This window comes from Marinobacterium sediminicola, from assembly GCF_022343685.1.
Lineage (GTDB): Bacteria > Pseudomonadota > Gammaproteobacteria > Pseudomonadales > Balneatricaceae > Marinobacterium > Marinobacterium sediminicola.
This window is the reverse complement of the sequence record NZ_CP092123.1, coordinates 1,208,806-1,266,226: the sequence shown is the minus strand read 5'-3', so window position 1 is coordinate 1,266,226 and position 57,421 is coordinate 1,208,806. Positions and strand designations below refer to the sequence as shown.

The following is a 57,421-nucleotide window of genomic DNA, read 5'->3' as shown; positions in this document are numbered from 1 at the left end:
TCGACGCTGCGGAACGGCGCTTCGATCATCGTGCGCTCATCAACCATCGGCAACTCAGGCAACACGGGGGCTTGCCCCTGCTGCCAATGCAGCATACCGCCAGAGGTCGTCAGAACCTTGACCAGATGGATGAGGTATTGACCCCGAAGCTGCTCGGGCCGATAGGGTTCAACACAGAGGGAAACATACTCGGGGTCAGGAAAATCAACCCAGCGCTCAGGCGAAGGCGTCATCAGCACAACACACCCTCCACCCTGAACGGCACCGCTTATCTGACCAAAGGCGTTGGGGTTGAATCCTGCAAAAGCGTCAATGACGGCATAGTCGAGCGTCTGCCCCAGACAGCTATGCACACGACGAGCATCGACGGGTGACAGGCCCGCGACCGGAGTGTCTCCCACCAGCACGCCCTGCCCCTGCAACCAGAGCGAAAGAGGACCGGCCAACTGTTCATGGCACCAGGCCTCTTCTCCAGACAGCCAGACTAGAAGACGCTGACGCTGCCGGCACAACTGCTCACGCAGCCGGGCCAGTAAGAGGGCATTCATTGATCGGTGTACATCATCCCGGGACTCGCAAGCTCATTACTCTCTTCTGCTTCGAAGAGGACGCCAGAATCATGCTGCAAAGCTTCCTGCAGCATCCGCTCCAGCTGCACATGCACCTTGTCCAGACTGAGGTCGCCGCGGGGCTGAAAGGTTGTGGCAACGATGTGCAAGGGCAAGTCGGTCATGGACTCGTAGGCCCGCACACGATCAAAGCAGTGCTCCACCAGCTTGCGCACATTTTCATTGGTCGAGGGCAGAACGGCTCCAAGCCTGTGCTCCCCTTCCCAACCAATAAGATCGCCGGGACGCGAAAATTCCTCACCCAGCAGTCGTACCAGCTCAAGCAACTGCTTGCGCTTAACCTGCTCGCCGGGATGAATCAGCATCACCGTCAGCGGTGCAAACTCGCGCACCGATCGGCGACACTCCAACGCAAGCATATGACGATACCAGCTTTCGGTTGCAATCCCTGTATTGGGGTCAATTGCCAAAACGGGGTCCTGTGCCTTTGTCACGGCACTGGTCATACTGCGACTGCGCAAGGTCACCAACAACAACGCCGTTGCCAGTAAAAGCGCCGTCAGCAGAACGACAAGGGTGACTCGCGAATCACCTGCAGCTGCCAATGCCAGAGCCACCAGATTAAGCGACAGCAGCAGCGCCGCCAGATAGCGGATGCGCTTCAACTGCTCGACGAACACGGAGTCCATAATTGGTCTTTCCTTTACCCTGTTTCCCGCATCAGTAAAGCGGCTTTTGCAATGCAATGCAATTGATGCAATGCAAGCTCTGGACCATCAACGACGTTTCTGGTGCTGCTCCCAGTTATCCTGACGAGCCTGGTCACTCTTGCGCAGCATCACATAGATAGCACCATTTCCCCCATGGTGCGGTTGTGAGGAATGAAACCCCAAGACCTGATCAAGTAATGGCAGCCATTCATTAAGATAGGTTTTCAGCTGGTTGCCATGACCATCGGCACGATTGCTGCGACCATGCTGGATCAATACGGTGCGGATGTTCAACTCGCAGCTCTGCCGGACAAAACTTGCAACTTCTTCTCGAGCTTGAGCGAGTGTGCAATGCTGCAGGTTAAGGCAAGCATCAGTACTGTATCGACCCAAACGCAGATTGCGGAACACCCCTTCCTGAACACCGTCACGTTTCCAGCTGATCGGATCGGCCGGGTGCAACCATTCCACCGGGCTCAAGGTCAGTCCTTCTGGTGAGCCCTGAGCGAGAAGCCGACGGATACTTTTACCAGGATCCACCTTAAGCGGCCCGCGTGAGACAACCTCCTCAACAGGCTTGGCCGCTGGGTTGCGGCGCACACCTTCCGCTTGCATCAGAGTACTGAAATCAGTGTCATTATCAGATCGCATCACGCTCCCCCATACTGCTGTCTACACCAACCAGCGGCCATTTTGGCAAGCCTCATGCTTAAATTGAACGCTTTTCGCCTGTAGAGTTCTCATCTAAGGTATAAGCAACCATCAAATATCTCAGGTAGCGCATGCATGCAACGACTGGTCCTATTGCTAACAGTGATTGTCGCCGCCCTGGCCATTTTTCTGTTCATCTCCCCTGAGCAGACACCGCTGGCACCAAGCGCTCAAGCACCAGTATCCGAAGCGACTCGACAGGAAGCGCGCCAGCATATCAAAAGCCTGACCCAGCAGGCAGCGGAAGATACTCTCGATGTTGCGCAAGCGGATCACTTCGTTACCGGAAGCCAGCTGCTGCAGCTGCCTGAGACCAACACTCCGAACGATCAGGCCGTCGCGGTCGTTGAGACTGAATCGGGCGACGTCACCAGTTACGCAGTCGATTTGCCCCTTAAAAAGGGGGAAAGTCCTGAAACGGATATCGGCTCTCAATCCGGCTTGCTGGCACCTCAGGACCGACTGCGATTGCAGGAGCTGCTCAACCACCCTGACCAGGCCGCGGATGAAGTCTTTTACGTACACTCTGTTCGCAACTCTGACCAGCAGGGCCTCTGGGGCATTATCCATCAGGGCCTGATCGACACCTTTACTCGCGGCATCCGTATCGAGGACCGATCACGGCTGCTGAGTGCGCAAATTCCCCAAGACGCGGACGAGCCCCTGGCTGACCAACGAAGCTCCTGGCTGGGGCATCTGCTCAAGCGCAAGGTCGAGGAAACCTGGGTCTTTAATTATCAGCAGGGCTTGCTGGGCCGCAATCCGGATGTCATTCATCCCGGACAACAGCTTGTCATTGTTCGTTTCAGCGAGGATGAGCTCATCGACATCTACAACCACTTTACCCTTGCAACAACCGAGTAATCTTCCTCTGCTGTTCGCTTTATGTGGACGCCGTCAAGCAAGGTGCGTATAATCTGGCTCTTATTTTTAGAAAGTGTTGCTCCTGATCAAACGTCATACATCTGCAGCCTTTCTCCTCCTCTTAAGACCCAGGTATAACTCACAGCATGTCCAACACTGATACCAGCCCCGCCACTTTTGGCGATTTGGGACTGTCCACCCCTATTCTCAATGCACTGACTGAAGTTGGCTACGAAACTCCCTCGCCGATCCAGGCCCGGAGTATCCCGCCGCTGCTTGAGGGGCGGGATCTGCTTGGCATGGCGCAAACCGGTACCGGCAAGACCGCTGCCTTTGCTCTGCCGCTGCTGCAGCGCATCGACACCGCCGCCACCCATCCTCAGCTGCTGATTCTTGCTCCAACCCGTGAGCTGGCACTACAGGTTGCGACTGCCTGTGAGAAATACTCCAAACACCTGCCTGGCCTGCGCACCCTGTCGATTTACGGTGGCCAGGGCTATGACAGCCAGATCCGTGGCCTGCGCCGTGGCGCTCAGGTGATCATCGGCACTCCGGGACGCGTCATGGATCACATCCGTCGCGGCACGTTGCAGCTGGACCGCCTTCAGGCACTGGTACTGGACGAAGCAGATGAAATGCTGCGCATGGGCTTCATCGACGACGTCGAGTGGATCCTTCAGCATACTCCCAGCCAGCGTCAGATCGCACTGTTCTCTGCCACCATGCCGCAGGCAATTCGTCACATCGCCGAAAACTACCTGCAGGACCCGGCGGTCATCAAGATTCAGGCCCAGACTGCGACCGCCAGCACGATTCGCCAGCGTGCCTGGGTTGTTCGCGGCATGAGCAAGACCCAAGCGCTGACCCGCATTCTGGAGCAGCACGAACATGAGGCTGCGCTGGTTTTCGTCCGCACCAAGACCGCTACCGAAACGCTGGCTGAAGAGCTGAATCAGGCAGGCTTCCCGGCTGCAGCCCTGCATGGTGACATCGCTCAGGTTCAACGTGAGCGCATCGTCAGCAAGCTGAAGAAAGGTGAACTGGACGTCGTCATCGCGACGGACGTGGTTGCTCGCGGTCTCGACGTTGAACGCATCAGCCATGTGGTCAACTACGACATCCCTTACGACACGGAATCCTATATCCACCGCATCGGTCGTACCGGTCGTGCCGGACGCCAGGGTGATGCCATCCTGTTCGTAGCGCCGCGCGAGCAGCGCCTGCTGAAGCAGATCGAACGTGCCACTCGTCAGCCTCTGGAAACATTGAAGCTGCCGACCGCCAAGGAAATCAATGCCCTGCGTGCCGAACGCCTGCAGGCTCAGATTTTGGCTGCAGCGGAAAAAGCCAAGCTGGACGACTACATGCCACTGATCAGCAAGCTTCAGGAAAATTCCGAGCTGAGTGCCGAACAGCTGATCGCTGCGACCATCGCCCTGATGCACAGCGACAAGCCGCTGTGGATGGACGAAAACGAGCCTGACCCCAACTCTCGCCCAGCTCCCCGCGAGCGTCAGGAGCGCGGCGAACGTGGTGAGCGCGGTGAGCGTCCTCGCCGTAATCAGCGTAATGAGCCCGTAGCGGTTGGCATGGAACGTTACTGGATCGGTGTTGGCCACCTGCACGGCGTAAAACCGGGCAACATCGTAGGTGCCATTGCCAACGAAGCCGGCATAGAAAGCCGTCTTATCGGACGCATCAACATTGCTGATGACTTCAGCTGTGTCGACCTGCCAGCCGGACTTGAACCCAACCAGTTGCAGACGCTCAAGCGCGCCCGCGTCTGCGGTCAACGCCTGGATATCCGCCCCTGGCAGGAAAATGGCGGAGCCCCGCGTCGTCCGCGTAGCAAGGCACCGGTGCGCCGCCAACCGCGCGACTGACACATACGCGCATAACAGCTGATTCTTTCAGGCCGCAGCCTACTCCCACGTAGACTGCGGCCTGATTGTTTCTGCCCCCTCTGTCAAAGCGATCATGCCCTACATCGGGTGCGTCAGCACAGGGTGTCGCTCAAAGGGTTCCAGCTGGCGCTCGGCCTCTGCAACCAAAGCCTCGGTCAGTTGACGGATCAATCGAGATCCCAGATTCCAAACGTGCCAGTAAAGCGGCACAGCCAGATAGCATCCCGGCATCATGTCCACCGCCCGACCGGCTTCCATCATCGGCCGTCCCTGCTGATCGGGCACCATGCCACACGCCAGCCCTCGCTCGATCAGGTTACAAAATGCCTGGGATGAAGGGATGCGATGACGGGGATACTCATGTGGCTTGAGACCGAAAAATTGTTGCAGGTAGCGATTCTGCAACTGATCCTTACTGCTGTACTCGGCAACAGGAGCTTTCATAAAACCTGCAGCCATCACGCCCTCTGGAAAATAGCGCGACAGGTAAGCCGAACTGGCTAGACAACGGTAAGGCACGACGCCAAGAGGCACACACAAGCAACCCGGCATAGCCTTTGGAGAGGCGGTAATGCAGCCGATCACTTCACCATTTCGCAGCAACTGATGTGTTGCATCCTGATCGTCCACTTTGAGGTCCAACAGCAAACGCTGTTCAAGCACCAGCGACTCGACGGCGTCGGGAAACCAGGTCTCCAGGCTGTCAGCATTCAGCCCCAGCGGCACACGGGTGTAACCCTGCGCATCCTGTTGCGACAGATCCTGCAACAACTCCTGTTCAAGCAGATGCAGTTGCCGGTAATGCTTGAGCACCTGCTGCCCTGCCTCTGTAGCCCTTACAGGCACCGTTCGCACCAGCAACACCTGGCCGAGACTCTCTTCAAGCTGCTTGATTCTCTGAGACACCGCTGACTGGGTTACATGCAGACGCTGTGCAGCACGTTCGAAACTGCACTCTTCCACCACTGCAGCCAGAGCCGCAAGCTGACGCCGATCGATCATCATTAAAACATCTAATCATTTATTAAAAAGATTAGTTTTACTTACTCAAGTAACAATCGCAACATAGCCAGCCTCGATTTTTCACCCTGTAAACTGCGCCTTCACGGAGGAATACGCCACCATGATTTCGATGTTCTCACTGGAATGGCTGGCCTGGAGCAAAGGACTGGCCACATCGGCGGGTCTGATCATGGCTATCGGCGCCCAGAACGCCTTTGTACTGACACAGAGCCTTCGTCGCGAGTTTCACTGGCCCATCGCACTGCTGTGCATGTTTTTCGATGCGGTGCTGATGACCGCCGGCGTTATCGGCCTCGGCGTGGCATTCACCCAATCACCACTGCTGCTGGAAATCGCCCGCTGGGGTGGCGCCCTCTTTCTGTTCTGGTTCGGCATTCAGGCGGCCAAAAGAGCACTGGGTAGCCACAGTCTGTCCACCGGAGACAGCAGCGTCGGCAGCCTGAAGCGCGCACTCCTGACCACTGCGGCCGTGACGCTGCTGAACCCACATGCCTACATCGACACCATCGTGCTGATTGGAGGGATTGGCGGTCAGTACGAGCCCGACCTGCGCGTCTGGTTTGCGGTCGGAGCCATTACCTTCTCGGTCATCTGGTTCAGCAGCCTTTGCATTGGCGCCCGCTGGCTGGCTCCGCTGTTCAGCAAGCCTTTGGCCTGGCGGGTACTGGACGGTTTGATCTGTCTAATGATGTGGAGTATCGCGCTCAGTCTGTTGGTGGCTCTCTGACCCCTCCCCGGACGACATAAAAAAGGCTGCCCATGATGGGCAGCCTGACCGGGCCGGTTAAGCCCTATCAAGACCATACCTGAGGGGGTATGGAGCGAAGAACACCGCTTACCATCCCAGTATAGTCAGCTCGGTGGCCTTTACCGCCTGCGCGGCCCTATAATGCGTGAAACATTTTCAATTTGGAGCTGACTGGCCATGACTACACTGGGCACACCTCTTTCAGCCAGCGCAACCCGCGTTCTCATGTGCGGTGGCGGTGAACTGGGCAAGGAAGTTGTTATTGAACTGCAGCGACTGGGTGTTGAGGTGATTGTCGTTGATCGCTACGCCAACTCACCGGCCATGCAGGTGGCCCATCGCTCACACGTAATCTCCATGCTCGATGGTGATGCGCTGAGGGCCGTCATCGAACTGGAGAAACCGCACTATATCGTGCCCGAAATCGAAGCCATCGCGACCGATACCCTGGCGGAACTGGAAGAGGAAGGGTTCACCGTCATTCCCACCGCCCGCGCCACCCAGCTCACCATGAACCGCGAAGGCATTCGCCGCCTGGCCGCAGAAGAACTGGGACTGAACACCTCCCCTTACCGCTTTGCGGGCAACCTGGACGAGTTCAGGGAAGCCGTTGAAGCGATTGGCATGCCCTGCGTCGTCAAGCCGATCATGAGCTCTTCCGGCAAGGGACAGAGCACCATCAAACAGGCTGACCAAATTGAAGCCGCCTGGGAATACGCTCAGGAAGGTGGCCGTGCCGGTGGCGGGCGCGTGATCATCGAAGGGTTTGTCGAATTCGATTATGAAATCACCCTGCTGACCGTGCGACATATCGGCGGCACCAGCTTCTGCGAGCCGATCGGCCATATACAGGTTGATGGCGACTATCGTGAGTCCTGGCAGCCGCAGGCGATGACGCCCGCTGCACGCCGCTCGGCAGAAGAGATCGCCGAAAAGGTGACCCATGCGCTGGGTGGACATGGAATTTTCGGGGTGGAGCTGTTCGTAAAAGGTGACGAGGTCATCTTCAGCGAAGTTTCACCACGTCCACACGACACAGGCATGGTCACCCTGATTTCTCAGAACCTGTCCGAATTTGCACTTCATGCGCGCGCCATCCTGAACCTGCCGATTCCTCTGATTCGACAGTACGGCCCTTCAGCCTCGGCAGTGATTCTGCCTACGGGTGAATCCAGCCAAACCAGCTTCGCACACCTGCAGGCTGCGCTGGCAGCGGAAGACACCGACCTGCGTCTGTTTGGCAAACCCGAGATCCACGGTCGCCGACGCATGGGGGTCGCGTTGGCACAATCCACCGATGTGGACAGTGCCCGCGACAAGGCACGCCAGTGCGCTCAAACCGTTCGCGTCGAGTTCTGATCAGTCGCGCACTTCAAACCAGGGCACACGGCTATTCCCGTCAGGATGGCCGTAGCCCGGGTAAAACCGTTTCTCTCGCTCAACGTACCAGGGGGCGCCCGGCATACTCAGATCCCGGCTCTGCAAAGGAATCAGCTTGCCTTGCTGCAGAATAAATTCCGGTGTTTTTGATACCCCATCAGGGTGGCCGTAGCTTCGAAATACCTTCTCCCCGACCAGCTCGTACCAAGGCAAGACTCCTCTACCCTGAGGATGACTGGCGGTAGGAAATAGTTTTTGCCGATTGATTTTGAACATACTGTCTCAAAACATGCTGTAAGGGATTGTTTTTCAATAATAACACCTTACATGTCTCCAATTGAAGACATGTATGTTTTGATCAGTTGCTCCTTGTCAGCTTTACGCAATTTTTTTAGCGCGTACTCACGCTTCAGGGCAGAACTTCGATCATGGCCAAACTCCTGCCACACCAGCTGAACCGGCCGTCTTACCCGGGTATAGCGCGCCCCTTTACCTGCTCTGTCACCATTATGCTCAGCCACACGCCGGGCCGGATCTGTTGTCACGCCGGTATACAAGCTGCCATCGGCACACCTTAGCATGTAGACCGACCAGTACTTTTCCACTGTTTTAGCACCAACTTCCATGGAGCCCCTGTAACTGACCGCAACAGAGGCGTAAGATTCTGCTTTCAAACAATTCTGGGGGCTCGGTCAGACCGATGCAAACGCTATTACTCGCGATCGCAGGGCTCGCCTTCCTGATGATCGTGCTGGAAGATGTGATCCACATCAATAAGGCGAAAACGACACTTTTCCTCGGCACACTTGCCTGGTTACTCCTGTTTCTTTTCCCGCCACACGGGGCCGACAGCCACCTGATCCAGGAAAAACTCGACGAGAATATCCTCGAAATAGCCAGTTTATGGCTCTTCCTCATGGCAGCAATGACCTTTGTAGCGTTCCTCAACCACCAGGGTTTGATTGAAACACTGATCTACAAGGTACTACCCAAGCGGCTCAGTGAACGCAAATTGATGTTCCTCGTTGCAGGCTTCGCGTTCTTCTTCTCTTCTCTCTCCGACAACATTACCGCCACTCTGATCTCCATTGCACTGGTCTTGTCGCTGAAGATGGAGGCCAAGAAGACGGTACGCTTTGCCGTACTGGTGGTGTTTGCGGTGAACTCGGGCGGGGTCGCTCTGATCACCGGTGACGTCACCACCTTGATGATATTCATGCAGCAGAAAGTCGCAATCGATGACCTGCTTTGGCTCAGCCTGCCTGCACTTGCCAGTGTGATGCTGCTGGCCGGCATGCTATCCATCAAGCTCAAGGGCGAAGTAGTCATCAGCCCGAGTCCGCGACGGGATGACAAGGTTGGCATGATGATCGCCTGCATCTTCCTGCTGACCATCATTTCGACCATTATCCTTAACGTTATTGCCGCCGTGCCACCGCTGCTGACCTTCCTCTTCGGCCTGTCGATCATGTTCCTGATCGGTCGCCTCTGCTACAGGGATGACGAGCGTGAAAGCCTGCTGGACTACATCCGCGTGATCGAGTTCGACACCCTGCTGTTCTTCCTCGGCATACTGCTGCTGGTGGGCATGATGAAAGAGATTGGCGTACTGGACTCACTGGTGCGTATTTATGAGGTACTGCCGAACACCGGCGCCAACTTCGTGATGGGCCTGCTGTCTTCACTGGTCGACAACGTCCCGCTGACTGCCGCGCTGCTGAAATCGGACATCTCCATGGATGCCGCCAACTGGCTGACCCTGACCTATGCAGTTGGCGTGGGTGGATCACTGCTGGTGATCGGCTCAGCCGCCGGCATTGTCGCCATGAGCAAGGTGGAAGCCATCACCTTCATCAGCTTCATGCGCTACTCACTTATCATTCTGGTAGCCTATACCGTCGGCTTTGCCGGCAGCTATCTGGTCGGGCATACCCTGCACTGAGCGCAGGGCTCACCGGTCATTGCTCGACCGGTGAGCTTTCGCTGCCAAACCACGACAACTGCGACTGCAGTTCAACCACCTCCCCCACAATCACAAGTGCCGGGGCCGGCAGCTGCGCCTGCTCCTGAAGCTCTGGCAGCGTTGCCAGTGTTCCGACCAGCACCTTCTGATCCTGAGCCGTACCACGCGACACAATCGCCGCAGGCGTATCGGTCGGCTTGCCATGCGCTATCAGTCCGGCACAGAGCTGAGACAGCGTATGCAACCCCATGTAAAACACGATTGTCTGATTGGGATGCACCAGTTCAGCGTAGTTCAGCTCGGTGGTCCGGTTTTTCAGCTGACCGGTCACGAATCTTACCGACTGGGCATAGTCACGATGCGTCAGCGGAATGCCCGCATAAGTCGAGCAGGCACTGGCAGCCGTAATACCCGGCACCACCTGAAAGGGAATACCCGCGTCCTTGAGCCGTTCCAGCTCTTCGCCTCCGCGACCGAAAATGAAGGGATCTCCCCCTTTCAGACGCACCACCCGCTTGCCCTGGCGGGCATGATCGATCAGTAACTGATTGATCCCTTCCTGTGGCACGGCATGGTTGTCCCGCTGTTTGCCGACAAAGATGAGATCTGCGTCTCGCCGGCAGAGATCCAGCACTTCAGGCGATACCAGCCGGTCATAAAGCACCACATCGGCCTGCTGCATCAGACGAAGTGCCTTGAAGGTCAGCAGCTCGGGATCACCGGGGCCGGCCCCCACCAGATAGACCTCACCCACCTGATGCGATGCATTACCCGCCTTGATCTGATCCTCCAGCAAGGCCTCTGCATCGGCATCACGCCCGGCGAAGACTCGCTCGGCCACCTGGCCCTGCAAAACGGACTCCCAGAATACCCGGCGCTCGTTGACGGAGCCGAAACGCGCTTTCACCTGTTCTCGAAAGCGTCCGACCAACTGGCCCAGACGGCTATAGCCAGAAGGAATCCAGGTTTCCAGCTTTGCTCTCAACAGTCGTGCCAGTACCGGAGACTGCCCACCGGAGCTGATACCGATGACGATTGGCGAGCGATCGACAATCGCAGGGAAAACAAAGGTGCAGAGTTTGGGGCTGTCCACCACATTGACCGGCACATTGCGAGCGACGGCATCGTAGTGGATACGCTCGTTAAGCGCTTCGTCATCGGTTGCGGCCAGCACCAGCACCTTGCCATCAAGCAGCTCCGGGTGATAATCACCGATCAGGACCTGCCCCTGATGCAGGTCCAGCATCTCCTGCAATTCAGGCAATACACGATGAGCGACAAGGGTGATATGAGCGCCGGCACGAGTCAACAAACGCGCCTTGCGCAAGGCAACATCGCCCCCACCTATCAACAGGACGGGGCGTTGTTTCAGGTCAAAAAAAAGCGGCAGGTAATCCATCGTGGTGGCTCCAGTGCAGTACTGCTTGATACAGACACACTATAAGCCACTTTAATGGTAATAAAAAATATTTTATTGATAACTAATGGAAATATGCATTATGACTTCTGCAGAGGGAAGCGTCCCTCCAGGTAAGCCACAATATCCTTCGACTCGTACATCCACTCACTGCTGCCGTTGGAATGGTCAATGCGCAGACAAGGGACTTTCATCTTGCCGCCCCCGTTAATCAGGTCCTGACGGTGACGCTCATCCGCGCGCACGTCTCGCAACTCCAGCGGCAGGTTCAAACGACGCATGGCACGACGGACCTTGACGCAAAACGGGCAGGTTGGCAGCTGATACAGGGCATAACCGGTCAGTGCCTGCTCTACCTGCTTTTGCTCCTGCTCAGAGCGTTTGCCGCGACGTGGCAATGTCAGATAATGCAGGCCCATCACGATAAGACCCAGAACCCAGCGTACAGCTTTCATGGTGACTTCAGCTCCCATTCAAGAAAGAGGGCGCAGTGTACTACAATGACCAGGATCAAAAAACTGAGCACCACCAACTGACGCCTGTCAGGCTCCCCTGGTTACATGATAAGGTTAGCCCCTGAAATTTTTACCAGGAAGTTCAACCACAAGGACTTCTCCGTGAGCGAAACGACCCCGATGCCTCAAGCCGTGAACCAGGAATTCGAGACCCGTTGCTTTCAGTTCAAAAGCACCCGAGCGGCGCTGAATGAACTGATCCTGTCGACCAGTGATACCGCACTGCTGAAACCCCAACTGGCAGAACATGCCGCCAAGGTCCCCATGCTGTTCAGCAACATGCCCGTCATCCTGAACCTGCAGCAGCTTTCCGAAGCACCTGATCTGGATGCCCTGAGCAGTCTTCTCGATTTGTGCCGCGAGCTGTCACTGGTGCCTGTGGGGCTTAAGGCAGATCCAGACACGTCCTCCGAGCTTTGCCGGCACTTGAAGCTGGCTGATTTCAGCCATCAGCGTCGCCTCTCCAAAGAAAATGAACCGGAACCCAGTCAGCCTGAGCCTCCCGCCGCAACCGAACCCGTCACGCCGCCGGTACAGACAGCACCCGGTGCGGCCAAAGTCATTACGACACCGGTTCGCTCCGGCCAACAGGTTTATGCCCGCGGCACCGACCTGATTATTCTGGCCCCGGTCAGCGCCGGTGCCGAGGTGATGGCAGACGGTCATATACACGTCTACGGCCCCTTGCGCGGTCGTGCCATGGCCGGTGTGACCGGGAACGTTGAGGCCCGCATTTTCTGTCAGTCGATGGAGGCCGAACTGATCTCCATCGCCGGGTACTTCAAGACCAGCGAAGACCTGCATTCGGAGTGCTGGCAGCAGCCTACTCAGGCATTGCTACGCGGCTCACGACTGGATACAGTTTCACTTTAATTAACCGCTTCTTCAGATTGATGGATACAGATGCATGGCTGAAATAATCGTTGTCACTTCCGGCAAAGGGGGCGTTGGCAAAACCACCAGCAGCGCCGCGATCGGTACCGGTCTGGCCCTGAAAGGGTTTAAAACCGTACTCATCGATTTTGACGTAGGCCTGCGTAACCTGGACCTGATCATGGGCTGTGAACGCCGCGTGGTCTACGATTTTGTCAACGTGATCAACAAGGAAGCGACGCTGAACCAGGCGCTGATCCGTGACAAGCGTACCGAAAACCTATACATCCTGCCGGCCTCGCAAACCCGTGACAAGGATGCCCTGAGCGTCGAAGGTGTCGAAGCGGTCCTGAACGAACTGGCAGAGAGCTTTGATTACATTGTGTGCGACTCCCCTGCCGGTATCGAGAAAGGCGCCCAGCTGGCCCTCTATTTTGCCGACACGGCAATTGTGGTCACCAACCCGGAAGTCAGCTCCGTACGCGATTCCGACCGCATTCTGGGTGTGCTGCAAAGCAAGTCCCGCAAGGCTGAACAGGGTGAGTCCGTTAAGGAGCACCTGTTGCTGACCCGCTATAATCCCAATCGAGTGGAAGCCGGTGAAATGCTGAGCGTGGATGACGTCAAGGAAATCCTGGCCATCCCGCTGCTCGGCGTGATCCCCGAATCAGAAGCGGTCCTCAAGGCTTCCAACCAGGGTGTTCCGGTTATTCTGGACGCCGACAGCGATGCCGGTCAGGCCTATGACGATGCTATCGCCCGTTTCCTCGGTGAAGACCGCGAACATCGTTTCCTCAACGTGGAGCGCAAAGGCTTCCTGAGCCGAGTATTTGGACGGAAGGGCTAATGGGTATTCTGAGTTATTTTCGACCTAAGAAGCAGACTTCAGCCAGCGTTGCCAAGGAACGTCTTCAGGTTCTGGTGGCCTACGAACGCACACAGCGTTCCCAACCGGAATACTTGCCACAGATGCAGCAGGAGATTCTTGCTGTGATCGCCAAGTACGTGGACGTTTCGACGGACGACGTGCAGATCAACCTGGATGAAGACTGTTCTATTCTGGAACTGAACGTCACGCTGCCGGAAAAGAGCTGATCCGCCCAACGGGGGCGACCATAGCCCCCGTATTGTCTCAATGGACTCCTGCGACCTGCACTAATGTTCCTCACGCTTCAGCAACAGGCCCACATCTTTTTTAACCATTTTTAAAATAAAGCTTTGACGAACTCCCCGACTGGTGTACTCTGGTCAGGCTTAAGAGTAACACAAGCATTTATGCACCATTTCGACGTCCTGCCTAATCGTTAGTACCTCGTTCTGTATTCATAAGTACCAAGATTACCTAAAGCATTACCTGCTCCAATTGGCGCTTTTGCCATTGGGCTCATTTATTACTCAGATCGAGATTATTATCATGTCTACTACTACCGGCACTGTTAAATGGTTCAACGAAACTAAAGGCTTCGGCTTCATCGCTCAGGAAAACGGCCCAGACGTTTTCGCTCACTTCAGCGCCATCTCCGGCAGCGGTTTCAAAACCCTGGAAGAAGGCCAGAAGGTACAGTTCACCGTGACTCAGGGCCAGAAAGGTCCTCAGGCAGAGAACATCGTTGCCATCTAAACCTCAGGTTTAGTCGTCAACAGAAAAACGGGCCTTGTGGCCCGTTTTTTTATGCCTGCTCACCCCTGCGCTTCAGCAGCTTCACAGCAAACCCGCCTTGTCACGATCACCATCGGTATACACGGCCACCAGCGAGTAGTTCATGAACGGCGTGCAGGTCGACAGGAAGTCCTTGGCCCAGAAAGCAATCTTACTCGAAACGACATCCAGGGCCGCTTCTCCCTCAGCTTCAAGCTGTTGCTGCAATTCAGCAAACCGGCAGGTAACCACATCAGCAGCATCCTGCTCCTTTTGTGCATCCGTAACCGACAAAGTCAGAGTCGAGCTGGCCGCATCCCACTCAACCATAAAGAAGAGTGATTCGTTTTTGACATTGGCATTGAGAAAGGTGATCGCTTGTGCCAGCGTCTCTTCCAGATCATCCTTGACCGCATTATCCTCGACAGCCACCGATTCAGCACAGTGAAAACGACAGGCCTCTGCCCCCTTCCTACCCACGACAAAAGGATGTTTACCCTCGCTCAGTTCCCAGTTCAGACTCATCTTGGTCTCAATACCTCTTGGTGTTCACAAAAGCTCATTCAGTCAAATTTTTCCGTATCGGACTGCTGCAAACGTTCATAGCGAATCTGCAGCAGCGATAAGCCGGCGGTACCCTCTTCTCCACTTTGCGCCAGCAATTTCTCCAGCACCCGGCGCGTCTTGCGGATACGGGGCGAATAATGACCGAATTGAATATTACGTGACAACATCAGAAACAGGTGCTGGCTGTTGGCACTCAGGCGCTTGAAGGCCGTTACAGCTGCCACGTAGCTGCCCAACCCTTCAGGCAGCGGCGCCGCACCGCTGAAGACGGCTTCGGTATCGGCATAACGGCGCGAGAACGCCAGCCGAACATGCTCACTGCTGGGCAAGGTATGGATCAAATCCATCAGGAAAAGAGCGCCGCTGTTAAAGAAGCTGCGCCCATCCCGCACCTCGGGGCTGGCATGCGTCATCAGGAAATACCCCGCCAACAGCACTTCGATATACCAGTCTTCACCGGCATTACGTCGCTTGTAGTCCTGAAGCTCGGAGACATAAAGGCAGTAGGGCAACAGGGGATGCACACTGTCATGCTCGGTCGCAATCGCATCCTGAATCTGGTGCAAATCCAGCCGCTCAAGGATTTCGTTCTTGGCCTCCAGTAACCAGTCGCGCCCATTTGCGGCTTCGCTGAAAGCCCCCGAGCACAGCTGCATCTGGCACGCCTCGGTCAACAGGCTCGAATAGGACGGATCAGATGACGCCAACTCCCAGGTTTCATTGACCGACGCATGCTTGAATGCCAGATCAATGGTTTCCAGTAGCTGATGAATGCTGCCACGCACCTCTTGATGCAAGACACCCAGCTTGTCACTGATGCCGTCACGATTCTGTTCCAGCATGTCCTGTATATATCGGCGACGGTGGTCCTCATCAACAAAGTTGATGACTGCAAAGCGGGAAGACGTTTCGTGCCGGAGCCGTCCCTGAAAGGCCTCTTCGAACCGGTTTGCCGCTGACACCAGACGGTCAGCCGCACGGCTGACCTCGAAATAGTTGTCGATCAACTGCTCATGCAGCTGCTCGTAATACTGGTGGTCCTGTTGCGATTGCTGCTTCTCGGACAGATCCTGAGTGCGGCTCGCAATCGATATGGCCACATAGGCACCGGCGAAGGCGATCGGCAAACCGATCACCAGATTGATCGCATCACTGATGCCTGACCACCGGGTAAAGGTCAGCAGGTCCGGCATCTCCGGTGCCATCTTGAGTGTCAGCAATGTCACCAGAAAGAGCACGAAGGCGATGCAAAGCGAGTAGACGATGCCGGATGTAAAGTTTCTGAATTCCTGATTCTTGCGCTTGGTCGTCGACATCGGCCCTACCCGACCTGCTTGCGTCGCTTGATCTCAACCAGCAACTCAAGCTGCTGATCAGGCGACAGATTCGAGATTTCGTGGGTCAGATCGGCCTTATAGTCGATGAACGGCAACTCACCCTGCTCAACGGCGGCACGCACCACTTCATCGTTGGCGTCGATATGCATCAGCACCGACTGCACGATGCGCTTGATTTGACGCTCGGTCATACAGGCGTCTTCCAACGGCAGGTCAAGCAGCATCCGGATCTCACCGTCACGGTGATCATAGTCGTAGAAACAGAGCTTTTTCTCGAAAGTCTTGCGAATCGCCACTTCAAAAAAAGCGCGACGAAATTGCGGGTTAATACAGGTATACAGCCTGGGCACCACAATCTTGATCAGCTCACCCGATTCCTGCACGTTGAAGATAAACGTGACCATGGAGTCGCCATCGGCATCACGATACTGCTTGGTCGGAAACGCCGAATACAGGTAGCCGTCCGCACTATCAGGCTTCTCCTGCTGACATTTGTATTTCCAGCCGATGGACTGGAACAGGGATTCCAGCTCCTTTAGCGTTGTCGCCAAAACGTGTTCCTCATTCAGGGCAAACAGGGGAAGCCGTATCAGCCCCCCCTTGTCGAATCAGATACCGGCACCTTCCTCAAGGGCACGCAACTGCGCCAGCAGCTCCTGTCGCTTCTGCTCAACGGGGTCGATTGCGACCTCACTGATGCCCAGAACCGCTTTCATCTCAGGAATCAGAGAGGCACTACTGGTCATCACGCCCAGCATGCGCAGAAACTGCTTGCAGGTCAGATCACCGTCTTCAATCACATGACCAATGGACAGGTGATGATCGTGATCATCCGGGTCGTACTCCCAAGAGCCGGTCTTGGTGGTGTAATTCTTGTTCAGCATCCACTTCAGCAGTTCAACACGCTTTTCAGGCTCAGCCTGTGCCACCAAATCATCCAGGTGCTTGATGGTGCGCATCTGCAGAAACTCGCCGTCCTCCATCAGACGGATGGCAATCACAACCTGGTGTCCATCATCGTCAGAGAAACCCGTCACAATGGTATCGGCATCTCGCTCTTCGTAGTTGAAGTCGATCTCTTTGAGATACTGCTTAATCTTGGCTGTATTAATGGCCATATCCGTGTCACTCCATGAGTTGATTTAAGGTCGCAGCATCAATGATTTCGTCACTCAACACGCGCTGTGCGACACGATCAATCTGCTGCCAATGCGTATCAACCAGAGAGGCCGTGCAAGCGGTCGCCTCGTCCAGCCAATGTTTGATGCGATCTTCCACCCGTGCCGCAAAGGGCAGGCGCTTCAGACGCTCCTTGAGCGTGGGGATCGAGAGGTTATACAGTTGATCATCCATGCCCCATTCTGCGATGGCGTGCCAGGCGTAGCTGGCTGCCTGTTTCAGGTCGCCTGCGGCGCCACTGTCGAGCCCCTTGTTACCGAACTGCTTGACCTGCGCCGCACGTCCGGCGAGAGCAACGCACGTCAGGTTAAACAGGAAATCGCGGGTATAGTCGTGTTCCTGCTCATTGTCATAGGCCACCATGCCGAGGAAGTTGGCACGGGCGACCACCGTGACCTGCTCAATGCGCCGCTCCGGCAGCAACACCCGCGAAATCACCGCATGAGCCGCTTCGTGGTAGGCCGTTTCCAGCAGGTGCTGGCGTCCATCCTCAAGAGTGAGCGGAGCACCGTATTTTTGAGTATTAACCTGCTCAATCACCAGCTCCGGGCCTATCTGCTCCAGACCTTCACGCAGTGCCAGCAGCACCACTTCCCGGCTCACCTTTTGCAGATCCGCTCCGCTGAAACCGGCCGTCAACATGACCAGCTGATCCACATCGATGCCCGAACTGAACAAAGGACGCGTCAGCATGCGTTCGATGAACCAGCGCCGCGCATCCTTGTCGAGCTGGGGAACCTCAAAGTGCAGATCAATACGCCCGGAGCGCAAAATGGCGGGGTCGATCAGATCCTTGCGATTGGTCGCGGCGATCACAAACACATCATCCCCGCCCCCAAAGCCATCGATCTCGACCAGCATGCGGTTCACCAGCGCATCAGCCTGGGGGCCTGCCGTACCACGGCGCGGCAGAGCATCAATTTCATCGATAAAGATGATCGCCGGGGCATACTCACGGGCACGGGCGAAAAGCTTGCGAATGAAGGACTCGTTCAGCAGGTCGTTACCGGTACAGGCAATGAACGGCAACTGCGCCTCGTGTGCAAAAGCCTTGGCGAGCATGGTCTTGCCGGTCCCCGGCACACCGTAGAGCAACATGCCGCGCGGGGTGCTCACCCCCTGAGCCTTCAACTGCTCACGCTTGCACACCAGGTTGATGGTTTCACTCAGCCGCGCCTTGATCTGCAGATGACCGGCAATCTGTTCGAACGACACCTCAGGCAGGTCCACCTGGATACCCGAGGCATCCATGAAGTCCTCGCCTCGCGCCAGCTTCTCAACCCGAACATCGGTATAGAGAACCTTCAGCGCTTGCCCTTCAAGCACCAACTGGCGCTGGAAGTATACTCGCTGATGCTTGGTGGCCAGCTGCTGCGGCAGCAGGTTCATATCCTGTGACTGCAGAAAGGCAGTCACGCTGTCATCGACACTGAGTTCGACACGCTCGACCTCTGCACTTTGATGTGCCAACAGGTAATCGGTGATTGGGTCATACACCTGCTCGGAAAGGCGTGACTTGACCGCTCGCGTATCGAATTCGGGGGCAAACCCCAGCACCAGCAAACGCACCAGTGCATCAAACCGGCTGAACTCGACCGAGAGTCCCAGCTTATCCTCGAAGGACTTTCGCTCCTGCTGAATCTGCTCCTGTGCAATTCGCGCCAGGGCATCGATGCTGAGCTTGTTGAAGAGGATGATACTGCCCTGAGACAGCCGCGAGATCATCTCGGGTGGAATCGCCGCAACCTGATGACCATCTTCAATCTTGGTTTCCTGGCGAATCGCCTGCAGCAGATGCTCTCGCGCCTGATGCGGCTGCTTTCGGGCCTGCTCGGCGAAAGTACGGTTGGAATAGATGCTGCTGCCCAAATTGGAGGTCACGACCACGATCGTCTGGCGGAAGTCGATCTCTTCACCGCTGTACTCGTCACGCAGCCGCCCTTCCGACAGCATCCGTAACAGCGCCGTCTGTACCCGGCTGTGTGACTTTTCCAGCTCATCAAACACGATGATCGAGCGTGGATTTTGCTTGACGAAATCGGTCAACAACCCGGTCGTGGCATCGGAAAACCCCTTGCGCAGCCCCACCAGACCAAAACTTTCCTTCTCGGATGCAAACTGCGTCATATCGAAGGACCTCAGCGCATAGCCTTGCAACCCCTGCCCCATCAGCTGGGCCATATAGGTCTTGCCGGTGGCAGCCGGTCCCAGAAACGAAAAGATGGCCTGAGGACGATCACTGAGTTCGCTCCAGCTCATCCGCATAACCGCATCACTGACCGCCTCCACGGCGGCATCCTGATCGAAAATACGACTGTTCAGCAACGCCTTCAGCTCGGCCACACTGGATATGACCGAATGATAACGGCCCTTGCGCGCACTCAGGTTCACGAAGGGTTCTGTCACGGTGCTGGAAAGGTCCAGCCCCTTTCGCTTCAGGGCATTGAGCAGTGTAATGACGTCAGGCGAGTACGGCAGACGTGGCAGAGAAGCGGTCTCTTCCAGCATCGCCGCCGTGAAACGCTCACTTTGCGAGGCTTGCTCAGGAACATTCAGTGCATCGCACAGGAGCGCATATTGGGAGGCAGAGACCGGCTGCAGAAACTGGAGCGCCCTGCGCAGGTGATCCAATGTGATTAAAGCTTCACCCGACTCCATCGCGAGCAGTTTCCCGCCCAACAGCGTATTTCGCATTGAGATGTTTCCCTACAACTGGTTTCCAACCGAACAGCGTCCAGCTGGTTTTGCAGGAAAAAGCAGCGGAAGAAGTCTGGCTTAGTGTGTCAAATGACTGACATTTCAAGCCAATATACGTAATTTCCTTGATTATGGAAACCGACCTCAGACAAAACCGGGCCTTATGAATGACGTGAGGCAAGACCCAACCGTTGTGGTGGAAAATATTCAACGGTCGGGCATGGGAATTCAGGAAACAGCCTCAATCCCTGCAGACGGCAACTACAGCTTCTTTTCCCAGAACAGGGCCACACCCGTCTCGGGGTCCAGCTCATAACCTGAAAACCCGAACTTCCGGTAGGCCGACTTGGCGACTTCATTCTTGCTCAGGACCTCCAGGGTGACTTTGCAGCATCCCCTCTCGCGAGCAATATCCTCAACCAGCGCCAGCATCTTCTGGCTCAACCCGGCACCACGGTAGTGGCCCAACACCACCACATCATGGATGTTGATGATGGGCTTGCAGGCAAAGGTGGAAAAGGCTTCGAAGCAATTCACCAGCCCCGCCGGCTCTCCATTCACATACGCCAGAATCGAAAAGGCATGGGGGATTTTTGCCAGCTTGCTGACAAGCGCTTGCTGCACCTCTTCAGCCAGGGCACAACCACCGCCCATCGGGTCTTTGGCATACTCGTTCAACAGCAGCGGAATATCACGCGCGTGATCCGGGTGGGTGTAATCCGCCTGTACGACTTCAATATCCATTGAAAACTCTTATATCGTTAAAAACCAAACCCTGGTCGGGCATGAAACAGAAATGCTCAAGCCGCCGTCGGCGTATTGAGCAGACGTACTTCCCGCTGCGGGAAGGGAATTTCGATGCCGGCATCCTTTAAAGCGTTGAACAGCGCCAGGTTGATACTGTACAGCAGGTCGTAATAACGCTCGGTGGGCAGCCACACACGCACCCCCAAGGTGATGCCACTTTCGCCAAAGGCTTCAATACCTACCTGAGGAGCCGGCTCCTGACATATCTGATCACCAAAGGTCTGCAGCGCCTTCTTCAGCAACGCGCTGGCGTGCTCGGGGTCGGCACTGTAGGCGATATCGATGGACACTTCAGCGAGCGTATTGGCGTGGGAGTTGTGGATGATCTCGCCAACCACATGCTTGTTGGGAATCGAGATTTCGACCCCGTCTTCATTGGTTAACAGCGTATGAGACAGGTGAACCTCTTTCACCAGCCCGCTTACCCCCTGGACGCGAATGGTATCGCCCACCACGTAAGGACGCGTCAACACGATGGTCAGACCTGCACTGTAGTTGGAGAGCAACCCCTGAATGGCAAGTCCCGCCCCCAGACCGACGGCACCGATCATGGCGATGAGCGGCGTTACGCTGATACCCAGTTTCCCCAGCGCCACGATGGCGACCATGGCAACGATCAAAATCCTGACACAACTGGCGATGAAGCGGCTCAGCGTGACATCCAGATTGTGCCGCTCCATCAGCGCCAGCGCCCAGCTGGACACCTTGCCCGCGACCCACAGCCCCAGCAAAACGATGATCAGCGCACCGACAATCTGGAAGCTGTAGTTGACGAAGAATTCAACCACCAGGTTGTAGATCTCCTGGAACTGAACCAGCTCCTGCTTAACCGACTCTTCCATTGTTCACTCCATTTTCAAACATGACATCTCCTGCTGGCGGCTCGGCTCCGTCTGCGCCAGACGGCGCAAGCGGCGAGACAGGCTATCGACCAGCACATTCAGCAGTGCGGTTACGGCAATCAGCAAAAAGGCCCGATCATAGCGAATCTCTTCAAACGCCGAATCGATATAAAAGCCCAGGGTCGCGATGCCGAGAATGCCCATAATGGCGCTCTCCCGCAGGATAACCTCCCAACGGTAAAACAGGAACGCCAGCATGGCCGGAAAACGACGCGGCGTCTCGATATAGGCATAGCGCAGCAGCCCCTTCGGATCATCAGGACGACTCAGGCGAGAGCCATACTCGGCATCACTGGCATTCGCCACCAGAAAGGCGATCAACCCACCGTTATGCAGCGCCAGCGCCATGACCGCCGGCAAGCCGGAAGGACCACACAACAGCATGAATACGAATGCCAGCATCATCTCTGGCGTGGAGCGCAAGACCAGCAGCAGAAACCGCCCGGGCCAGCGCATGAACGTTCCGGCCATCGACTGCGTGGCCAGCGGGTAGGCCAGCAAAATGATCACACCGGTCAGTACCAGGGCAATCTGGGTCAGCAGCAAGGTCTGCACAAGACCGGGCCAGACCTGCTCCGATAACATGTAACCATACCAGTCCAGCGCACCACTCAAATCCCCCTCACGCAATGCGACGGGCCAGATATCCTGACTGATGAACTGCCAGAAATAGCCCCCGTTACTGAAACCTGCCGTTTCCGGCAACAGCCATACAGCCAGCAACAGATAGACCGGTATCAGACGAGGCCGCACCCAGAACCTGATGCTGGCGATCAACAGCAGGAAAGCCCAGAGCAACGCGCCCGCTTCGGCGTACTGCCCCTGCTTGAAGGCGGTTTCCAGGTGAAAGCCAAGGGTCGGAAGGCCGATAAACCCCAGAATGGCGCTGGAACGCAGCGCGCACTCGAAGCGATAACGGGTATAGCTGACCAGAGCGGGCCAGGCTTGAGGGACATCTGTATACAGATGCCTTTTGAGCGAGTTCAGCCTGGGTGCCAGCGTCAGCAAAGGGTCGCGAGACTGCTGCTCGAACATCTCGGCAAACACCTTGGCAAAGACACCGGTAAAGGGCACCAGTATGGCCAGCAACCCGGTAGTCGCGCTGAGGCCATAGAGCTGCATGAAGATCAGTCCCCAAAACAGCTCATGCACCGATCGTACCGAGGCACAGAGGACACGCACCATCCGGCGGTGAAAGAACATCGACAACAGCAGCCCCAGGGGCACTGAAATCGCCACGGCCAGCAGTGCAAAGGCGACCGTCTGCCCCACCGCCTGCAGCAGCACCACCGGCTCGTCCCAGCGAGGCAGCAACAGGCCCTGCCCGATTCGGTCCAGCTCCTGCCAGGGATCAACGGGATACAGCGCGAGGTCAGCTCCCCATATCGCCAGTACCGCCAGCCCCACTAACAGCACACATACCCCGTTCAGCACCCTGGCACTGGAACGGGAGGCATATACGGCCCCCAATGGGTCACTCGAAATCATGACTGGGCCAACGCCCATTCATCAGGCGCTGATACCGGATCGGCAGAGGATGAAGCGTCGGCCTGCTGATACCAGGCATCCAGACACTGTTCAGACAACTCACTGGCAGGAGCGTCACAGCAGATACGGCCATCACGCATGACGATAATCCGCTGGAAGTGATTCAAGGCCAGCTGCCGGTTATGCAAACTCACCACGGCGGTTTCATGCTGCGCCAGCAGGTGTTCCAGCAGCAGCTCAGCCTGCAGGGGATCAATCGAAGACACCGGCTCATCCCCCAGAAATACCGGCTGCTGACGGTAAAGCGCGCGACCAATCGCCACCCGCTGCCGCTGGCCACCGGACAGGCGATCCACCGACTGCCAGAGCTTGTCTTCCAGCCCCAGCGTCTGAACAAGCGCACCAATCGCTCGCCGATGCCCCGCCAGCGGACGGAGCAGATTCCACAGCGCCGGCAATGTGCCCACTCGATCCAGACCACCGATAAAGATGTTCTGATACACGGACAAAAGATCAACCAGCCCACCGGACTGCGGCTGCAGCGCCACCTGTTCGGGTTGCTGCCGATAGAGCAGGTGCAAAAGCGTCGTCTTGCCCGCGCCCGAAGGCCCCAGCAGTGCCACTTTTTCGCCGCGATGTATCTTCAGGCTGATACTGTCCAGCACCCGATGGTCACCATAGGCCAGCGACTGATCGGAGAGCTGGAACAACACGGATGGTCGGCTCATGCGAGATCAGTCATCCAGCAGGCCAATCGCCCTGGCAGTGGCCTCGATCGGGCCGTAATCATCATTACTGGCCGGCACGAAGCTCTGACGCGGGAAACTGGCCAGCAGATCGGGGGCTTTCATCTCCAGCAGCGCGGCCCGCACCTTTTCCTTGAAGCCGGCGCCAAAGTGCGCGTCCACATCGCCACGTACCGTCCATTGGTAGTCGGGATAGGTTGGCGTAGTCCAGATCACCGTCACCTTGGATGGGTCGATCTTGCCCTCTTCCAGCTCCTTCTCCCAAACGGCATAGTTCACGGCCCCGACCTCATAAGCCCCGGCCTGAACCTGAGCGATGGTACGACTGTGATCACCCGAGAAACCGACGCGCCCGAAGATCGCCTCGGGAGCGGCACCAAAGTGCTCGCGCAGATAGAACTCCGGCATCAGGCGACCGGAAGTGGAGCCCTTGGAGCCAAAGGTAAAGGTCTTGCCCTTGAGCGCATCGCTCAGGCTGTCGCTCGGCGCCAACCCTGTGCGGGTGTTGGCAATGATGTAGCTCTTGAAAAACTGATCCTCGTAACCTTGCGCCAGCGCTTCTGAACCGGGCACCAAACGACGTGCCTGTACCCCGGACAAACCGCCAAACCAGGCCAGCTGCACCTGATTGTTGCGGAACGCCGTGATCGCCGCCGCATAGGACTTCACCGGGATGTACTTCACCTCGACACCCAGCTGTTCGGTCAGATAATCGGCCACCTTGCCAAACCGCTGCTGCAGGCGGGACTCGTCGGCGTCAGGAATCGCCGTAAACACAAAGGATTCAGCCTGGGCCCATGCAGGCAAAGCCAGCAGGACCAGCGCCATCATTCGACGAACAAAGGACATCAGCATTCCTCATCAGGTTGGATTCAAGGCGTGCACCAAGGGGGAAGCATAATACGAAGCAGGGCTGCGTTTGTCAGCGATAAAGCGCAGCCCAGATCAAAAAGGCAGCTCTGGCAAGAAGCAAACCTGCCCCTGAGGGTCAGGTATCAGACGCACAACAGCCACTCCCTTGCTGAACAGGCGGACAAGGCACTGTGCCATATGAACAGAAAACGCAGCAGTCGCCCGGCCTGGGCTTCAGTAACGCATGACAGGATTCACACTCGTAGAAATACAGACAGGCATCAGTGGGCATGATCTCTGTCTTGCGATGCCTACAGTGAGGGCATTCAATTGTGGATTCCAGAATCCAGCCGACCATTACACCCCCTCCTCAGTCCACTCAGCAGGCCTCAGAAAAACTGTACTTGGATACCCCTCGGCCCAGCCTAAGGCGAAGTAATCTCCCGTCAGGGGTAACCTAACTATAGAAGGTGTCTACTGTTCGTGGGTAACTCGGATGCATAACGCCGCCAGCATGCGCGGCCACAAAATGAAGACGAAGCCGCAATGTAGCAGGCATCGACGTGACTGGCCTGGTTAGATTGCAAATCCACTTTCACTCCAAATATTTGCGAGTAATGTAACGAAAGCCCACACTCCCATCATTACCCGAACTCTCTGAAATTTCCTAACCAACGATCTTTCCGAAACTGCAGCCAGATCAAGCTCAGAGAGGGAAATGGCACGCCCCTGATATTGGGACTGTAACTTGACCAGTTGTGTTTTTAATCGAAGGTAAATCAAAAAGATGGGGAAAAAGCCTAAGAGCATCCAATCACTGAGTGAAATCATCTCAAAATCAGCCAGGTCGAAGCTCCAGACGCCCACCAGGGTAACAGCTATGCCAGTGCCAACTAAAAATCGAAATATCCGAATTTCCTTCGCTCGGCAGTGGTCATCAGTAGCCATGAAAGCAACGATACCCCAGATAAAGACTGACACTAGTAGAGCGGTCATGTTTTCAATCTAACGCTTACAGCAGTTGGGCGTATTGCGCGCCAACTGCCTGTTTTTGTTAGCCGTAATATTACTCATGGTTTCCATTTAGCTTGCACATGAAAACGTTTAATGAGGTCTTGTATTTTGGGGCTTTCGCACCCTTCCTTAGCAATTACTGAGTGGACAGCTTCAGTGGCCTTAGTGCTACCAGCTTTAAGTATCTCCTGAGCTTGCTCCTGAGAAATGCCCGACTTTCTTTTCTGTATTTCTTGTAAAGTAAGTACGGTTACCATTTGGTAGTTCGCCAGGAATGAAGTTAGTTCTGATTTTTCAGGCTTGATACATTTACCAGCCGCTGCATTTGTTAGAGTGAAATGCTCAAACACCTTCAAGATATCTGTTTTTCCTGATGCGTTAACTGTTCCGCAGTACATCAGCAATAAAATTAGAACTATTTTCATAGGTACCATCCGTTGGTTTTTAGTGACGGCTAACGCCATCGTAAATTGACGAAAAAAGCGTAGCTTTTTTTGGTCAATTTCACGACCTTGTTATGCGTATCTTCTTCCGGAAACATAATCTCTAATAGCATATTGGAGCAGTATTTTATCCTGATATCGTAACCTATACTGTGCGGCCGAGCCTATTGGCTCTCTACATTTATATTTATAGGGCCCGGAAGGCTCCTTAGCTCCAATCATAGATCTATCGAACAAATCATCTAGTATTTTTGATGGGTTATCTGTCTTGATGCAATCTTGAATTATCTCCTTAGCTCTCTCGTAATCCAAGCCAGCATCATCACCAAATCCAGACTCTTTTGATATTTCCGCAAGAGCAACAAACAACTGCTCAATTTCGCTCTCTGTATAAAATGAAGAAAGCTCATTCTTCAATTCTTTCACCAGATTTTCAGAATACTGCTCTATTAGTGATTTCAATTCATTTCGCCCTAGTGGTAGAGGGTACGTACCATTTTCAAGAGGGGAAAACATTAGCAATAAATCACGAGGACGATAGAGAGTGTGATCAAGAAGGTGCTTGAAGGAAGATTTATTTGTGTTGTCATTCGTTTTGTCTACTAAACAATACCACGGATCCTCTTCATTACAAACAATAGCCTGGTTTTCAAGGGCGTTTCTAATTCTTTTGTTAATAAATTTTTTTATATTTAGATCAGACTCCTCACCATTCCGATAAACCTCATCTTGATACCATCTAATAAAAGCAGAGTATGACGAGAATATTTTTGCAGTGTCCGCATATTTTGAGGATATAAACTTTTCAAAGTCATCCCTGATAAGAACATATGCTTTTGCTTGGATGTTATTTTTTCCAAATATTTCGTTATTTATGCTTTTGCATGTTCTTATTAGCTCGACAACGTTATCAACAGTCTCTTGATTATTTATATTAAACCCAATATCAAGATCATCAAAGAATATAGCATATGAGTTTGTGTTATCTTTTTCAACGCGAGACTTTAAGACTTTTACTATCACCTCTTCCAAGTGAGGTAATAGCTTATAGAATGGTGCTCTGCTTTCCTTGAACTCAAATAGGCCGCTTAGCTTGCTCTTAATAAATCGCCTCAAAGGTTCCACATTTACTTCAAAGCCGTGTTTCCTGACAAGCTCATTGACCTGATTCTTATCTATATCTATAAAGCCAGAATTTTTCTTAACAAACTGCCGTAACAGCTCATACTCTTTGCTTTCCATTGCTGCTTCATTGAATGCAAAAAGTTTAATGATATTTGTGTAAATCAACCATTTAAATAGTTGTTCGCCTTTTATGGTGTAACCAGCCTCATCACCTAGCTGAACTAAATGCTCGAGGCTCACCTTATCTTTTCGAATGAACTCACAAAAAAGATTTGGATTCTCTTGAGCTAATAAGTACACATACTCTGCAAAAGCGCTTTTTCCACTTCCTTTGCGACCAATAATAATAAACTTTTCGTAAGAAAGCTGCTCCATCAAATTATGGTAATCCTCATACACATCCATGAGATTTACTCTTGATTGTGATGATGTTTCTGCCTCAGCCTCCGGAGCTCCCAAATATATGGATTGCCGCCTATTTCCAGTTAAAAATCCTTTAAATACCATCAGTATCTCCTATTGTGTGGGGCTGCATGGCGCATAACAGTCTGTTAATGAGGTCTTCGACCTCATAATAATTATTATCGGGTATACCTTTTAATTCCGACCTCTGCTCGGTAACTCCTTGAAACACAGAGACTTCAAACTTTGGCAACCGGATAAAAAGGTACTTTTCTCGACATCACGCCATCCAGCGGGTATAACGATTTGCATACATTTCATGGATGAGGTGTGGTACATGTCGAGTTCTCCTTTTCTCAAGTCCGTTGAGGACTTCATGCTGGTCCAGCGCTACAGCCGACGGACGATCAGCACTTATCTTTACTGGATAAAGTACTTCATTCTGTACAGCGGCAAGCGCCATCCTGCTCAACTACATGATGAAGACATCATCCGCTTTCTGACCTTTCTTGCCATTGAGCGCAATGTTTCTGGCGGCACCCAGGCACTGGCGCTGAACGCGATCGTGTTTCTCAAGACAAAGTTTCTTGGCCAAACGGTGGGCGATCTGTCCGGCTTCAGCCCGTCCCGTAAGCCGCGCAAGCTGCCTGTTGTGCTGACTAATAAGGAAGTGGCAGCACTTCTTGGCCAGCTGACTGGAGTCCACTATCTGATGGCAGCCATGTTGTACGGTTCGGGATTGCGACGTATAGAACTGGTTCGACTGAGAGTCCAGGATGTCGACTTCGACTACAGGCAAATTCGGGTGATTAACGGCAAAGGAGGAAAACACAGGCTGGTCACGCTTGCGGAGCAACTTTTGCCCATGTTGAGCCAGCAGGTAGAGCAGGTAGAAAACCATCTCAGGCAGGATTTGATGTGCGCGGGTTATGCGGGCGTTTGGCTGCCTGATGCACTTGCTCGCAAGTATCCCAATGCACCGTTTGAGTCTGGCTGGCATTATCTCTTCCCTGCTTCTCGCCTGAGTATTGACCCTGCCAGCAAACTCCTTCGCCGGCACCATTACGATGAGAGTAACCTGAACAAACTGATAAGAAAAGCGGCGCGTGATGCCGGCCTTCGAAAGCAGGTCTCATGCCATACTCTGCGGCATTCATTCGCAACACACTTGCTTCAGTCTGGGGTAGATATAAGGACGGTACAGCAGCAGCTTGGACATGCCGATGTGAAGACCACCGAGATCTATACGCATGTATTGAAACAGGGTGCCCAGGGCGTTCGAAGCCCGTTGAGCACACTGCAAGACTGACAGGCACAAAAAAGCCCGCATCAGCGGGCTTTTTCAACGACAACAAGGGGAATGTGATTACAGCTGCGTATGCAGGCCGCATTCACGCGTTTCGAGCGCCTTGGTCGGGTCGAAGTAGTCGTGCTCGTTGGGCAGGTTATGTTCAGCCAGGTAGGCGTCCATATCCGCTTCGCTCCAGTTGAACAGCGGCGCCACCTTGATGATGCCGTCCTTGCTCGCAGAGACGATATCCAGCGACTGACGGAACTCGGTCTGGTCCTTGCGGATGGCGTTCAACCAGAGGTCCGGCTTCAACTCTGCCAGCGCACGCTGGAAGGGTTCCAGTTTCACCTGACGGGTGAACTCCTCATGCTGAGGATCGTCAACATCCGGGATACCGCCCATCAGCACATTGCGGCGTGCGGCGCTCATCTCGGGGATGTAGGTGACGATGTTCAGGTTCAGGTCCTTGATCAGCTTCTCCGCAAAGCGGTAGGTGGCCGAGGTGTTATAACCGGAATCGACCCACAGCACCTTGATGTCGGGCTTGGCCTGCACGGCCATGTGCAGAATCACCGACTCATAGGGACGAAAGTTCGTGGTCACCAGCGGCTTGTCGCTGTTGGCAATTGCCCAGGCGACGATTTCCTGCGGGGTTTTACCGGCCAGTTCGGCGTTGGCGGCGGCCAGATCGATGCTCATTCCTGTTCTCCTTGTCAGCGTTGCGGATAGGCCGGACGTGCCAGAGAGGCGCCACCCTGGTAGCGCACGCTCATTTCGTCAAAGGCGTTCAGCACTTCCGGTGAGTAGCGGTCTTCCGGTACCAGCAGGGCATCAAAGCCGCAGATTTCCAGATAGGCCAGACGGTCACGGGTGACATCACCGATGGCACGCAGCTGACCCTTGTAACCGGCACGACGCAGCAGGCGTGCAATGCTGAAACCGCGACCATCGGTGAAGGCCGGGAATTCCACCACGATCAGCTCGACCTGACCGTTCAGTGCCAGCACCTGGTCCAGGTCGTCGTCGCCGTTTACCTGAACGCCGACTTCACGCCCCGCCAATGCGTCACGGTTTTCCTGCCACTGCGCCAGCGGCAGGATGATAGCGCCCTCAGAGGGAATCGCCTGATCCTCGGCAACAGTGACCCATTTGTCTTCAGCGACCGGGGTACGATTAATGATCAGCGGCATATACGGCCTCCTTAAACGGCTCTACTCCGACACGACGAACCACTTCCAGGAAGCTTTCGGCTTCTGAATCGCGCTGGTCGATGTACGTCAGCAAAATCTTTTCGATGGTGTTGGCCACTTCGTCAGCAGCGATGGACTTGCCCAGCACCTTACCCAGTGAGGCTTCCGCTTCGGATGAGCCACCCAGCGTGAACTGGTACCAGTCCTCGCCCTTCTTATCGACACCCAGGATACCGATATGACCCACGTGGTGGTGCGCACAGGCGTTGATGCAGCCTGACATGTTGAGACGGATCTCACCGATGTCGTGCATGTAGTCCACGTCTTCGAACTTCTCGTTGATCTGCTCAGCAATGTTCAGGGTTTTGGCGTTGGCCAGACTGCAGAAATCAAAACCGGGGCAGACAATCATGTCGGTCAGTGTGCCGATGTTCGGTCGCGCCAGGTTGTTGGCGTTGAGGATCTTCCACACTTCATGCAGATCACCCTGCTTCACATCCGCCAGCACCAGGTTCTGGTGATGCGTTGCACGGATCTCACCGAAGGAGAAGCGATCAGCCAGATCGGCAACCGCTTCCATCTGCAGATCGGTGATATCGCCCGGTGCCTTGAGGTATGGCTTCAGCGATACGACCACGATGCGATAACCCGGCACCTTGTGCTCAACGGTGTTGCGCTCGTACCAGATTCGGAACTCGTCGTTCTGGGCCAGATGCGCGTCCAGGGTGTTGTTGACTGCATCTGCGTCATACGCCGGCGGCGCGAACTGCGCTTTCACCTTGTCGATCTCTTCCTGTGACAGACGCAGGTCTGACTCACGAATTTCAGCCCACTCGGCTTCGACCTGCTCACGGAAAGCATCGATACCCATGGCGCTGACCAGGATCTTGATGCGCGCCTTGTACTTGTTGTCGCGTCGGCCATTAAGGTTGTAGACGCGAATGATCGCTTCCAGATAGGACAGCAGGTCCTGCGGGTCCAGGAAGGGGTTGATCTGCTTGCCGATAATCGGGGTACGGCCCAGACCGCCGCCGACCAGCACTTCAAAGCCGATCTGTCCGGCGTCGTTCTTCACCAGATGCAGGCCGATATCGTGTACCTGGGACGCAGCACGGTCTTCCGGACCACCGGTCACGGCGATCTTGAACTTGCGTGGCAGGTAAGCGAATTCAGGATGCAGCGTGGACCACTGACGGATGATTTCGCACCAGGGGCGCGGATCTTCCAGTTCGCTGGCAATCACACCGGCGTAAGGATCGGTGGTGGTGTTACGGATACAGTTGCCAGAGGTCTGGATGGCGTGCATCTGCACTTCAGCCAGTTCTGCCAGAATATCAGGCACCTCTTCCAGCTTCGGCCAGTTGTACTGAATGTTGGTACGCGTGGTGAAGTGGCCGTAGCCCTTGTCGTAGGTGCGGGCAATATGAGCCAGCTTGCGCATCTGGGTCGAGGACATCAGACCATAGGGAACGGCCACACGCAGCATCGGTGCCTGACGCTGTATATAAAGGCCATTCATCAAGCGCAGGGCACGGAACTCCTCATCGGGCAGTTCGCCTGCCAGATAGCGACGGGTCTGGTCGCGATACTGCGCCACCCGTTCGTCTACCAGCTTCTGGTCCACTTCGGTGTACTGGTACATGTCAGGTCAACCTTGTTATTAAGCGTCATTGAAACAGGGGGCCATGCTACCCATGCAGCTTTATAACGTAAAATACTAATTAATAATTTTGTTATTCCCCAATGGAACTAAAGACCTCAGCAGCCCAAGCGGCAAATAACAGCAGCCCTCTTATGCCTTTTGGCTCTATAAGAATTCATATATATTCTTTTTTATTTTATAACCTCCTCGGCATAATGCCGTTCAGTTATGAGCCCGTCCTTCTTTATACGAGCTCCAGGAAGCAACCAACCGTAAGAGTCGCACGATGAATCTGTTGCCGGAACACCGCCTGACCCATTTGAAACAGCTCGAAGCTGAAAGCATTCACATCATCCGCGAGGTGGCTGCAGAGTTCGACAATCCGGTCATGCTCTACTCCATCGGCAAGGACTCGTCCGTGATGCTGCACCTTGCACGCAAGGCATTCTTCCCGGGCAAGCCGCCTTTCCCGCTGCTGCACGTGGACACCACCTGGAAGTTCAAGGAGATGATCCAGTTCCGTGACCGAATGGCTGAAGAAGCCGGCATGGATCTGATCGTGCATATCAACCAGGAAGGCGTGGACATGGGCGTCGGCCCCTTCTCCCACGGTTCTGCCAAGCACACCGATATCATGAAGACCCAGGGCCTGAAGCAGGCACTGAACAAGTACAAGTTCGATGCTGCCTTCGGCGGTGCCCGTCGTGATGAAGAGAAATCCCGTGCCAAGGAGCGCGTGTTCTCTTTCCGTGACAAGCACCACCGCTGGGACCCGAAGAACCAGCGCCCTGAACTGTGGAACACTTACAACACCCGCGTGGACAAGGGCGAGAGTATCCGTGTCTTCCCGCTGTCCAACTGGACCGAACTGGATATCTGGCAGTACATCCATCTGGAGCAGATTCCGATTGTTCCGCTGTACTTCTCTGCCGTACGCCCGGTCGTTGAACGTGACGGCATGCTGATCATGGTCGATGACGAGCGCCTGCCGCTGGCAGACGGTGAAGTACCGATGATGAAGAATATCCGTTTCCGCACCCTGGGCTGCTACCCGCTGACCGGTGCCGTGGAATCCGATGCCGACACTCTGCCTGAGATCATTCAGGAGATGCTGTTGACCACTACATCGGAACGACAGGGCCGTGCCATCGACCATGACAGTGCCGGTTCCATGGAGCAGAAGAAGATCGAAGGTTACTTCTGATCTCAGTACACAAGCGGTTACAGCATTCATTGTGGCAGCCGGCCAGGACGCAGAACAACTCGACAGCAGCGCCGGCCAGGCTTCCACACACAGAACACGGGAAGAGATAAAATGTCACATCAATCCGATCTGATCGCCACCGACATCGATGCCTATCTGGACCAGCACGAGAACAAGGAGCTGCTGCGCTTCCTGACCTGCGGCAGCGTAGACGACGGTAAATCCACCCTGATCGGTCGTCTGCTGCACGATTCCAAGATGATCTATGAAGATCAGCTGGCAGCGATTCAGAACGACAGCAAGAAAGTCGGCACCACGGGTGAAGAAGTGGATCTGGCGCTGCTCGTGGACGGCCTGCAGGCAGAACGCGAACAGGGCATCACCATCGACGTAGCCTACCGTTATTTCTCTACGTCCAAGCGCAAGTTCATCATCGCCGACACCCCGGGACACGAACAGTACACCCGTAACATGGCGACCGGCGCGTCAACCTGCGACCTGGCGATCATCCTGATTGATGCGCGTCACGGCGTACAGGTACAGACCCGCCGCCACAGCTTCATCGTATCCCTGCTGGGCATCAAGCACACGCTGGTGGCGATCAACAAGATGGACCTGGTGGATTTCAGCCAGGAGCGCTTTGAAGAGATCAAGCAGGACTACCTGAAATTCGCTCAGGGTCTGGGCCTGAAAGACATCCACTTCACGCCGATCTCGGCGCTGAAGGGTGACAACGTGGTCAACCCGTCAGAGAACATGCCCTGGTATACCGGCGAATCCCTGATGCAGACGCTGGAAAACGTGGAAATTGCAGGCGACGCCAATTTTGACGAGCTGCGCTTCCCGGTGCAGTACGTCAACCGCCCGAACCTGAACTTCCGCGGCTACTGCGGCACCCTGAGCGCCGGTATCGTGCGTCCGGGTGACGAAGTCACTGTGCTGCCATCCGGCAAATCCAGCAAGGTGAAATCCATCGTAACCTTCGATGGCGACCTGCAGGAGGCCTTCGCGCCGATGTCGGTCACACTGACACTGGAAGACGAGATCGATATCTCCCGTGGCGATATCCTCGTACACAGCCATCAGGTGCCGGAAGTCACCTCCCGCTTCGGCGCTCATCTGGTGTGGATGTCCGAGCAGGAGCTGGTACCGGGTCGCAGCTATGAGATCAAGCTGGCCAGCACACGCACTGCGGGACGCGTCAACGCCATCCGTCACCGTATCGATGTGAACACGCTGGAGCAGACACCGGCAGCCACGCTCGGGCTTAACGAAATCGCTCAGGTCGAGATCACGCTTGAACGTCCGGTGGTGGCTGACGATTACCGTCGTCACAAGGGTACCGGTTCCTTCATCATCGTTGACCGCCTGACCAATGCCACCGTTGCTGCCGGCATGATTGAAGCGGCAACCACTGATGAAGCCGCCATCGAGTTGCAGGACCAGCCAGTCGTGACGACCGAACTGCGCGCCCAGCGCTGCGGTCAGACCGCTGCGCTGATCCGTCTGCAGGGAGGCAAGGATGAACTGCGCAACACCCTGATGTTCACGCTGGAGCAGCAGTTGTTCAATCGCGGACGCCTGCCACTGGCACTGACCGGCCAGAATGACGCTCAGGCGGAGGCACTGAAGGCCGCAGGCCTGTTGCTGCTGACCGATCAGGACCAGCCTGCTGCTGATCTGGTACTGGAACTGGATGGACTTCAGGACCTGACTCCAGCCGCACAGGTGAGCGCTCTGCTGCAGCAGATCGAACAAGCCGGACTGATCTGATCGGTCAACGACTGATCAACGGAAAACGCATAACCGGCCCATTGGGCCGGTTTCCGGCTCAGCGGTTGCCAGGCATCAACAGGCTGATCTATACCCTGAGGTTATAAATCCGGTAAAATTCAGCAGAATCTAATACGCCTTGCAGTGATATTTCTGCAAGGGTCGAGGCAATGACAGGGGCTATGACTGATTTTCTGCTCATCCTGATCAGCACCGTACTGGTGAACAATTTCGTCCTGGTACAGTTTCTGGGGCTCTGTCCCTTCATGGGTGTGTCCAACAAGCTGGAAACAGCGATGGGCATGTCGCTGGCCACCACCTTCGTTCTGACGCTGTCGTCGGTGTGCAGCTACCTGGTCTACTCGGCCCTGCTCAAACCCTTCGGGCTGGAGTACCTGCAGACGATTGCCTTTATTCTGGTAATCGCCGTCGTGGTGCAGTTCACGGAAATGGTGGTACACAAGACCAGCCCCATGCTGTACAAACTGCTGGGGATTTTCCTGCCCCTGATCACGACCAACTGCGCCGTTCTGGGTGTCGCGCTGCTGAACATCAAGAAGCAGAACGGTTTCATCGAGTCGATCGCCTATGGCTTTGGTGCGGCTGTCGGTTTCTCGTTGGCACTGGTGCTGTTCTCGGCGATTCGAGAGCGAGTGGCGGTTGCCGATGTACCCGTTCCCTTCCGCGGCGCGGCGATCGGCATGGTAACTGCCGGATTAATGTCGCTCGCATTCATGGGCTTTGCCGGCCTCGTGCAGTTCTGAGGCGGAGTGAGCAATGACCACTGTTATTACTGCAATTCTGATCCTGTTTGGCCTGGCGGTGGTGTTCGGCATCATCCTGGGCTACGCCTCGATTCGCTTCCGGGTTGAAGGCAACCCGATCGTTGACCAGATTGATGCCCTGCTGCCCCAGACCCAGTGCGGTCAGTGCGGCTACCCGGGCTGCCGCCCGTATGCGGAAGCAATCTCCAACGGTGACGCCATCAACAAATGCCCGCCCGGCGGCCAGAGCACCATTGAAGCCCTTGCCGATCTGCTGGATGTCGAAGCGATTCCGCTCGATGCCGAGCATGGCGAGGAACAGGCCAAAACCGTTGCCTTCATCCGTGAAGACGAGTGCATTGGCTGCACCAAGTGCATCCAGGCCTGCCCGGTTGACGCCATTCTGGGCGCAGCCAAGCAGATGCATACGGTCATCTCCAGTGAGTGCACCGGCTGTGACCTCTGTGTAGAACCCTGCCCCGTGGACTGTATCGATATGATTCCGGTGGAAACCACCATCGCCAACTGGAAGTGGCCGGCTCCGGCCGAATCGCGCAACCTGATCGCCACTGATCGTGGTCGTGGCGAGTTGCAGCAGCAGGAGGCTCACTGATGGGCAAGGTATTCGCATTCCACGGCGGCATTCATCCGCCTGAAAACAAGAAGCAATCCACACGCACGCCGATTCGCAAGGCACCATTGCCCAAGCTGCTCTATTTGCCATTGCAGCAGCACATCGGCATGGCCGCCAGTCCGCTGGTGAACATCGGCGATCGTGTACTCAAGGGCCAGATGATTGCCGAGCCGGTCGGCCGCATCAGTGCGTCCCTGCACGCACCAACATCAGGCATTATCCGCTCCATCGGCCCGCACCCGGTGCCCCATGCCTCCGGACTTGAATCGGATTGCATCGTCATCGAGAGTGACGGCCAGGACGAGTGGATCGAGCATCAGAGCATCGAGGACTACACCAAACTCGAACCCGGCACCCTCATCGAGCATATCCGCCGTTGCGGTATCGCCGGCATGGGCGGCGCCGGCTTTCCGACCGACGTCAAGCTTCACCTAGGCGACGATCACATCGTCAACACGCTGATCATCAACGCGGCCGAGTGTGAGCCCTACATTACCGCCGACGATATGTTGATGCGCGAGCGCGCTCACGAAATTCTTGGCGGTATTCGGATCATCAGCCACCTGCTCAAGCCCAGCCATATCATGATCGGCATCGAGGATAACAAGTCCCATGCGATTCATACACTGGAACAGGTGCTTAAGGGCTGCGAGCTGAATATCGATATCCGCGTGGTGCCGACCAAATACCCGTCCGGCGGCGAACGCCAGCTGATCAAGCTGCTGACGGACATAGAAGTCCCCAGCGGTCGCATTCCCGCCGACATCGGCATCGTATGCCAGAACATCGGCACCACAACCGCCATTTATCGTGCCGTACACCACGGTGAGCCACTGATCTCACGTGTCGTGACCGTGACCGGTGATGCCGTTGCTCAGCCGCAGAACCTGGAAGCGCTGATCGGCACCCCGTTTGCCGACCTGCTCGATGCAGCCAACGTCTACGAGAACAAACTCTACCGACTGGTGATGGGCGGACCGATGATGGGCGTAACCGTCGAGCACGATCAGATCCCGGTCATCAAGACCACCAACTGCATCATCGCTGCGACCATTGATGAAATGCCACCCGCTCCACCGGAGCAGGCATGCATTCGCTGTGGCATGTGTGAACAGGTGTGCCCGGCTGAACTGCTACCACAGCAGCTTTACTGGTTTTCCAAGGGGCGCGAATTCGACAAGGCGCGACACCACAACCTGTTTGATTGCATAGAATGCGGTGCCTGTGCCTATGTGTGCCCCAGCAGTATTCCGCTGGTTCAGTATTACCGCTTTGCCAAATCCGAAATCCGCACTGAAGAAGCGGAACAGCGCAAGGCCGACCATGCCCGCCAGCGCTTCGAAGCCCGCCAGGCGCGCCTGGAACGAGAAGAGGCCGAGAAGGAAGCACGTCGCAAGGCCCGTGCCGAAGAAGCCGCACGGGCTCAGCAGGCACGCAAGAACAATGAAAACGCTGCCGCAACGGCTGAACCGGCCCAGGACATTAGCGCCTTGAAAACCGCAGCAGCCGTGGCGCGAACCAAACTGAAAAAAGCCCAGAAGGCACTTGATGCAGCCCGCGAGAGTGGTGAAGGAGACATTTCTGCACTGGAAGCGGCTGTCCAGGCGGCGCAGACCAGCGCTGATCAGGCTCAAAAAGCGCTGGATAGCGCGGACAAGCCATCGGCCCCCACAGCACCTGCGGCAGGCGCCGATATCAAGCAGTTGAAAACGGCTGCCGCCGTAGCACGCACCAAGCTGAAGAAGGCACGAGACGCGCTTAAAAACGCTGAAGACAAGGGTTTGGATGGGCTCGACAAACTGCGGGCAACCCTGTCTACCCTGGAGCAGAAAGCCGAAGAGGCCGACAAGGCCTTCAAGGACGCCGAAAATGCTGCAAGCTCCTCAACGGAAGCGACACCTGCCGCTCCTGTCGACATGAAGGCACTGAAACAGCAGGTGTCGATCATGCGTACCAAGCTCAAGAAAGCTGAGGCCGCACTGGAAGGTCTTGAAGGTGATGAGCGCAGCCAGGCCGAACAGGCACTGGAAGAGCTGCGCCAGCGTCATGCTGAAGCCGATCAGGCCTTCAAGGCGGCAGAACAGGCTCAGATCGATGCCGCTGCAGCCCAGGGGGTCGATCTGAAGCAGCTCAAGATTGATGCTGCCATGGCTCGTGCAGCCGTGACCAAGCTGGAGCGGGCCCTGGCCAAGACCGAGGAAGAGCAGGAGCGTGCCTCTTTGGAAGCAGAGCTGGTGACGGCCCGTGACAAGGCCGAGCAGCTGAACAAAACCTTGCAGCAGCATGAGCCGGCCTGACGCCATGCTGACCGCACTTTTTATCGATAACGGGATCGAACCGACATGTCTCTGATCCGGATGAGTTCACCTCATGTCTACAAGGCCAACAGCACCGCCAATGTCATGCGGCTGGTGTTGCTGGCCACTTTGCCCGGCATCACGGCCCTGACCGTCTTTTTCGGCTGGGGCACGCTGATCCAGATCGTCTGGGCTGCCTTGCTGGCCGTGGCTTTTGAAGCCGCCATTCTGAAACTGCGCCGCCGTCCACTTGGGTTTTACCTCAGCGATGGCAGTGCGATTGTAACCGCCCTGCTGCTGGCTGTTGCCATCCCTCCCTTTGCGCCCTGGTGGGTGACTGCCGTTGGAGTCTTCGTTGCAATCGTCATCGCCAAGCACCTCTACGGCGGCCTTGGCCAGAACCCGTTCAACCCGGCAATGGTCGCCTATGCCCTGCTGCTGATTTCATTTCCGGTTGAAATGACTCGGTGGACATCGCCGTTCGTACTCAATGGCGAGGGATGGCCGGTGGCGTCATTCATGGACACCCTGGGCGCCATTTTCGGTTCGGTCGAACATATCTGGTATGACAGCTTCACGGGTGCGACGCCTCTGGACGAACTGCGTCATCGAGGCGGTCTGACCACCGAGGAGACCTGGCGTCAGTCGCTGGTGCTGTCTCAGGGCATCGGCGCCTGGCATGCCGTGAGTGCCGCCTGGTTCATGGGGGGAATCTTCCTGCTGTATCGCAAGATCATTACCTGGCACGCGCCGATTTCAATGCTGCTGGCACTGGCAGTATGCGCCACGCTGTTCTACGGCTTTGATCCCGACAGCTATGCGGATCCGTTCTTCCACCTGAGCACCGGTGCCACCATGCTGGCGGCCTTCTTTATCATTACCGACCCGGTTTCCAGCGCGACCAGCAACCGAGGCCGCATCATTTTCGGTGCCAGCATCGGCGTACTGATTTTCATCATTCGCACCTGGGGCAACTACCCGGATGGTGTCGCTTTCGCCGTTCTGCTGCTGAACCTGGCAGCGCCATTTATTGATCTCTATTCGCAACCCCGCAGCTACGGGCACTCCCGCGCCAACAAGGGACGAGGAGGCAAGGCATGAACGAGATCCTCAACTCAATCCGCAATAATGCGATCGCAATCGGCCTGTTCGCAATCGTAACTTCGGCCGTCATCGCATTCACCCAGCTGGCCACGAAGGAAAAGATTTCCCACAACAAGGCTGAATTTCAGGCCCGCGCCTTGTTCGAGATCGTACCCAAGTCTCTGGACCCTGATCTGGTCGAGCATAAGCTGACCATGAAGGCACCGGAGTTGGGTCAGGACGAACCGATCGAGGTCTATCAGGCGATTCAGGACGGCAAGGTTGTCAGCGTCCTCATGCCCGTCATCGCCCCTGAAGGTTACAGCGGTGATATCGAAATGCTTGTCGGCATCAATGCCGACAGTTCGCTGGCGGGTGTTCGCGTCCTGAGCCACAAGGAAACACCGGGGCTCGGTGACAAGATCGAGCTGAGCAAGTCTGACTGGATTCTGTCGTTTGATGATCAGGAAATGGCCATGAGCGGTGATGACAGCTGGGCAGTGAAGAAGGACGGCGGTCGCTTCGATCAGTTTACCGGCGCTACCATCACCCCGCGTGCCATCGTGGGCGCCACGGCGCGCGCCATCGAATTTTTCCGCGCACATCGAGAATATCTGCTGACGCCGGTGACGGCGCAAGCGCAGCCCACCGCTGCAGGAGTAACACAATGAGCGTCGATTATCGCAAGATCACGCTGGATGGCCTCTGGTACAACAACCCGGCACTGGTTCAGCTGCTCGGTCTCTGCCCCCTGCTGGCCGTAACGGCATCCGTCGTTAACGCCCTCGGTCTGGGGATCGCCAGCACCCTGGTACTGGTCAGCTCCAACCTGACCGTATCCCTGTTTCGTAAGCTGGTCCCTGAAACCGTCCGCCTGCCGATTTTCGTCATGATTATCGCCTCCTTCGTGACGGCTATTGAACTGGTGATGCAGGCGTTGACCTACGAGCTTTACCTGATCCTCGGCATTTTCATTCCGCTGATCGTGACCAACTGCGCCATCATGGGACGTGCTGATGCCTTTGCAGTCAAAAATCCGGTGCGGGCTTCAGTGCTCGACGGCCTGATGATGGGTGTCGGTTTCAGCGTCGTTCTGGTCCTGCTGGGCGGCCTGCGCGAAGTCCTGGGTACCGGCATGCTGTTTAGCAATATGCACCTGCTGTTCGGGGAAGCCGCGCGCAACTGGGAGCTGACCCTCTTCGCAGACTACCCGGGCTTTCTGTTCGCAATCCTGCCGCCGGGCGCATTCGTCGGCCTCGGCCTGATGATCGCACTGAAGAATGTGATCGATGGCCGTATTGAGCAGCGCCGGAAAAAGGAACAGAAACCTGTTGAATTGACCGGAAGCAAGCGAGTCAGGGTTACTGGATAAGTAGACTTTAGGATTGTTGTAACGCTTGTTTCTTTTGCATACTCTGAAAAATTAAGACATTCATGAGTATCAGGAGCCAAGGTGGGCAACTCTCTTCCGGTCATAATCTGTGATGACTCGCCACTGGCACGCAAACATATGGAGCGTGCCCTGGCGCCGTGGAACCTCAGCATCACTCACGCGAACCACGGCCTGGAAGCTTTGGAAGCGATCCGTGCAGGCAAGGGTGAACTCCTGTTCCTCGACCTGAATATGCCATTGATGGACGGCTATGAAGTTCTGGAGCGCATTCGTGAACAGGACCTGCCGGTTCTCACCATTGTCGTGTCCGGGGATATCCAGCCGGAAGCCCATGAACGCGTCCGCCAACTGGGTGCTCTCGACTTTATCCGCAAGCCAATCGATATCGAGCACCTGAGCCGTTCCCTGCACGCCTTTGGTCTGCTTGAAGAGATCAGACCTGTTCAGAACCTGTCTCCCGGTGTCTCTGGACGCCTGAACACAGCCCCGTCATCACCCATAGAACAGGCACAGGCGCTGAGCGGGCATTACCAGGAACTGGCCAACGTCGCCATGGGACAGGCCGCTGCGCTGCTGGCCCAGCTGATGAATACGTTCATTGAGCTTCCGATCCCCAGTGTCAAGCTGGTCGAGTCTGGCGAACTTGAAATGGCCATGCAGCAATCCATCAGCCAGTCTGCCTTTACAACCGTTTGCCAGGGCTTCATCGCCCCCGGCATTTCCGGCGAGGCGCTACTGATCCTCAATGGCACTCAAGCCGAACAGTTGGCGCAGCTGCTGAATCACCAGGGCGAAGTGACTGAACAGGTTGAGCGCGAGCTGACCATGGAGATCGCGACGCTGCTGATCGGCGCATTCCTGAACGGATTCGGCCAACAGCTCGACCTCAATTTCAGTCAGAGTTCACCCAAAATGCTCGACACGCTTCCGCGGCGTGACAGCCTGATGGACAGCAACCAGCCTGATCGCATCCTGAGCATCGAAATCAGTTACCGCATTGAGGGTCTGGCGCTGAGCTGCGACCTGCTGCTGCTGTTTACTGAAGACTCCTTGCCCCCACTGAACGAACTGGCGAGCCACCTGCTATGATCAACCCGCCCGAGAACGTCCTGACCACCACGGAATTTCACTGGCAGCTGGGTCTGCTGCAGAACCTGGACGTGGGTCTTGTGGTGCTGAATGCCGATCACCGCGTTGTGGTCTGGAACAGCTTCATGTCGAACCATTCCGGCATCGCCGACCCTGACGCCTGCGGCAGACAACTGTCCGAGCTGTTCAGCAATTTTCCTGATGAGTGGTTCAGGCGCAAACTGAGAAGTGTTTTCCTGCTGCGCAACCGGGCCTTCATCACTTGGGAGGAGCGCCCCTACCTGTTTCGCTTCAAGCCACACCACCCCATCACCGGCGTGGCAGAGTTCATGTACCAGAATGTCACCCTTATTCCCCTCTCGTCGCCCAATGGGCAGATCGAGCATGTCGGCATCATGGTCTATGACATGACGGCGGTGGCCATCAGCCAACATGCCCTCTGCGCCGCCAACGAAGAACTGGCGTTATTAAGCCGCACCGACAAGCTCAGCGGGCTCAGCAACCGGGGCCACTGGGAGTCCTGCATGCGTCAGGAATACGAGCGTTTTCGACGTACGCAGACCCCCTCAAGCCTGGTCATGCTTGATGTCGACCACTTCAAGAAGATCAATGATACCTATGGCCACCAAGCCGGCGATGAGGTGATACGAACGATCGCAGACATGCTGCGCCAGCATGCCCGCAACACCGATCTCCCGGGCCGCTATGGTGGAGAGGAGTTCGGCGTATTACTGGTGAACACCGACGAGGATAACGCTGTCACCTTTGCCGAGCGAGTGCGCCTTGCCGCTGAAAACATGAAGCTCCGTCATGGCCCGCATATGATTGAATTCACCATCAGCCTGGGTATCGCGCAAGTCAGTAACGATCACCAGTCTCACGAGCAGTGGATTCACGATGCCGACAAGGCGCTTTATGCCTCCAAACACAACGGCCGGAACCGTACCACCCTGGCGGGCGATCTGGAATAATGTCAGGCTTTCGATAACCGATTGCCTGACTTAGACACATGAACGCCGACAAGCGATACCAGATTTTCAGCCGCCTGCAGGAACAAAACCCGAACCCGGAAACCGAGCTTGAGTACAGCTCTCCCTTCGAGCTGCTCATTGCCGTCATGCTGTCCGCTCAAGCGACCGATGTGGGCGTCAACAAGGCCACTCGCAAGCTTTTCCCCGTGGCCAACACGCCGGCGTCCATACTCGACCTGGGTGTCGATGGCCTCAAGGGTTACATCAAGACCATTGGCCTGTTCAATACCAAGGCCGAGAACGTCATCAAGACCTGTCGCATCCTGATCGAGCAGCATAACAGCGAAGTGCCACAAACACGGGAGGCACTTGAGAAGCTGCCCGGTGTTGGCCGCAAAACAGCCAACGTGGTGCTCAATACGGCCTTTGGCCAGCCTGCCATGGCTGTAGACACCCACATTTTCCGTGTGTCTAACCGTACCCGCATTGCTCCCGGCAAAACGGTTCTCGAAGTGGAAAAGAAGCTGCTCAGGTTCGTTCCCAAGCCGTTTCTCATTGATGCCCACCACTGGCTGATCCTTCATGGACGCTATGTCTGCACCGCGCGAAAGCCACGCTGTGGCGCCTGCATCATTGAAGATCTGTGCGAGTTCAAAGACAAAACCGAAGACTGAAAAGCCCTTCGGTTACTCACAGATTCTGTGGATAAAATAGTGGATACATTTGGGAAGAATAGCTCCAGGCGGCGTATTTCAAGGGCTTCAGCAAATTGGTAAGAAAATCGTCAATTTTCTAATATTTCTTTTCAAAACAGCAGGTTATAAATGTCAATACTGTTTCGAAAAGTTTACAACTCATGTTATGCACCGCCTTGAAGCAGCCGCTCTCCAGCATGTGTACAATTCAAAAAAAAAGCGCCCTGTCAAGGCGCTTTTTTCAGTTTCGATCGCATTCCATGACCCACTTCAATCATCGGGAAGCGCGATCTCAATATGGGTGCGCGGACGACAGCAGCAGGTCAGAATTTCATCTTCCTTAAGATCGACCAGGCTGTCCTGAACATAGTCCACTTCACCTTCCAGCAGCGTTACCTTGCAACAGCCACAATATCCGCCGCGGCAATTGTAGGGTGCCGGAATGTTTTGCGCCTCAAGCGCATCCAGCAGCGAGAACTCGTACTGGTAATAGAACGTGTGGTAATTGCTGACCTTTATACGCGGAATACCCGACATGGCGACTCCGATTACAGATCAAATCCGTCAAAATCACCGGTATCGACCTCATTGTCGATCTGACCGACCAGATAGGAGCTGATCTCGGCTTCCTGAGGAGCGACCTGAACGTTATCACTCACCAGCCAGCCATTCATCCAGGGCAGCGGATTCTGGCGTGCCGGGAAGATTTCATTCAGCCCCAACGCCTTCATGCGGACATTGGTGATGTATTCGACGTAATCACCCAGAATGCGCGCATTCAGGCCGATCATGGAACCCTCGCTGAAGAGGTACTCAGCCCAATCCTTCTCCTGCTGAGCCGCTTCGCGGAAGATTGCATAGACCTGCTCTTCACACTCGGCTGCAATCTGTTTGAACTCAGGATCATCGACACCTGAGGCCATGACATTAAGCATATGCTGAGTGCCCGTCAGGTGAAGCGCCTCATCACGTGCAATCAACTTGATAATCTTGGCGTTACCTTCCATCAGCGCCCGCTCTGCGAACGCGAACGAGCAGGCGAAGCTGACGTAGAAACGAATGGCTTCCAGCACGTTGACGGAAACCAGTGTCAGGTAGAGCCGCTTTTTCAGGTTGTACAGGGTCGCATCGAAGCGCTGCCCATCGATCATGTGCACACCAGCACCGTGTACGGTATACACGTTGACCAGCTGAATGAACTCATCGTACAAGCGCGTCACTGTCTCGGCACGCTTGATGATTTCCGGGTTCGTGACGATGTGATCGAACACATCCGACGGCTCAGTCACGATGTTGCGGATGATATGGGTATAGGAACGACTGTGAATCGTCTCGCTGAACGCCCAGGTTTCAAACCAGGTTTCCAGCTCAGGCAGAGAGACAACCGGCAGAAACGCCACGTTGGGTGAACGCCCCTGCACCGAGTCCAATAGCGTCTGATACTTCAGGTTGCTCAGGAAGATATGCTTTTCGTGCTCCGGCATATCCATGAAGTCTTTGCGGTCATTGGTCAAATCGACCTCTTCCGGACGCCAGAAGAATGACAGCTGCTTCTCGATCAGCTTTTCGAAGATCGGATATTTCTGCTTGTCATAACGGGCCACGTTCACCGAACGACCGAAAAACATCGGCTCGCGGGTTGCATCGTGGTTACTCGGGCTGAAAGTGGAGTATGACATGAGTCCCTTTTTCCTGAACAAAAATACCAGCCCTTCCCGGCCTTAACCGGGAAGGTGCATTAGAAGAAGACAACCGCTTGAATCAGAGCTTGCAGGCGCCGCCCTCACAGCCGTCATCGCCTTTCTCAGACGCGCCGGCACCGTCGCGGGTATTGTGATAGTACAAGGTTTTCACACCGTACTTGTACGCAGTCAACAGATCCTGGAGCAGCTGCTTCATCGGCACTTTTTCGCCGGTGAATTTACTCGGATCGTAGTTGGTGTTGGCCGAGATCGACTGATCGACAAACTTCTGCATGATACCGACCAGCTGCAGGTAGCCGGTGTTGTTGGGAATACTCCACAGCAGTTCGTACTGACTCTTGAGTTCCAGGAAGTCCGGGACCACCTGCTTCATGATGCCATCCTTGCTGGCCTTCACAGATACAAAGCCACGCGGCGGCTCAATGCCGTTGGTGGAGTTGGTGATCTGCGAAGAGGTTTCGCACGGCATCAGTGCAGTCAGGGTGCTGTTACGCAGGCCAAACTCGCGGATGTCCTCGCGCAGCGTTTCCCAGAAGTAATGCAGCGGCTCTTCGCAGTAGCTGTCGACATCACGCTTGTAGGTGTCGATCGGCAGCAACCCCTTCGCATAGGTAGTCTCGTTGAATTTCGGACAGGCACCCAGCTCCTTGGCCAGCTGATTGGAAGCCTTGAGCAGATAATACTGGATCGCCTCGAAGGTGCGGTGCACCAGCCCATTGGCACTGCCATCCGAGTAGCGAACACCATTCTTCGCAAGATAGTAGGCGAAGTTGGTCACACCCACCCCCAGAGTACGGCGTGACATGGTGGCATTGCGTGCCGCCGGAATCGGGTAATCCTGATAATCCAGCAGGCTGTCCAGCGCACGCACGATCAGGTCTGACAGTTCTTCCAGCTCATCCAGGTTTTCCAGCGCGCCCAGGTTGAAGGCAGACAGGGTGCACAGCGCAATCTCACCGTCCGGATCGTTGACATCGTTCAGCGGCTTGGTCGGCAGGGCAATCTCCAGACAGAGGTTGGACTGCTTAACCGGCGCCACGGTCGGGTCAAACGGACTGTGGGTATTGCAGTGGTCCACGTTCTGCACGTAGATACGGCCGGTGGACGCGCGCTCGGACATCATGAGACCGAACAGCTCGACCGCCTTGATGGTCTTCTTGCGAATCGACTCATCCTGCTCGTATTTCTCGTACAGACGCTCGAACTCATCCTGGTCGGCAAAGAAAGCTTCATACAGGCCCGGTACTTCGTGCGGGCTGAACAGGGTGATGTTGCCGCCCTTGATCAGGCGCTGATACATCAGCTTGTTGATCTGTACGCCATAGTCGATGTGACGCACGCGGTTCTCTTCAACACCACGGTTGTTTTTGAGCACCAGCAGGGACTCAACTTCAAGATGCCAGATCGGGTAGAACAGGGTTGCCGCGCCACCACGAACACCGCCCTGAGAGCAGGATTTCACTGCCGTCTGGAAGTGCTTGTAGAACGGGATACAACCGGTGTGGAAAGCCTCACCATTACGAATCGGGCTGCCGATGGCACGGATACCGCCCGCATTGATGCCGATACCGGCACGCTGAGACACGTACTTGACGATAGCTGACGCAGTCGCATTGATAGAATCCAGGCTGTCACCAGTTTCGATCAGTACGCAGGAGCTGAACTGGCGCGTCGGTGTACGCACACCCGCCATGATCGGCGTCGGCAGCGAAAGCTTGAACAGAGACGTGGCGTCATAGAAGCGCTTGACGTAATCCAGACGTGTTTCACGCGGATAGTTGGCGAACAGACAGGCTGCAACCAGCATGTACAGCTGCTGCGGACTCTCGTAAATAGTCCCGGTGACACGGTTCTGCACCAGGTATTTACCTTCCAACTGTTTCACAGCCGCGTAGCTGAAGTTCATGTCTCGACCATGGTCCAGATAGTCATTCAGCTCATCGAACTCTTCACGGCTATAGTCTGCCAGCAGGTGCTGGTCGTAACGCTTGTCTTCAACCATGCGCACGACATGATCATAGAGGTGCGGCGGCTCAAAATCGTTAAAGGCGCGCTTGCGCAGATGGAATACGGCCAGGCGTGCGGCCAGGTACTGGTAGTCCGGCGCATCTTCGGAAATAAGGTCAGCGGCCGATTTGATCAACGTCTCATGAATGTCAGACGTTTTGATACCATCGTAAAATTGCAGATGAGCACTGAGTTCGACCTGTGATACCGATACATTTTCGAGCCCTTCAGCGGCCCAGATAATTACACGATGGATTTTTTCCAGATCGATCTGTTCACGCCGACCATCGCGTTTGGTAACCATCAGATCTTGCTGCATTGTGCACGCTCTTCCAGTAGTCGTTGATGAAACTTGAATCCTTGCCGAAAGGCCCTTATGCGGTCTATATCCACTCATCTCGCCCAAAATGGTAACGCTGGCACCCCAGTGAGAGATAGCCGCGCAATGGTGCGCGATCAGACGAGCAAAACACAAGATATAGTACAGCACCGCTTATAGGGCACTAAATATAGATACTGACGCAGGGATTTCAATCTTGATTTATAGGGCTATCAGGTGTAATCCGACCGACCCTGCCCGCTGAAAGCCGCGCATTATGAGGGCTTGAGACGGCTTTTGCCATCCCCGTTTTCAGACGACTTTTTTTCATCAAGCAGAAGCCGTTCACGAAAATTTAGCATAGAAAAAAACTCCCCCCGATTCACCCCAATACCCTTTACAAGCCACTGCTTGATGACTATTATGCGCAACCGCTGGTGGGGTTCCCGAGTGGCCAAAGGGATCAGACTGTAAATCTGACGCGCAAGCTTCGGTGGTTCGAATCCACCTCCCACCACCATCGAATTTCACAAAAAAGCCCTGCCAGAATGGCGGGGCTTTTTTGTATGCGCTTGTATGCGCAAAACCCTTTTTTCACCCTCCACCATTGATCACGACCTTTAGTCCTATGCCTCACAGGGCAAACTCATGGTACGCTTGTCACTATGAAAGGTTCATGTACGGTCTAACGCCTCATTAGTTGTACCGTTAACCCGCTGAATAATAAAAAAAACGCATGACACACGGACTGACTCTACCCACTCGTGGGGAATTACAGCTGCTCAAAGAGCAACAGGTTATTCTGGACAACGCAGGTGCCGGTATCTGCTTTATCCGGGATCGCCTGATCCAGCGCTGCAACCGACAATTTGCCCATATCTATGGCTTTGAGAACCCTGACCAACTGGTTGGCACCAGCAGTGAGCAGCTATACCCGGACTCTCTCAGTTTCCGTCAGCTGGGTGTCAGAGCCTACCCTTCCATGTTGCGCGGAGAGCGTTACACCACTGAATTGCAGATGGTGCGACGTGACGGCAGCCTCTTCTGGTGTCGCATTACGGGCAACCTGATCAGTACAGACAGCCCCTCCCTCGGTTCGATCTGGATCATTGAGGATATCGATGAGCAGCGCCGTGCAAGCGAGGCACTGCACGCACTCCATCACGAGCAGCAGTTGATTCTTGACCACGCCATGGTCGGAATCGCTTTTATGCGTCTGCGTAAAATCACCCGTAGTAACCAGCGCATGGCCGAAATGCTGGGCTATCAGCTGGAAGAACTCTCGGGAATCAGTACTCGGGCGTTCTATCCATGTGATGAATCCTGGGAAGAAGCAGGACAACGTCATCGGGAAGTTCTCGGCAGAGGAGACATGTTCAGCACCGAAATTCAGCTGGTGCGCAAAGATGGCAGCCTGCTCTGGTGCGACCTGCGCAGCAAGGCAATCAACCCGGATAATCTGGATGAAGGCAGTATCTGGATTCTCATGGACATTTCCGAGCGCAAGGCCCATGAGCGTGCCCTGTTGCGCGCCCATGAAGCACTGGAGCAACGCGTTGCCGAGCGTACCCGCGAGCTGGAAAGCGTGGTTGCAAACCTGCACCGAGAGATCGAAGAGCGTCGTCTTGCCGAGGAGCGCATCCGGCATCTGGCTCAGCACGACAGCCTGACCGGGCTCCCCAACCGTTCACTGTTTGATCAACGCCTGGAAACACAGCTGCAACAGGCTGCGGCTACAGGCCGCAAGCTTGCGGTCCTGTTCATCGACCTGGATCGATTCAAGCATATCAACGATTCGCTCGGCCACCATGAAGGTGACATGCTGTTACGCACGCTGGCCGAGCGATTACGGCAGGGAGCCGGGCACGAAAACACATTGGCTCGCATTGGCGGCGACGAGTTCGTGACCCTGCTGAACAATGTCGAACCTTACGAACGCATTGAGCAACTGATTCACCGTATGCAAAATGCACTCACCCCTCCGATCCATATCGGCGCACATGAGTTCAGCATCTCGGCCAGCATCGGGGTCGCCATCTACCCTCATGACGGCAGCGATATCCAGACGCTGATCAAACACGCCAATACCGCCATGTACCGGGCCAAGGCCAATGGTGGTAACCGTTACCACTTCTACAATCACAACCTGGATCGAGAAGCGGTAGAGCGCATAGAACTGAGAAACGCACTTTATCAAGCACTGCGCAACAGCGAGTTCGAGCTGCATTATCAGCCTCAGGTATCCGTTGTTGAAGGACGCATTGTCGGTGCCGAGGCACTCATTCGCTGGAACCGCCCAGGCAAGGGCATGGTGTCGCCGGCCTGCTTCATTCCCCTTGCCGAGGAGTGCGGCCTGATCAACGAGATTGGGAAATGGGTGCTGGAAAATGCCTGCGCCCAACTCAAAGCCTGGCAGCAATGCGGACTGAACCTGCGAGTCGCCGTCAACCTCTCGGCGTCACAGCTGGATGATCCGTGCTTCTATGACCAGCTGCAAAGCTGCCTTGAGCGCCATGACCTTCAGCCTGAGCACTTGGAACTTGAGCTGACCGAAAGCACGCTGATGAAGCACGTCGATCACACTGTCGAATTGCTTAACCGCCTGGACCGCCTGGGTGTACACCTGAGCATTGACGATTTCGGTACCGGCTACTCAAGCCTGAGCTACCTGAAACGCTTCCCGCTGAACACGCTGAAAATCGATCAGTCGTTCGTACGTGATCTCTGTATCGACCCGGATGATGCCGTCATCTGCAGAACCATCATTTCCATGGCCAAAAACCTGAACCTGACAGTAACGGCTGAAGGGGTGGAACAGGAGGCACAACTGAACAAACTGGCTGAGCTCGGTTGTGAGCTTTACCAGGGCTTTCTGTTCAGCCGCCCCATACCTGCCAACGAACTCACCCGCCTCTGTCAGGAGTATATACCGCCAGAGGTCGGGCGATTCGCCATCTGAGTTACTTGCTGAAACCACCCATGATGCCACGGACGGCGGCAGGAATATCGCCGGGCAGCAGGACGATCTTGGCATTTTCGCCCTGTGACATTTCCTTGATGGATTCGACGTACTTCTCGCCCAACAGGTACATCACCGGCAACTCATTACCCTGAATGGCCGAGGTTACCTTTTCGATTGCCGCCTGACTCGCTTCTGCCAGCACCACTTTAGCTTCAGCATCACGACGTGAAGCTTCCAGACGACCTTCCGCTTCCAGAATGGCCGCTGCCTTTTCACCATCCGCTCGAGTCACGGTCGCACGGCGCTGACGCTCGGCTGCAGCCTGCTCTTCCATCGCCATCTGCATGGTCTGCGATGGATTGATATCCTGAATCTCCACCGTTTTCAGTGTAATACCCCAGTCAGAGATATCATCGGAGATTGCACCCTTCAATTTGGCCTTGATCTGATCCCGGTTCGACAGCGCCTCGTCCAGGTTCATCTCACCAACAATCGAACGTAAAGAGGTTTGTACCAGGTTCTGGATCGCGAAAGAGTAATCCTCAACACCGTAAACGGCCTTCTCGGGCGATACGATATTGATGTAGGCCACGGCATTGGCAATGATGACGGCGTTATCAAGTGTAATCACTTCCTGAGACGGAATATCCAGCACGATATCCTTGGTCGTCACTTTATAGGCAACAGAGTCTATATAAGGAATGATTACATTAAGGCCAGGCCCCAGCGTTTTGTGGTATTTACCCAGCCGCTGTACGACATGCTTGCTACCCTGAGGGACAGTTCTGACCCCCAGAAAAAGGGTCACTATGACCAGCACGAGGAAGACCCCTGCCATCATCAGTCCATCGATTGCGAACATCGTTTTCTCCTTTCAGTGCGATGGGAACGGCAACAGCCTAACCCCGTTTTTTGACAATAAGAGTGTTACCCGAGATCTCGGTGATAATGACCCGATCCCCCACGGCAACAGCTTCGTCGCAGATAAACTCCCACTCATCATCCCCCAGCACCGGCGTCGAGAAGCGCACCTGTCCACGCCGTGGTGGCTGAGGAGCCAGAATGACCTGTCCACTTTCACCCAACACCGCCTCTCGAGCAATGCCGGCATTGGTTCTATCAACCATCAGCGGACGCATCAGCTTGAACCATGCCAGCGCGAACAGGCTTGACCCTATGGCCCACGCCACAAGCTGTATGCTGAGCCCCAGATCAGGCACCAGCCAAACCAGCAACGCCATCAACAGTCCACCAAGGCCGAACCAGAATATGGTAAAGCTCGGGACTACCAGCTCGGCCATGATCAGCAACATGCCGAACACTACCCAATGCCAGTACTCAATCTGAAATGTCATGTTTCATCCCTGTGCCTCTATTGGTTCGCATCGATTATGGAGCAGTTTGATGCTCGGGTCGACTCTGGTCAGACCAATACCGCGGACCCTGAACTAAAATACCCCCCGATATAGTACGCAGGTGCAGCATACTTTTATGGAATACCGGTCCAAGCCTGTGGTAAAGTTCCCGCCACTCCGTTACGGGCTGCAGGTTGATCGACGCATACGTTCTCCGGTCGAGCCTGTTTCATCTCTCCATCTTGTTTCTCGGATTCGGAAGGCCCCAGGCCTGCGCCTCCCTCTGCCTGTAACCGGAACATGCTTTCCGGTGGTTGCTCCCTGCGTGGTCGCAGCAACCATGGAGACCGGTTTTCATTTAACCCGGCTGCTCCGGTAGCCAAACCGAGACATCATAATGCCAACAACACAGCTCGGTGCCTTTGCGCACAATTTTCTGGGCAATGCCCCTGCCTGGTACAAGCAGATTATTGTACTGTTCCTGATCCTCAACCCCATCGCGCTCTGGACAGTCGGCCCCCAGGCCACTGGCTGGCTGCTGATCGGCGAGTTTATTTTTACGCTGGCGATGGCACTGAAGTGCTACCCACTGCTTCCTGGCGGCCTGCTTGCGATAGAGGCCCTGCTGCTGGGAATGACCAGCCCCGAGTCCCTCTACCATGAAGTGGAAGCCAACCTGCCGGTGATTCTGCTGTTGATGTTTATGGTTGCAGGCATCTATTTCATGAAAAGCCTGCTGCTGGTCACGTTCACCAACATCCTCTTGCATGTGCGTTCAAAATACCTGCTGGCCCTGCTGTTCAGCATGACAGCAGCCGTGCTGTCCGCATTTCTGGATGCCTTGACGGTAACCGCCGTCATCATCAGTGTCGCGGTCGGCTTCTATTCGGTGTACCACAAAGTGGCATCCGGCAAGGGGCACCAGCAAAAAGACCACAATCATGTGTCCGATCACGAAGTCGTCGACCTGCACCGTGAAGATCTGGAAGGTTTTCGCGCCTTTCTGCGCAGCCTGCTGATGCACAGTGCCGTAGGGACCGCTTTGGGCGGTGTCTGCACCCTGGTGGGTGAGCCACAGAACCTGCTGATCGCCAAAACGGCTGGCTGGAATTTTGCCGAGTTTTTCATGCTGATGGCGCCGGTTTCAATGCCGGTACTCGCCGCAGGCCTGATTACCTGTGTATTGCTGGAAAAACTGAAGCTGTTCGGATACGGCGTTAAACTGCCACGCCCTGTGCTGCATGTCCTGAACGAATTTGCGCAAGCGGAACGCGCCAAGCGCACCCAGGCACAGAAGGCTGGCCTGATCATCCAGGCCATCGCTGCCGTTGTCCTGGTACTCGGTCTGGCATTCCACGTCGCTGAAGTAGGCCTCATTGGTCTGCTGGTCATCATCCTGATCACCTCATTCAACGGCGTCACGGATGAACACCAGATCGGCAAGGCATTCGAAGAAGCACTGCCGTTTACCGCACTGCTGGTCGTGTTTTTTGCGATCGTCGCCGTCATCCATGAACAACACCTGTTCTCTCCGATCATCGACTGGGTACTGTCACTGCCGCCTGAGCAGCAACCGGGGATGTTCTTCATCGCCAACGGCGTATTGTCGATGATTTCGGATAACGTCTTCGTCGCGACGGTTTATATCAGTGAGGTGAAGCAAGCCCTGGATGCAGGTGAGATTTCACGTGCGCACTTCGACCAACTGGCTGTCGCGATCAACACCGGCACCAACCTGCCCAGCGTGGCAACACCTAATGGTCAGGCCGCGTTTCTGTTCCTGCTGACATCGGCCATTGCGCCGCTGGTTCGTCTCTCCTACGGCCGCATGGTCATCATGGCCCTGCCCTATACCCTTGTGCTGGGTGGTGTCGGCCTGCTGTCGGTAGTCCTGTTCACCTGATTGACTCACCCTGACACCGGACATATGGTCCGGTGTCAGGCCATCAACGGCCATCCGATCAGCAGAGTGGCCAGCGTTACCGCAGCGACCAGCAAGTTCATCGGCACCCCAACCTTCAGGAAGTCGGTAAACTTGTACCCACCCGGCCCGTACACCATCAGATTGGTTTGATAGCCCAGCGGCGTAGCAAAGCTCGCTGAAGCCGCAATCATGATCGCAAAGATGAAAGGTTCATGGCTCAGCTGAGCTTTCTCTGTCACTTCCAGTACGATCGGCAACATTAAAACGGCAGCAGCATTGTTGGTGATCATCTCGGTCAGTATGGAAACGGCCAGGTAAGTCAGAATCAACAATAGCCAGGGTGTACCCGCACTCAGATCAACCATGCCATCGGCCAGAAAAGTCGCCACACCGGTCTTCTGCAATGCCGCACCAAGTGCAAAAGATGCGGCGATCGTCAGGATAACGGTCAGATCAAGACTCTTTTCCGCTTGCGCCACATTGCAGCAGCCGGTCACCACCATCAAGCCTGCGCCAACCAGAGCTGCATTGAGCATACTGGTCAATCCGGTACCGGCAGCCAGCACCAGGGCCGCCAAAATGCCCCATGAGAGCCAGGCACGCTCATGACGCGGCTGGGTCTTGTCGAGGTCATTGATCAACAGAAAGTCCTTGTTATAGCGCTGGCGACTCACAAATGCGGGGCGCGCTTCGAGCAGCAAAGTGTCACCGGCTTCAAGGCGAATATTGCCCAGATTGCCCTGCACACGCTCACCACTGCGAGCCACCGCCAGCACAACTGCGCCATAGCGATCCCGGAAGCGCGCATCACGAATGGCATGACCCACCGCATCACAGTGAGTGGAGACCACCGCCTCGACCAGACACCGCTCAGCGCGATCCTGATTGAGCGTATCGGAGTGACCGTTTTCCGGTGAAGGCACGATACCGTTAATGCGCAAGAGGTCAGAGATTGCCTCAGTGTCACCGGCGAAGACCAGGCGGTCGCCCCCCTGCAGTTTTTCCTCGGATGAAACCGCGGTTACGATATTGCCACCGCGCTCAATCTCGACCAGATACACCCGATCGAGGCTTCGCAGGCCTGCCTGCTCTACCGACTGACCGACCAGCGGCCCTCCCGGCGCTACCGCGACTTCCAGGGTGAACTCTCGCAAGTTGCCAAAGGCACGCTTGTCACTGCGATCAGGCAGCAGGCGCGGAAACACCAGCCAGATAAACAGCAAGCCCACCAGCACCACCGGCAACGCCACGGCGGTAATCGAGAACAACGACAATCCGGCTTCACCGGTTAATTGCTGGTACTGCCCATTGACCACGAGATTGGTACTGGTACCAATCAGGGTCAGCGTACCGCCCAGGATGGCGCTGTAGCTCAGCGGGATCATCAATTTGGATGCAGGAATATTGATCTTGCGTGACCAGGCGTGTATTGCCGGGATCATCGTAGCAACCACAGGGGTGTTATTGAGAAAGCCACTGAGCAATACCACCGGAGCAAAAATGCGCCCCATGGCACCGCGAACCCCCTGAGGGCGTCCCAGAACCTTGTGCACCAGCAAATCGACCCCGCCAGACGAATGGATGCCCGCCGCGACCACAAACATGCAAGCCACAGTGATCAATCCCGAGTTGGCAAAACCTGCCAATGCTTCACTGGGGGTCAGCACGCCACTGATACTGAGCAGCGCCAATACCGCCATCATGACGATGTGCGGCCCGGTGCGTGTCAGAACCAGAACCGCCAGCGCAGCGATCATTAAACTCAGTGCGAACCAGCCTTGCCACTCCACAGCGTTAACCCGTATCCGTTGAAAAGCCACTAAGATACAGGGTTATTTTGATTCCATAAAAGAATAAATATTAACAAATTTATGCTTTTTTAGGATAAGGAGACCAGTCATGGGGCGTCCAACACCCCACAGCCATGCCTTGAGCATTGCCGGCCGGAGCCATGCTGCCAGAGCCAGCATCCATCATCAATGGAAGCCCCACACTGTCCGCAGTATTCAAGACAATAACCTACAAAGAGGCCCTGTCGCGGCATGAGCTGAGTGATGGCAGTCCAATGGAAATAACGACAGTGAGCAATAGCATCAGGCAGGATATCCAGAGACAGGCCTGCAATCCGTCACTGCCCTGCCCAGCCAGCTGGAACACCCAGCCCGATAACAGGGTACCTATCAACCGACCCAGCGCGTTGGCCATGTAGTAGAAGCCCACATCGAGGGAAACACCGTCACTGCCTGCATAGCTGACGATCAGATAGCTGTGCAGTGAGGAGTTGATCGCAAACACGGCTCCAAACACCAGTAGTCCGCCTATCAGCGTCCAGGCCGGATCGAGATCGGTCATCAACGCCAGCGCCATAAGGGCAGGCAGCAACGCCAACACCGCGGCCCAGACCCTGGCCGCTCGTCCGTCCGGTAACTGCCCCGCCGCCTTGCCGGTAATGCGTGGCGCAAAGGCCTGCACCATGCCATAGCCGATCACCCAGAGGGCGAGAAAGCCGCCGGTCTGGCTGTGATTCCAACCCAGTGTTTGTGACAGGAATACCGGCAGGGCGACCACGAACCAGACATCGCGGGCACCAAACAGGAACAAGCGCGCCGCAGACAGGATATTGATGGCCCGACTCTTGGAGAAAATGTCACGGAATTTAGGCTTGTTCCTCGCCTTGCCGAGATCCCTTTTCAGTAACACCAGACTCAGCAGCCAAACCAGTGCCAGCGCCCCCGCCATGGCAGCGACCGCACCAGCAAAGCCCAGCACCATGAGCAACGCGCCGCCCAGGAAGAAGCCCGCTCCTTTGAGGGCGTTCTTGGAGCCGGTGAGGATCGCGACCCACTTGTAGAGTCTGCCCTGCGCATCTTCGGGCACCAACAGCTTGATCGAGCTTTTGGCACTCATCTTGTTCAGGTCCTTGGCGATGCCCGACAAGGCCTGAGCCGCCATCACCCAGGGCACGGTCAGCCAGGCCGCCGGCACCAGCAGCATGGACAACGCCACCACCTGCAAGCCAAGGCCGATATTCATGGTTCGGTTCAAGCCCAGATGCGCCCCCAACCAGCCGCCGACCAGGTTGGTGATCACCCCGAAGACCTCATAGAACAGGAACAGCAGTGCTATCTCCAGCGGCGAGTAGCCCAATCCATGAAAATGCAGCACCACCAGCATGCGCAGCGCTCCGTCAGTCAGGGTAAAGGCCCAGTAATTGCCGGTCACCACCAGATACTGGCGGATGGCGGCGGAA

Annotated in this window: 55 protein-coding genes and 1 tRNA gene (2 of these 56 running past the window's edge); 24 read left to right on the top strand and 32 right to left on the bottom strand. The window is 55.5% G+C overall.

The window, feature by feature from the left end; genetic code table 11:
* The 3 genes from LN244_RS05890 to smrA form a co-directional block, all read right to left on the bottom strand.
* Positions 1-548: the 5' portion of a tRNA(Met) cytidine acetyltransferase TmcA gene (locus LN244_RS05890; RefSeq protein WP_239041919.1), read on the bottom strand. 1,558 nt of this gene lie to the left of the window's left edge; only the first 548 of its 2,106 coding nucleotides appear in the window; the start codon lies at positions 546-548; its stop codon lies off the left edge, out of view.
* Positions 545-1,258: a nucleotidyl cyclase domain-containing protein gene (locus LN244_RS05885; protein WP_239041918.1), complete on the bottom strand. Its 714-nt coding sequence runs from the start codon at positions 1,256-1,258 to the stop codon at positions 545-547. The genes LN244_RS05890 and LN244_RS05885 overlap by 4 nt, the downstream gene beginning before the upstream one ends.
* An 87-nt stretch (positions 1,259-1,345) precedes the next feature.
* On the bottom strand, positions 1,346-1,930 hold the full coding sequence (gene smrA, locus LN244_RS05880) for a DNA endonuclease SmrA (RefSeq protein WP_239041917.1): 585 nt from the start codon (positions 1,928-1,930) through the stop codon (positions 1,346-1,348).
* A gap of 135 nt (positions 1,931-2,065) precedes the next feature.
* On the opposite strand from smrA, the gene LN244_RS05875 reads away from it, so the two are divergent.
* Both LN244_RS05875 and LN244_RS05870 read left to right on the top strand, forming a co-directional pair.
* Positions 2,066-2,854 carry a hypothetical protein gene (locus LN244_RS05875; RefSeq protein ID WP_239041916.1) on the top strand — a complete coding sequence of 263 codons (789 nt, stop codon included), beginning with the start codon at positions 2,066-2,068 and terminating at the stop codon, positions 2,852-2,854.
* A 146-nt stretch (positions 2,855-3,000) separates the two neighbouring features.
* Positions 3,001-4,737 (top strand): DEAD/DEAH box helicase, encoded by a 1,737-nt coding sequence (locus tag LN244_RS05870; RefSeq protein WP_239041915.1) that lies wholly within the window; start codon positions 3,001-3,003, stop codon positions 4,735-4,737.
* Positions 4,738-4,836: 99 nt separating this feature from the next.
* Here LN244_RS05870 and LN244_RS05865 read toward each other — a convergent pair whose 3' ends face one another.
* Positions 4,837-5,763: a LysR family transcriptional regulator ArgP gene (locus LN244_RS05865; protein ID WP_239041914.1), complete on the bottom strand. Its 927-nt coding sequence runs from the start codon at positions 5,761-5,763 to the stop codon at positions 4,837-4,839.
* 118 nt (positions 5,764-5,881) lie between these two features.
* Here LN244_RS05865 and LN244_RS05860 point away from each other — a divergent pair, with 118 nt between their 5' ends.
* Together LN244_RS05860 and purT are read left to right on the top strand one after the other, a co-directional pair.
* Entirely contained in the window at positions 5,882-6,508 is a 627-nt protein-coding gene (locus tag LN244_RS05860; protein WP_239041913.1) for a LysE/ArgO family amino acid transporter, read from the top strand.
* A 198-nt stretch (positions 6,509-6,706) separates the two neighbouring features.
* Entirely contained in the window at positions 6,707-7,888 is a 1,182-nt protein-coding gene (purT, locus tag LN244_RS05855) for a formate-dependent phosphoribosylglycinamide formyltransferase (protein WP_239041912.1), read from the top strand.
* On the opposite strand, the gene LN244_RS05850 is transcribed toward purT, so the two are convergent.
* A complete protein-coding gene (locus tag LN244_RS05850; RefSeq protein WP_239041911.1) occupies positions 7,889-8,185 on the bottom strand; it encodes a hypothetical protein in 297 nt (98 codons plus the stop codon).
* Positions 8,186-8,232: 47 nt separating this feature from the next.
* Entirely contained in the window at positions 8,233-8,535 is a 303-nt protein-coding gene (locus LN244_RS05845; protein WP_239041910.1) for a GIY-YIG nuclease family protein, read from the bottom strand.
* Positions 8,536-8,609: 74 nt separating this feature from the next.
* On the opposite strand from LN244_RS05845, the gene nhaD reads away from it, so the two are divergent.
* Positions 8,610-9,851, top strand: a complete 1,242-nt coding sequence (gene nhaD / locus LN244_RS05840; protein WP_239041909.1) for a sodium:proton antiporter NhaD — start codon at positions 8,610-8,612, stop codon at positions 9,849-9,851.
* 16 nt (positions 9,852-9,867) lie between these two features.
* On the opposite strand, the gene cysG is transcribed toward nhaD, so the two are convergent.
* Together cysG and LN244_RS05830 are read right to left on the bottom strand one after the other, a co-directional pair.
* Complete coding sequence (cysG, locus tag LN244_RS05835) at positions 9,868-11,271, bottom strand: siroheme synthase CysG (protein WP_239041908.1); 1,404 nt, start codon at positions 11,269-11,271, stop codon at positions 9,868-9,870.
* Between the two features lie 98 nt (positions 11,272-11,369).
* Entirely contained in the window at positions 11,370-11,744 is a 375-nt protein-coding gene (locus tag LN244_RS05830) for a glutaredoxin family protein (RefSeq protein WP_239041907.1), read from the bottom strand.
* A gap of 162 nt (positions 11,745-11,906) precedes the next feature.
* On the opposite strand from LN244_RS05830, the gene minC reads away from it, so the two are divergent.
* The 4 genes from minC (at position 11,907) to cspE (ending at position 14,298) form a co-directional block, all read left to right on the top strand.
* Entirely contained in the window at positions 11,907-12,677 is a 771-nt protein-coding gene (minC, locus tag LN244_RS05825) for a septum site-determining protein MinC (RefSeq protein ID WP_239041906.1), read from the top strand.
* A 34-nt stretch (positions 12,678-12,711) separates the two neighbouring features.
* Complete coding sequence (gene minD, locus LN244_RS05820; RefSeq protein WP_239041905.1) at positions 12,712-13,524, top strand: septum site-determining protein MinD; 813 nt, start codon at positions 12,712-12,714, stop codon at positions 13,522-13,524.
* Positions 13,524-13,772, top strand: coding sequence for a cell division topological specificity factor MinE (gene minE / locus LN244_RS05815; protein WP_239041904.1), 249 nt, complete (start codon positions 13,524-13,526; stop codon positions 13,770-13,772). Before minD ends, minE begins: the two co-directional genes overlap by 1 nt.
* Before the next feature lie 319 nt (positions 13,773-14,091).
* The gene (gene cspE, locus LN244_RS05810; protein WP_239041903.1) at positions 14,092-14,298 is read left to right on the top strand and encodes a transcription antiterminator/RNA stability regulator CspE; all 207 of its coding nucleotides are present in this window, start codon (positions 14,092-14,094) and stop codon (positions 14,296-14,298) included.
* A gap of 81 nt (positions 14,299-14,379) precedes the next feature.
* Here the strand turns inward: cspE and LN244_RS05805 are convergent, their stop codons facing one another.
* The 14 genes from LN244_RS05805 to LN244_RS05745 form a co-directional block, all read right to left on the bottom strand.
* The gene (locus LN244_RS05805) at positions 14,380-14,841 is read right to left on the bottom strand and encodes a hypothetical protein (RefSeq protein WP_239041902.1); all 462 of its coding nucleotides are present in this window, start codon (positions 14,839-14,841) and stop codon (positions 14,380-14,382) included.
* Between the two features lie 38 nt (positions 14,842-14,879).
* Positions 14,880-16,199 (bottom strand): hypothetical protein, encoded by a 1,320-nt coding sequence (locus tag LN244_RS05800; protein WP_239041901.1) that lies wholly within the window; start codon positions 16,197-16,199, stop codon positions 14,880-14,882.
* 5 nt (positions 16,200-16,204) lie between these two features.
* The gene (locus LN244_RS05795; protein ID WP_239041900.1) at positions 16,205-16,771 is read right to left on the bottom strand and encodes a hypothetical protein; all 567 of its coding nucleotides are present in this window, start codon (positions 16,769-16,771) and stop codon (positions 16,205-16,207) included.
* 57 nt (positions 16,772-16,828) lie between these two features.
* Positions 16,829-17,338: a YbjN domain-containing protein gene (locus LN244_RS05790; RefSeq protein ID WP_239041899.1), complete on the bottom strand. Its 510-nt coding sequence runs from the start codon at positions 17,336-17,338 to the stop codon at positions 16,829-16,831.
* 7 nt (positions 17,339-17,345) lie between these two features.
* Positions 17,346-20,093, bottom strand: a complete 2,748-nt coding sequence (locus LN244_RS05785) for an AAA family ATPase (RefSeq protein WP_239041898.1) — start codon at positions 20,091-20,093, stop codon at positions 17,346-17,348.
* A 264-nt stretch (positions 20,094-20,357) separates the two neighbouring features.
* A complete protein-coding gene (locus LN244_RS05780) occupies positions 20,358-20,840 on the bottom strand; it encodes a GNAT family N-acetyltransferase (RefSeq protein WP_239041897.1) in 483 nt (160 codons plus the stop codon).
* A gap of 56 nt (positions 20,841-20,896) precedes the next feature.
* Positions 20,897-21,745: a mechanosensitive ion channel family protein gene (locus tag LN244_RS05775; protein WP_239041896.1), complete on the bottom strand. Its 849-nt coding sequence runs from the start codon at positions 21,743-21,745 to the stop codon at positions 20,897-20,899.
* A 3-nt stretch (positions 21,746-21,748) separates the two neighbouring features.
* The gene (locus LN244_RS05770) at positions 21,749-23,293 is read right to left on the bottom strand and encodes a PhnE/PtxC family ABC transporter permease (RefSeq protein ID WP_239041895.1); all 1,545 of its coding nucleotides are present in this window, start codon (positions 23,291-23,293) and stop codon (positions 21,749-21,751) included.
* Complete coding sequence (locus tag LN244_RS05765) at positions 23,290-24,021, bottom strand: ATP-binding cassette domain-containing protein (RefSeq protein ID WP_239041894.1); 732 nt, start codon at positions 24,019-24,021, stop codon at positions 23,290-23,292. The genes LN244_RS05770 and LN244_RS05765 overlap by 4 nt, the downstream gene beginning before the upstream one ends.
* 6 nt (positions 24,022-24,027) lie before the next feature.
* Positions 24,028-24,894 (bottom strand): putative selenate ABC transporter substrate-binding protein, encoded by an 867-nt coding sequence (locus LN244_RS05760; protein WP_408904454.1) that lies wholly within the window; start codon positions 24,892-24,894, stop codon positions 24,028-24,030.
* Positions 24,895-25,027: 133 nt separating this feature from the next.
* Positions 25,028-25,249, bottom strand: a complete 222-nt coding sequence (locus LN244_RS16425; RefSeq protein ID WP_275424708.1) for a GDCCVxC domain-containing (seleno)protein — start codon at positions 25,247-25,249, stop codon at positions 25,028-25,030.
* A gap of 218 nt (positions 25,250-25,467) precedes the next feature.
* The gene (locus tag LN244_RS05755) at positions 25,468-25,839 is read right to left on the bottom strand and encodes a hypothetical protein (protein WP_239041892.1); all 372 of its coding nucleotides are present in this window, start codon (positions 25,837-25,839) and stop codon (positions 25,468-25,470) included.
* 122 nt (positions 25,840-25,961) lie between these two features.
* The gene (locus LN244_RS05750; protein WP_239041891.1) at positions 25,962-26,330 is read right to left on the bottom strand and encodes a hypothetical protein; all 369 of its coding nucleotides are present in this window, start codon (positions 26,328-26,330) and stop codon (positions 25,962-25,964) included.
* Between the two features lie 90 nt (positions 26,331-26,420).
* A complete protein-coding gene (locus LN244_RS05745; RefSeq protein WP_239041890.1) occupies positions 26,421-27,980 on the bottom strand; it encodes a P-loop ATPase, Sll1717 family in 1,560 nt (519 codons plus the stop codon).
* 214 nt (positions 27,981-28,194) lie between these two features.
* On the opposite strand from LN244_RS05745, the gene LN244_RS05740 reads away from it, so the two are divergent.
* The gene (locus LN244_RS05740) at positions 28,195-29,184 is read left to right on the top strand and encodes an integron integrase (RefSeq protein ID WP_338037886.1); all 990 of its coding nucleotides are present in this window, start codon (positions 28,195-28,197) and stop codon (positions 29,182-29,184) included.
* Between the two features lie 57 nt (positions 29,185-29,241).
* On the opposite strand, the gene LN244_RS05735 is transcribed toward LN244_RS05740, so the two are convergent.
* The 3 genes from LN244_RS05735 to LN244_RS05725 are packed head-to-tail and all read right to left on the bottom strand — an operon-like array spanning position 29,242 to position 31,998.
* Positions 29,242-29,865 carry a phosphoadenosine phosphosulfate reductase domain-containing protein gene (locus LN244_RS05735; protein ID WP_239041889.1) on the bottom strand — a complete coding sequence of 208 codons (624 nt, stop codon included), beginning with the start codon at positions 29,863-29,865 and terminating at the stop codon, positions 29,242-29,244.
* Between the two features lie 14 nt (positions 29,866-29,879).
* Positions 29,880-30,356 (bottom strand): DUF934 domain-containing protein, encoded by a 477-nt coding sequence (locus LN244_RS05730; protein WP_239041888.1) that lies wholly within the window; start codon positions 30,354-30,356, stop codon positions 29,880-29,882.
* The gene (locus tag LN244_RS05725) at positions 30,340-31,998 is read right to left on the bottom strand and encodes a nitrite/sulfite reductase (RefSeq protein ID WP_239041887.1); all 1,659 of its coding nucleotides are present in this window, start codon (positions 31,996-31,998) and stop codon (positions 30,340-30,342) included. Before LN244_RS05725 ends, LN244_RS05730 begins: the two co-directional genes overlap by 17 nt.
* A 286-nt stretch (positions 31,999-32,284) precedes the next feature.
* Between LN244_RS05725 and cysD the strand changes: the two genes are divergently transcribed.
* The 11 genes from cysD to nth all read left to right on the top strand — a co-directional run bounded on the left by cysD (position 32,285) and on the right by nth (position 43,880).
* Positions 32,285-33,202 carry a sulfate adenylyltransferase subunit CysD gene (gene cysD / locus LN244_RS05720; RefSeq protein WP_408904453.1) on the top strand — a complete coding sequence of 306 codons (918 nt, stop codon included), beginning with the start codon at positions 32,285-32,287 and terminating at the stop codon, positions 33,200-33,202.
* Between the two features lie 111 nt (positions 33,203-33,313).
* Positions 33,314-34,975: a sulfate adenylyltransferase subunit CysN gene (gene cysN / locus LN244_RS05715; RefSeq protein ID WP_239041886.1), complete on the top strand. Its 1,662-nt coding sequence runs from the start codon at positions 33,314-33,316 to the stop codon at positions 34,973-34,975.
* A 182-nt stretch (positions 34,976-35,157) separates the two neighbouring features.
* A complete protein-coding gene (gene rsxA, locus LN244_RS05710) occupies positions 35,158-35,739 on the top strand; it encodes an electron transport complex subunit RsxA (RefSeq protein WP_239041885.1) in 582 nt (193 codons plus the stop codon).
* A 13-nt stretch (positions 35,740-35,752) separates the two neighbouring features.
* Positions 35,753-36,352 (top strand): electron transport complex subunit RsxB, encoded by a 600-nt coding sequence (rsxB, locus tag LN244_RS05705; protein ID WP_239041884.1) that lies wholly within the window; start codon positions 35,753-35,755, stop codon positions 36,350-36,352.
* The gene (gene rsxC / locus LN244_RS05700; RefSeq protein WP_239041883.1) at positions 36,352-38,670 is read left to right on the top strand and encodes an electron transport complex subunit RsxC; all 2,319 of its coding nucleotides are present in this window, start codon (positions 36,352-36,354) and stop codon (positions 38,668-38,670) included. The genes rsxB and rsxC overlap by 1 nt, the downstream gene beginning before the upstream one ends.
* Before the next feature lie 45 nt (positions 38,671-38,715).
* Complete coding sequence (gene rsxD, locus LN244_RS05695) at positions 38,716-39,771, top strand: electron transport complex subunit RsxD (protein WP_239041882.1); 1,056 nt, start codon at positions 38,716-38,718, stop codon at positions 39,769-39,771.
* The gene (gene rsxG / locus LN244_RS05690) at positions 39,768-40,424 is read left to right on the top strand and encodes an electron transport complex subunit RsxG (protein WP_239041881.1); all 657 of its coding nucleotides are present in this window, start codon (positions 39,768-39,770) and stop codon (positions 40,422-40,424) included. Before rsxD ends, rsxG begins: the two co-directional genes overlap by 4 nt.
* Entirely contained in the window at positions 40,421-41,125 is a 705-nt protein-coding gene (locus tag LN244_RS05685) for an electron transport complex subunit E (RefSeq protein WP_239041880.1), read from the top strand. The genes rsxG and LN244_RS05685 overlap by 4 nt, the downstream gene beginning before the upstream one ends.
* 81 nt (positions 41,126-41,206) lie before the next feature.
* A complete protein-coding gene (locus LN244_RS05680; protein WP_239041879.1) occupies positions 41,207-42,235 on the top strand; it encodes a response regulator in 1,029 nt (342 codons plus the stop codon).
* Positions 42,232-43,206: a GGDEF domain-containing protein gene (locus LN244_RS05675; RefSeq protein WP_239041878.1), complete on the top strand. Its 975-nt coding sequence runs from the start codon at positions 42,232-42,234 to the stop codon at positions 43,204-43,206. The genes LN244_RS05680 and LN244_RS05675 overlap by 4 nt, the downstream gene beginning before the upstream one ends.
* A gap of 38 nt (positions 43,207-43,244) precedes the next feature.
* Complete coding sequence (gene nth, locus LN244_RS05670) at positions 43,245-43,880, top strand: endonuclease III (protein WP_239041877.1); 636 nt, start codon at positions 43,245-43,247, stop codon at positions 43,878-43,880.
* 291 nt (positions 43,881-44,171) lie between these two features.
* On the opposite strand, the gene yfaE is transcribed toward nth, so the two are convergent.
* The 3 genes from yfaE to nrdA form a co-directional block, all read right to left on the bottom strand.
* The gene (gene yfaE / locus LN244_RS05665; RefSeq protein ID WP_239041876.1) at positions 44,172-44,438 is read right to left on the bottom strand and encodes a class I ribonucleotide reductase maintenance protein YfaE; all 267 of its coding nucleotides are present in this window, start codon (positions 44,436-44,438) and stop codon (positions 44,172-44,174) included.
* Between the two features lie 11 nt (positions 44,439-44,449).
* Positions 44,450-45,580: a class Ia ribonucleoside-diphosphate reductase subunit beta gene (nrdB, locus tag LN244_RS05660; RefSeq protein ID WP_239041875.1), complete on the bottom strand. Its 1,131-nt coding sequence runs from the start codon at positions 45,578-45,580 to the stop codon at positions 44,450-44,452.
* An 82-nt stretch (positions 45,581-45,662) separates the two neighbouring features.
* The gene (gene nrdA, locus LN244_RS05655; protein ID WP_239041874.1) at positions 45,663-47,930 is read right to left on the bottom strand and encodes a class 1a ribonucleoside-diphosphate reductase subunit alpha; all 2,268 of its coding nucleotides are present in this window, start codon (positions 47,928-47,930) and stop codon (positions 45,663-45,665) included.
* Positions 47,931-48,366: 436 nt separating this feature from the next.
* Between nrdA and LN244_RS05650 the strand changes: the two genes are divergently transcribed.
* A tRNA-Tyr gene (locus tag LN244_RS05650) sits at positions 48,367-48,450 on the top strand.
* Positions 48,451-48,666: 216 nt separating this feature from the next.
* Positions 48,667-50,889, top strand: a complete 2,223-nt coding sequence (locus LN244_RS05645) for a putative bifunctional diguanylate cyclase/phosphodiesterase (RefSeq protein WP_239041873.1) — start codon at positions 48,667-48,669, stop codon at positions 50,887-50,889.
* A gap of 1 nt (position 50,890) precedes the next feature.
* Here LN244_RS05645 and LN244_RS05640 read toward each other — a convergent pair whose 3' ends face one another.
* A complete protein-coding gene (locus LN244_RS05640; RefSeq protein WP_239041872.1) occupies positions 50,891-51,754 on the bottom strand; it encodes an SPFH domain-containing protein in 864 nt (287 codons plus the stop codon).
* Positions 51,755-51,791: 37 nt separating this feature from the next.
* A complete protein-coding gene (locus LN244_RS05635) occupies positions 51,792-52,247 on the bottom strand; it encodes an NfeD family protein (protein ID WP_239041871.1) in 456 nt (151 codons plus the stop codon).
* 397 nt (positions 52,248-52,644) lie between these two features.
* On the opposite strand from LN244_RS05635, the gene nhaB reads away from it, so the two are divergent.
* Positions 52,645-54,150 (top strand): sodium/proton antiporter NhaB, encoded by a 1,506-nt coding sequence (nhaB, locus tag LN244_RS05630; RefSeq protein ID WP_239041870.1) that lies wholly within the window; start codon positions 52,645-52,647, stop codon positions 54,148-54,150.
* A 35-nt stretch (positions 54,151-54,185) separates the two neighbouring features.
* Here nhaB and LN244_RS05625 read toward each other — a convergent pair whose 3' ends face one another.
* Positions 54,186-55,928: an SLC13 family permease gene (locus LN244_RS05625; protein WP_239041869.1), complete on the bottom strand. Its 1,743-nt coding sequence runs from the start codon at positions 55,926-55,928 to the stop codon at positions 54,186-54,188.
* 262 nt (positions 55,929-56,190) lie between these two features.
* Positions 56,191-57,421: the 3' portion of an organoarsenical effux MFS transporter ArsJ gene (gene arsJ, locus LN244_RS05620; protein WP_239041868.1), read on the bottom strand. It continues 14 nt past the right edge of the window; 1,231 of the gene's 1,245 nt are visible here — the last part of the coding sequence; the start codon falls outside the window, past its right edge; its stop codon occupies positions 56,191-56,193.

Excerpts from the sequence above, each read along its gene's own strand:
- LN244_RS05755 (WP_239041892.1), bottom strand. The coding sequence starts at position 25,839 with ATGGCTACTGATGACCACTGCCGAGCGAAGGAAATTCGGATATTTCGA.
- LN244_RS05765 (WP_239041894.1), bottom strand. The coding sequence starts at position 24,021 with ATGAGCCGACCATCCGTGTTGTTCCAGCTCTCCGATCAGTCGCTGGCC.
- smrA (WP_239041917.1), bottom strand. The coding sequence starts at position 1,930 with ATGCGATCTGATAATGACACTGATTTCAGTACTCTGATGCAAGCGGAA.
- LN244_RS05725 (WP_239041887.1), bottom strand. The coding sequence starts at position 31,998 with ATGTACCAGTACACCGAAGTGGACCAGAAGCTGGTAGACGAACGGGTG.
- LN244_RS05805 (WP_239041902.1), bottom strand. The coding sequence starts at position 14,841 with ATGAGTCTGAACTGGGAACTGAGCGAGGGTAAACATCCTTTTGTCGTG.
- LN244_RS05870 (WP_239041915.1), top strand. The coding sequence starts at position 3,001 with ATGTCCAACACTGATACCAGCCCCGCCACTTTTGGCGATTTGGGACTG.
- LN244_RS05730 (WP_239041888.1), bottom strand. The coding sequence starts at position 30,356 with ATGCCGCTGATCATTAATCGTACCCCGGTCGCTGAAGACAAATGGGTC.
- rsxD (WP_239041882.1), top strand. The coding sequence starts at position 38,716 with ATGTCTCTGATCCGGATGAGTTCACCTCATGTCTACAAGGCCAACAGC.
- LN244_RS05865 (WP_239041914.1), bottom strand. The coding sequence starts at position 5,763 with ATGATGATCGATCGGCGTCAGCTTGCGGCTCTGGCTGCAGTGGTGGAA.
- LN244_RS05745 (WP_239041890.1), bottom strand. The coding sequence starts at position 27,980 with ATGGTATTTAAAGGATTTTTAACTGGAAATAGGCGGCAATCCATATAT.
- LN244_RS05860 (WP_239041913.1), top strand. The coding sequence starts at position 5,882 with ATGATTTCGATGTTCTCACTGGAATGGCTGGCCTGGAGCAAAGGACTG.
- nth (WP_239041877.1), top strand. The coding sequence starts at position 43,245 with ATGAACGCCGACAAGCGATACCAGATTTTCAGCCGCCTGCAGGAACAA.
- rsxB (WP_239041884.1), top strand. The coding sequence starts at position 35,753 with ATGACCACTGTTATTACTGCAATTCTGATCCTGTTTGGCCTGGCGGTG.
- purT (WP_239041912.1), top strand. The coding sequence starts at position 6,707 with ATGACTACACTGGGCACACCTCTTTCAGCCAGCGCAACCCGCGTTCTC.
- minD (WP_239041905.1), top strand. The coding sequence starts at position 12,712 with ATGGCTGAAATAATCGTTGTCACTTCCGGCAAAGGGGGCGTTGGCAAA.
- LN244_RS05640 (WP_239041872.1), bottom strand. The coding sequence starts at position 51,754 with ATGTTCGCAATCGATGGACTGATGATGGCAGGGGTCTTCCTCGTGCTG.
- cysN (WP_239041886.1), top strand. The coding sequence starts at position 33,314 with ATGTCACATCAATCCGATCTGATCGCCACCGACATCGATGCCTATCTG.
- nhaB (WP_239041870.1), top strand. The coding sequence starts at position 52,645 with ATGCCAACAACACAGCTCGGTGCCTTTGCGCACAATTTTCTGGGCAAT.
- LN244_RS05845 (WP_239041910.1), bottom strand. The coding sequence starts at position 8,535 with ATGGAAGTTGGTGCTAAAACAGTGGAAAAGTACTGGTCGGTCTACATG.
- LN244_RS05740 (WP_338037886.1), top strand. The coding sequence starts at position 28,195 with ATGGATGAGGTGTGGTACATGTCGAGTTCTCCTTTTCTCAAGTCCGTT.
- yfaE (WP_239041876.1), bottom strand. The coding sequence starts at position 44,438 with ATGTCGGGTATTCCGCGTATAAAGGTCAGCAATTACCACACGTTCTAT.
- LN244_RS05675 (WP_239041878.1), top strand. The coding sequence starts at position 42,232 with ATGATCAACCCGCCCGAGAACGTCCTGACCACCACGGAATTTCACTGG.
- LN244_RS05625 (WP_239041869.1), bottom strand. The coding sequence starts at position 55,928 with ATGATCGCTGCGCTGGCGGTTCTGGTTCTGACACGCACCGGGCCGCAC.
- LN244_RS05875 (WP_239041916.1), top strand. The coding sequence starts at position 2,066 with ATGCAACGACTGGTCCTATTGCTAACAGTGATTGTCGCCGCCCTGGCC.
- LN244_RS05885 (WP_239041918.1), bottom strand. The coding sequence starts at position 1,258 with ATGGACTCCGTGTTCGTCGAGCAGTTGAAGCGCATCCGCTATCTGGCG.
- cysD (WP_408904453.1), top strand. The coding sequence starts at position 32,285 with ATGAATCTGTTGCCGGAACACCGCCTGACCCATTTGAAACAGCTCGAA.
- cysG (WP_239041908.1), bottom strand. The coding sequence starts at position 11,271 with ATGGATTACCTGCCGCTTTTTTTTGACCTGAAACAACGCCCCGTCCTG.
- LN244_RS05780 (WP_239041897.1), bottom strand. The coding sequence starts at position 20,840 with ATGGATATTGAAGTCGTACAGGCGGATTACACCCACCCGGATCACGCG.
- nrdA (WP_239041874.1), bottom strand. The coding sequence starts at position 47,930 with ATGCAGCAAGATCTGATGGTTACCAAACGCGATGGTCGGCGTGAACAG.
- nhaD (WP_239041909.1), top strand. The coding sequence starts at position 8,610 with ATGCAAACGCTATTACTCGCGATCGCAGGGCTCGCCTTCCTGATGATC.
- cspE (WP_239041903.1), top strand. The coding sequence starts at position 14,092 with ATGTCTACTACTACCGGCACTGTTAAATGGTTCAACGAAACTAAAGGC.
- LN244_RS05645 (WP_239041873.1), top strand. The coding sequence starts at position 48,667 with ATGACACACGGACTGACTCTACCCACTCGTGGGGAATTACAGCTGCTC.
- LN244_RS05830 (WP_239041907.1), bottom strand. The coding sequence starts at position 11,744 with ATGAAAGCTGTACGCTGGGTTCTGGGTCTTATCGTGATGGGCCTGCAT.
- LN244_RS05685 (WP_239041880.1), top strand. The coding sequence starts at position 40,421 with ATGAGCGTCGATTATCGCAAGATCACGCTGGATGGCCTCTGGTACAAC.
- rsxG (WP_239041881.1), top strand. The coding sequence starts at position 39,768 with ATGAACGAGATCCTCAACTCAATCCGCAATAATGCGATCGCAATCGGC.
- LN244_RS05800 (WP_239041901.1), bottom strand. The coding sequence starts at position 16,199 with ATGTCGACGACCAAGCGCAAGAATCAGGAATTCAGAAACTTTACATCC.
- rsxC (WP_239041883.1), top strand. The coding sequence starts at position 36,352 with ATGGGCAAGGTATTCGCATTCCACGGCGGCATTCATCCGCCTGAAAAC.
- LN244_RS16425 (WP_275424708.1), bottom strand. The coding sequence starts at position 25,249 with ATGGTCGGCTGGATTCTGGAATCCACAATTGAATGCCCTCACTGTAGG.
- LN244_RS05735 (WP_239041889.1), bottom strand. The coding sequence starts at position 29,865 with ATGAGCATCGATCTGGCCGCCGCCAACGCCGAACTGGCCGGTAAAACC.
- LN244_RS05785 (WP_239041898.1), bottom strand. The coding sequence starts at position 20,093 with ATGCGAAATACGCTGTTGGGCGGGAAACTGCTCGCGATGGAGTCGGGT.
- LN244_RS05635 (WP_239041871.1), bottom strand. The coding sequence starts at position 52,247 with ATGACATTTCAGATTGAGTACTGGCATTGGGTAGTGTTCGGCATGTTG.
- LN244_RS05760 (WP_408904454.1), bottom strand. The coding sequence starts at position 24,894 with ATGCTGATGTCCTTTGTTCGTCGAATGATGGCGCTGGTCCTGCTGGCT.
- LN244_RS05750 (WP_239041891.1), bottom strand. The coding sequence starts at position 26,330 with ATGAAAATAGTTCTAATTTTATTGCTGATGTACTGCGGAACAGTTAAC.
- LN244_RS05770 (WP_239041895.1), bottom strand. The coding sequence starts at position 23,293 with ATGATTTCGAGTGACCCATTGGGGGCCGTATATGCCTCCCGTTCCAGT.
- LN244_RS05775 (WP_239041896.1), bottom strand. The coding sequence starts at position 21,745 with ATGGAAGAGTCGGTTAAGCAGGAGCTGGTTCAGTTCCAGGAGATCTAC.
- LN244_RS05850 (WP_239041911.1), bottom strand. The coding sequence starts at position 8,185 with ATGTTCAAAATCAATCGGCAAAAACTATTTCCTACCGCCAGTCATCCT.
- minE (WP_239041904.1), top strand. The coding sequence starts at position 13,524 with ATGGGTATTCTGAGTTATTTTCGACCTAAGAAGCAGACTTCAGCCAGC.
- nrdB (WP_239041875.1), bottom strand. The coding sequence starts at position 45,580 with ATGTCATACTCCACTTTCAGCCCGAGTAACCACGATGCAACCCGCGAG.
- LN244_RS05790 (WP_239041899.1), bottom strand. The coding sequence starts at position 17,338 with ATGGCCATTAATACAGCCAAGATTAAGCAGTATCTCAAAGAGATCGAC.
- rsxA (WP_239041885.1), top strand. The coding sequence starts at position 35,158 with ATGACTGATTTTCTGCTCATCCTGATCAGCACCGTACTGGTGAACAAT.